The sequence below is a fragment of the Pseudomonas sp. A014 genome (genome assembly GCF_052378495.1).
Classification (GTDB): Bacteria; Pseudomonadota; Gammaproteobacteria; order Pseudomonadales; family Pseudomonadaceae; genus Aquipseudomonas; species Aquipseudomonas machongensis.
This window is the reverse complement of record NZ_CP199001.1, coordinates 1,631,113-1,688,783: the sequence shown is the minus strand read 5'-3', so window position 1 is coordinate 1,688,783 and position 57,671 is coordinate 1,631,113. Positions and strand designations below refer to the sequence as shown.

Here is a 57,671-nt window from a genome sequence, read left to right as displayed (position 1 = left end):
GGGCAGCAGCTCCAGGGCATCGCCAACGCGCACGTACAAGCGCGGATCATCATCGAGCCCCATGTATTCCATGGCCAGACGCGGCACGTCCGGGCGCAGCTCGATGGCCTCGACATCCTCCAGCGGCAGGAACTTCAGGCAGGCCTGGGTCAGGGTACCGGCCCCCAGCCCCAGGAACAGTGCGCTCTCCGGCTGCGGATGGCAGAGTGCACCGACCAGCATCGCGCGCGTGTAGTCGTACTCCAGCCAACTGGGGTCGGCGGTGAAGGTACAGCTCTGCTCGATGGCGTCACCGAATTCGAGGAAGCGATAATCCTCGACCTCGTACACACTGATGACCCCGTAGGCATCTTCCACCCGGGCCAGCAGCCGTTCTTCCCGCTCCGTCGCCATCGCCTGCCACCTGCACACACAAAAACCGGCATTGTCCGCCAATGCCTGCGGTGCAACAAGCGCGCTGCCAACTGTTACCATGGCAGGTACGCCTGAACCGACCACATCGAGCCCGTGATGAACCGACCCTGGACCCCCGACAGCTGGCGCGCCCTGCCGATCCAGCAACAACCGACCTACCCCGACGCCGCTCACCTGCTCAAGGTCGAGCAGACCCTGGCCAGCTACCCGCCGCTGGTGTTCGCCGGCGAAGCCCGCGAGTTGCGCCGCCAGTTCGCCGAGGTCACCCAGGGCCGCGCCTTCCTGCTGCAAGGTGGCGACTGCGCCGAGAGTTTCGCCGAGTTCTCCGCCGCGAAGATCCGCGACACCTTCAAGGTGCTGCTGCAGATGGCCATCGTCATGACCTTCGCCGCGGGCTGCCCGGTGGTGAAGGTCGGGCGCATGGCCGGGCAGTTCGCCAAACCGCGCTCGGCCAACGACGAAACCATCGGCCAGGTCACCCTGCCCGCCTACCGCGGCGACATCGTCAATGGTATCGGCTTCGACGCCGCCAGCCGCGTCCCCGACCCAGAGCGCCTGCTGCAGGCCTACCACCAGGCCACCGCCAGCCTCAACCTGCTGCGCGCCTTCGCCCAGGGCGGCTTCGCCGACCTGCACCAGGTGCACAAGTGGAACCTGGATTTCATCGCCAACTCGGCGCTGGCCGACAAATACCATCAGCTTGCTGATCGCATCGACGAGACCCTGGCCTTCATGCGCGCCTGCGGCCTGGACAGCGCGCCACAACTGCGCGAGACCAGCTTCTTCACCGCCCACGAGGCGCTGCTGCTCAACTACGAGGAAGCCTTCGTACGCCGCGACAGCCTGACGGGGGACTACTACGACTGCTCGGCGCACATGCTGTGGATCGGCGACCGCACCCGCCAGCTCGACGGTGCCCACGTGGAGTTCCTGCGGGGCGTGCACAACCCGATCGGGGTCAAGGTCGGCCCAAGCATGAACACCGAGGATCTGATCCGCCTGATCGACGTGCTCAACCCGGACAACGACCCCGGCCGCCTTAACCTGATCGTGCGCATGGGGGCGAACAAGGTCGGCGATCACCTGCCCGGGCTGATCCGCGCCGTCGAGCGCGAGGGGCGCCAGGTGCTGTGGAGCTCCGACCCGATGCACGGCAACACCATCAAGGCCAGCAGTGGCTACAAGACCCGCGATTTCGCGCAGATCCTCGACGAAGTGCGGCAGTTCTTCCAGGTGCACCAGGCCGAAGGTAGCCACGCCGGGGGTATCCACATCGAGATGACCGGGCAGAATGTCACCGAATGCATCGGCGGCGCCCGACCGATCACCGAAGATGGCCTGTCGGACCGCTACCACACCCATTGCGACCCCCGGATGAACGCCGATCAATCACTGGAACTGGCCTTCCTGATCGCCGAAACCCTCAAGCAGGTGCGTCGCTGAGGGCCTGACGCAACGGCCCTGCCGACTCGCGCGCGCAATCCAGGCGCACCCGCTCCAGGCCCAGCCACCCCGCCAGCCGTTCCAGGCTGCGGGCCAGGGCCTGGAAGCCCTCTTCATCCAGCCCCTGAACCTCCTCATGCACGGCATGCACCGCCAGCTCACTGCGTGCTCGCTCCGCACGCAGGTCCAGGCGCGCGGCGATACGGCCGTCGTGCAGGAACGGCAACACGTAGTAGCCATAAACCCGCTTGTGCGCCGGGGTGTAGATCTCCAAACGGTAGCGAAAGTCGAACAGCCGCTCGGTACGGGCGCGCTCCCAGACCAACGAATCGAACGGCGAAAGCAAGGCACTGGCCTCCACACGCCGGGGAATGCGCGGCGTGCCAGCACAGTACGCCGGCTGCTTCCAGCCCTGCACCGTGCAGTGTTGCAGACGACCCTCGGCGAGCAGCTGCGCCAGGGCGGCCCGCGCCTGCGCAGGCGTGAGCCTGAAATAGTCGCGCAGGTCCTGCTCGGTCGCCACGCCCAAGGCCGTGGCGGCTTGCAGCAACAGTCCCTGCTGGGCTTCGCTGTCGGATAGCTCGGGCTGATCGAGGATCGCCGCTGGCAGCACGCGCTCCGGCAGGTCGTACAGGCGCTCGAACCCGCGGCGCCCGGCGACGGTGACCCGCCCGGCCGCGAACAGCCACTCCAGGGCATGCTTCTCCTCGCTCCAGTCCCACCATGGGCCGGCGCGCTCTTGCCGGGTCGACAGGCTCCCGGCGCCCAAGGCGCCCTGGTCGCGCACCGCAGCCAGCACGCGGGCAATGACATCCTGACGCTCGCGGCCGAACTGCGCCAACTGCCGGTAGATACCCTCGCCCTGTTGCGCCCGCGCCATGCGCCAACGCATCAGCGGATAGAGCGACAGCGGCAGCAAGGACGCCTCATGCCCCCAATACTCGAACAACTGGCGCCGACGCCCACGGCCCCAGGCCAACTGGTCGAGCAATTCGGTCGGGTAGTCGCCCAGGCGTGAGAACAGCGGCAGGTAGTGCGAGCGCACCAGCGCATTGACCGAATCGATCTGCACCACGCCCAGACGCTGCAGCATGCGCTTGAGCGCAGCCGGCGTCGCGGGCTGGGGCTTACCGAAGCCCTGCGCGGACAGGGCCAGGCGTCGGGCCTGCTTGAGGGAAAGGCTGAGGGTCACGGCAAGGGCTCCACGGCAAGTCGGCTCACAGTGTAGCGCCATGACCGTCTTTACCCAGCCTTTACCCTGCCCTGACCGCCCTTGACCTTGATCTCCCTAGACTGGGCTCATCCGGTAACCACCGGCCTCAGAAAGGAGAAACACCATGCGCAAGACCCTTATCGCCCTGATGTTCGCCGCAGCCCTGCCGACCGTAGCCATGGCCATGCCAGACGGCGGCCCACGCGGTGACGGCCCGCATCACCGCGGTGATGCGCCTTTCGCGCAGCTCGACCTGACCCGTGACCAGCGCCAGCAGATCGGCAAGTTGATGGGCGAGCAGATGAAGCAGCGCCGCGACGTCACCGAACGCTACCTGGCCAAGCTGCCGGCAGCGGACCAGAAAGCCATGCAGGACGAGATCAAGGCCGGCCACGACAAGACCCAGAGCCAGATCCGCGCCCTGCTCAAGCCAGAGCAACAGAAGCAGTTCGACGAACTGCAGAGCAAACGCGCGGCAGACAAGGCTGAATGGCAGCAGTTCCAGGCATGGAAAGCTGAAAAAGCCGCCAAGGCCCAGTAAGCTGTCCGACCGGTGCCCGGCTCGCGGTAATGCGGGCCGGGCCTTTCTCGTGTGTGGGAGGTACTCGTCTTGCGTTCATTGTTCTGGCGCATCCTGGCCAGTTTCTGGCTGGCCATCGCCCTGGTTGCGGGCCTGTCGATCCTGCTTGGCCACATGCTCAACCAGGACGCCTGGATTCTCAGCCGCCACCCGGGCCTGAACACCCTGGCCAGCCGCTGGGTACAGCACTATGAACAGGAAGGCCTGGAGGCATCGCAGCGCTTTCTGGAACGACGCAAGCAGCGCTACAAGATCGACGTCCAGGTGCTCGACGACAGCGGCGATGCCGTGGTACCCGGAACCTTCCCGCGTCGCGCCGAAGACTTCGAGCGACGCCAGCACAACGACGAGCGGCGCCTGCCCTGGCGCCGCCTCACCGAGGAGTACACCAGCCCTGCCACGGGCGAAACCTACCTGCTGATCTACCGCATTCCCCACCCGGAGCTGATGGCCTGGCACCGTGAAAGCCTGATCTGGCCGCTCAGCGCCCTGGGAATCGCCCTGGTGGTGCTGACCTTGTTCAGCTTGCTGGTGACCCTCTCGATCACCCGCCCTCTCAGCCGCCTGCGCGGTGCGGTGCATGACCTGGGCCAGACCAGCTACCAGCAGAACAGCCTGGCGCGACTGGCGGTACGCCGCGACGAGTTCGGCGTCCTGGCCAACGACTTCAACAAGATGGGCGCCCGCCTGCAAAGCCTGATCGGCAGCCAGCGCCAATTGCTGCGTGACGTATCCCACGAACTGCGCTCGCCGCTGGCGCGCCTGCGCATCGCCCTGGCCCTGGCTGAACGCGCCGAGCCCGAACAGCGCCAGGCCCTCTGGCCGCGCCTGACCCGCGAGTGCGACCGGCTGGAAGACCTGATCAGCGAAATTCTGGTGCTCGCCAGGGTCGATGCCGAGCAGGCGCATGCCGAGCCCGTCGACCTCAACGCACTGCTCGGCAGCGTGCGCAAGGATGCCCAGCTCAGCGTGCCGGAACAGGAAGTACGCCTGGAGGCCGAGCCAGGGCTGACCCTGCAGGGCTGGCCGACCTTGCTGGAGCGGGCGGTAGACAACCTGGTGCGCAATGCGCTGCGCTTCAGCCCGGCAGGGCAGCCCATCGAAATTCGCGCCAGCCGCGAGCAGGAACACCTGCTGCTGAGCGTGCGCGACCACGGCCCCGGTGTGGCGCCAGAACACCTTGCGCAGCTGGGTGAGCCGTTCTTCCGCGCGCCGGGGCAGGACGCGCCGGGCCACGGGCTTGGCCTGGCGATCGCCCGGCGCGCGGCCGAGCGACATGGCGGGACGCTGGTGCTGGAGAATCATCCGCAGGGGGGCTTTGTCGCGCGGCTGGAGCTGCCGGTGGCCCAGGCAACGGCTTGAGCGTGCAAGAGCCGATGTGCCACGCGACTGGGCTGCGCAGCAGCCCAACACCCCCTCCGATCACTCGCCCCAGGCGCTGACGAACTCGGCCGTCTCCAGCACTGGCGGGGTACGCGGTTCATTGATCGGCGTGCCCAGGTACAGGTAACCGATCAGTTCTTCGTTCTCGGCCAGGCCCAGCCCTTTGTTCACATGGGCATCGAACGCCATGTCGCCGGTGCGCCACACCGCGCCGATCCCCTGGGCATGTGCCGCAATCAGAATGCCGTGGGCAGCGCAGCCTGCAGCCAGGCGCTGCTCCGACTTCGGCACCTTGAAGTGATCCTGCAGACGGGCAATGACCACGATCAGCAAGGGCGCGCGCAGCGGCATGGCCCGGGCCTTGTCCAGTGCCGCCTGGCTGGCATCGCCTTTGGCCTGCACGGCTTCGGCGAACAGCTCGCCGAGCTTCTCGCGCCCCTGCCCTTCGATGGTCAGAAAACGCCACGGCCGCAGCTGGCCGTGGTCCGGCGCACGCAGCGCCGCCTGGAACAATCCCTCGCGTTGGGCGGCATTGGGCGCAGGTTCGGTCAGGCGTGGCACGGAAACACGGTTGAGCAATGCGTCGAGAGCCTCCATCGGCTACCCTCCTGGCAGAAGAAATGTGCCGCCATTCTAAAGGACCTCGCGTACATGTGGAGTCGACTTGCCGGCGATCGCGATCAAAAGTCCGCACCCCCACCGCCGGGCACACGTTTACATCCCGCGACCCACAGGTAGAATGGCGCCCTTTCCGTTTCGAGTCAGAGCAGATCACATGGCGTTGCCGACCTTAAGGATCATTGGTTTCATCATCGGCATCTTCCTGATCACCCTGGCGGTGAGCATGGTCGTGCCCATGGCGACCCTGCTGATCTTCGAGCGCACCGGCGACCTGCCGTCGTTCCTCTGGTCGAGCCTGATCACCTTCATCGCAGGTCTGGCGATGGTCCTGCCGGGCCGCCCGGAACACGTGCACCTGCGCCCCCGTGACATGTACCTGCTCACCGTCAGCAGCTGGCTGGTGGTCTGCGTGTTCGCCGCCCTGCCCTTCCTGCTGACCCAGCACATCAGCTACACCGACGCCTTCTTCGAAAGCATGTCCGGCATCACCGCCACCGGCTCGACGGTGCTCAGCGGCCTGGACAACATGTCGCCGGGCATCCTCATGTGGCGCTCGATGCTGCACTGGCTCGGCGGTATCGGCTTCATCGGCATGGCGGTGGCGATCCTGCCGTTGCTGCGCATCGGTGGCATGCGCCTGTTCCAGACCGAGTCCTCGGACCGTTCGGAAAAGGTCATGCCGCGCTCGCATATGGTCGCCAAGTTCATCGTCGCGGTGTACGTCGGCATCACCGTACTCGGCAGCCTGGCGTTCTGGTGGGCGGGGATGAGCCCCTTCGACGCGATCAACCACGCCATGTCGGCGATTTCCACCGGCGGTTTCTCCACCTCCGACCTGTCGCTGGCCAAGTGGGACATTCCTGCGGTGCACTGGGTCGCGGTGGTGGTGATGATCCTTGGCAGCGTGCCCTTCACCCTTTACGTAGCCACCCTGCGCGGCAATCGCCGGGCGCTGATCCGCGACCAGCAGGTACAGGGGCTGCTCGGGTTGCTGGTCGCCACCTGGGTCGTGCTCGGCACCTGGTATTGGGCCACCACCGACCTGCACTGGCTCGACGCCTTCCGCCACGTGGCACTGAACGTTACCTCGGTGGTCACCACCACCGGCTTCGCCCTGGGCGACTACAGCCTGTGGGGCAACTTCTCGCTGATGCTGTTCTTCTACCTGGGCTTCATCGGCGGCTGCTCCGGCTCGACCGCCGGTGGCATCAAGATTTTCCGCTTCCAGGTCGCTTACATCCTGCTCAAGGCCAGCCTCAACCAGCTGATCCACCCGCGCGCAGTGATCAAGCAGAAATACAATGGTCACCGCCTCGACGAAGAAATCGTGCGCTCGATTCTGACCTTCTCGTTCTTCTTCGCCGTGACCATCTGCGTCATCGCCCTGTTGCTGTCGCTGCTGGGCGTGGACTGGATGACCGCCCTGACCGGCGCGGCCAGTACCGTTTCCGGCGTGGGGCCAGGCCTGGGCGAGGTGATCGGCCCGGCCGGCAACTTCGCCAGCCTGCCGGATGCCGCCAAGTGGATTCTCGCTGGCGGCATGCTGCTCGGCCGCCTGGAGATCATCACGGTGCTGGTGTTGTGCATGCCTGCGTTCTGGCGTCACTGACCACTGACGCCTCCAGGCGCGCGCGGTACTCGCTGGGAGTGACGTCGAACCAGCGGCGGAAGGCCCGGTAGAAATTGCTCGGATCGGCAAAACCCAGCAGATAAGCGGTTTCCAGCAAGGTCATGCCTGGCTGCGCCAGGTATTGCTCGGCGAGCTCGCGCCGGGTGTCGTCCAGCAGGGTCTGGAAACTGGTGCCTTCCTCCTGCAAGCGCCGCTGCAGCGTGCGCTGAGACAGGTGCAAGGCCTGGGCCACGGTTTCGCGCTTGGGTTCGCCCTGGGGCAGGATACGGCACAGGGTCTGGCGCACCCGATGGGTGACTCGACTTTCCGAGAAGCGCGCCAGGTATTCGCCCGCAAAACGGTCATGGAGAATTGCCATCGCTTCGTTGGCGGTGGGCAACGGCGCTTCCATGTCGGCTCGCTCGAGCACCAGCGCATCGTGGGGAGCCCCAAACACCAGTGGCGCGCGGAACGCGACCCGATAAGGCTCGACATTCCTGGGTTGCGGCCCCTGGATCAGCACCCGGCGCGGCTGTACCGGACGACCACTGAGCCAGCTGCACAGCGACAGCGCGCAGGCCAACGAGGCTTCCGAGCTGTGCCGGGTCGGCGGCAGGTGATCACCGTGAACGGTAAGAATCAGCGAATAGCCCTCAGGCCCGAGACGAAAACTCAGGTCGGAGCTTTCGGCGATGATCCGCTGATAACGCACCAGTCGCTCGAAACCTTCGGCCAACGTACGGCTGGACATCAGCGCATAGCCGACCACGTGGAAGGACGCCGGCCGCACCACTCGCGCCATGTTCAGGCCGATGGCCTCGTTTCCCGACAGCTCCACCGCCAACTGCCAGAGGCGGGTCATGGCGTCCTGAGGGAAGCGCGCATCCGGATCATCGAGGGCGGCGAAGTCCAACCCGAGTTGCTTGAACATGGCACGACAGTCGAGCCCTTCCAGCTCGAGCGCCTTGACGATCCCTGATGCCCAGCTGGCTGACGTGGTTCTTTCACTCATGACAGGCTTCTTGTGCTGACCGCTCCAGCGGTGAATCGAAAGGATATTCAATTGGCGCCAATTGTCACTGGTAGCCACTCCCAGTGACTCTAGACTCGAAACAGGCTCCACGCCGTGTATCCTGAACAAAAACGCACCTGCGGGAACACAGCCCATGAACAGCACAGCGCAGTTTCGCAGTTTTGCCGAATTCTACCCCTACTACCTCGGCGAACACGCCAACCCTACCTGCCGACGCCTGCACTTCGTCGGCACCAGCCTGGTCATCGCCCTGCTGGCCTACACCATTGGCAGCGGCAACTGGCTGCTATTGCTGGCCATACCGTTCGCCGGGTACGGCTTCGCCTGGGTCGGGCACTTCTTTTTCGAGAAGAACCGACCGGCCACCTTCACGTATCCGCTGTATAGCCTGATGGGTGATTTCGCGATGTTCCGCGATATCCTGCGAGGCAAGATCAGTCTTTGAAAGGCCTGCGGCCGCGCCGCATTACGCTGGCTCGCGCAATGCCGCGACGCGCTCGGTCTCCCGCGCCTGGGCATCGGCCAGACGGTACAGCTCGATGTGGCCGTCCCAGTGCTCGATCAACGCCGTGCACGATTCGACCCAGTCACCGCAGTTGAGGTACTCGACCTCGCCCACCTTGCGGATCTCGGCGTGGTGAATATGCCCACACACCACGCCCTGGAACCCCCGGCGTGTGCACTCATGGGCAATCGCATCCTCGAAGTCGCTGATGAAATTCACCGCACCCTTGACCTTGTGCTTGAGGTAAGCCGACAACGACCAGTAGCCATACCCATAGCGGGCACGCCAATGGTTGAGCCAACGATTGAGCACCAGGGTGAATTCATAGGCGCGGTCGCCCAGAAATGCCAACCAGCGGTGATAGCGGGTGATCACATCGAACTGGTCACCGTGCACCACCAGCAGGCGCCGACCATCGGCGGTAAGGTGCTCGGCCTCGTCGACCAGTTGGATATTGCCCAGGATCAGCTTCGAATAACGGCGCAGGAATTCGTCGTGGTTGCCGGTGACGTAGATCACCTCGGTACCGCGCTTGCTCATGGTCAACAGGCGACGAATCACATTGGTATGGGCTTGCGGCCAATAGATACCGCTACGCAGCTTCCAGCCGTCGATGATGTCGCCGACCAGGTAGACGCGGTCGGCCTGGTAGCCCTTGAGAAACTGCGACAAGTGCTCGGCCTGGCAATCCCGGGTGCCCAGGTGCACATCGGAGATCCACAGGGTGCGCACCCGCTGCTTGCGTGACGGACGGACAAGTTCGGCATGTGTCATGGGGCGGCCTCCGGCGCTGTTTGCAGGAGACTGGCAGGTGCGCATGACAGATCGGTGGCAGTCGTGTGACGAGTGGTCGGGCGCGGATTGCGCATTGTTTACCTTTCGCGGCTAAAACCGCTCCCCCTGCGCGGCACTGCGATACACTGCTCCCCTGCCCCAAGGATGCTCCCATGGTCGGTCCGATCCTGTCCCTGCGCCATTACCGCGACGAGTTGCTCGCCCACAGCCACGAACACCCGCAACTGGTGTTCGGCCTGCGTGGGCACCTCGATTTCGAGGTACAGGGCCGAGGCACGCGCATCGATCGCCAGGGGCTCATCGTGGTCCCCGCCGGTTTTCACCACACCTGCGCCAGCGACGCGGGCAGCCACTGCCTGGTGCTGGATATTCCAGGCGAACACTGGCTGCGCGAACAGATGGGCGGCCACGCCGAGGCCAGCCACCGCCTGCTCGAACGCCCAGCGACGCTGCTGCTCGACGGCCGCCAGCAGCAACTGGTGGACTGGCTCGCAGCGAGCGCGGTGGACGATCCGCTGATCAGCCGCCAAGGTGCACTCCTGCTGCTGGCCAGCCTGAACACCGCCGCCGCCCCCACCACCCCCAGCAAACGCCTGCCCTACGCAGCCTTCGATGCGCATATCGAGCGTCATGCCGCACACCCTCTGCAAGTCGCCGACCTGGCAAGGCTGGCCGGTTTGTCAGGTGCTCGCCTGCACGCACGCTTCGTCGAGGAATGCGGCATGACACCGATGGACTACATCCGCCAGCGGCGTTTGCTCAAGGCGCGGCAACTGATCGTCCTTACCTCGCTGCCGATGGGCGAAATCGCCGCACAGGTGGGTTACAGCTCGCAGAGTGCGTTTTCGGCGGCGATATTGCGGGCGTTCGGCCTTACGCCGCTGGCGCTGCGACGAGAGTCTGGCGACAACTGACGCCAGGATGGCGACAGAATCTGTTTTCCCCCGGCTCTACACTGTGCCTGTGCCAGCCTGTGGGTACGGTCTACCCGCGCAAGTGCCAGCAAAGATCTCGAGCAAGGACTCACCATGAACCACCGTACTGCCCTCGGCGCCCTGCACATCGGCGCGCTGTTCTTCGGCCTCACCGGCGTCTTCGGCAAACTGGCCGCCAGTGCCACGCCCTCGGTCATCGTCTTTGGCCGCGCACTCTTCGCGGTGCTGGCCCTGGCCCTGTTCGCCGGCCTCGCCCGCAAGGGCTGGCAGCGACTCAGGGCTCAGGACCTGGGGCGCCTGCTGCTTGGCGGCATATTGCTGGCCGGGCACTGGGTGAGCTTCTTCATCGCCGTGCGGGTCGGCGGCGTTGCCATCGCCACCCTCGGCTTTGCCAGCTTTCCAGCGTTCACCGTGATCCTCGAAGGCGTGCTGTTCCGCGAGCGCATCCGTCGCAACGAAGCCCTGCTGGTACTGCTGGTAAGCATCGGCCTGGTGCTGGTCACCCCGGCGTTCAACCTGGCCAGCGAGGCTACGGGCGGCCTGCTCTGGGCCTTGCTTTCGGGCCTGCTGTTCTCGCTGCTGTCGCTGACCAATCGAGCCGGCTCCGGCCGCGTGCCTGCGGTACAGGCTGCGCTGTGCCAGAACCTGGTGGTCGGTGTGTGCCTCCTGCCCTTCGCCTTGCCGGGGCTCGGCGCGGTGAAGCCCATGGACTGGCTATGGATCGCCCTGCTCGGCATCTTCTGCACCGGGGTGGCGCACAGCCTGTTCGTGGCCAGCCTGGCAGTGATCAAGGCCCGCACCGCCTCGGTGGTCTTCGGCATGGAGCCGGTCTACGGTATCGCCGTGGCCTGGATGGTGTTCGCCGAGACGCCCACCCTGCGCATGCTCGCTGGCGGGGCGTTGATCATCTTCGCCATCGTGCTGTCCAGCCGCCTGTCTGCCGAGCCACCGCCAAGGAGGGAACGCCTGGCCGAAGGCGCATGATCAACGGTCGTTGTGGCCCAGGTCTCGCTGCGGGTCGATCTGGCCACGCACCCGCTGCTTGAGCACCTTGGCCTCGGGGAAGCCACCATCGAGCTTGCGCTCCCAGATCTGCGCGCCGTCGCAGGTGATGCGAAACACCCCACCGGTGCCCGGCTCCAGGGCGACTCGCGCAAGATCGTCGGCAAAGGTGCTGAGCAGCTCCTGAGCCAGCCAGGCAGCACGCAGCAGCCATTGGCACTGCGTGCAATACGTGATGACAACTTCTGGCTTGGTATCGGCCATGTGGAGACAGTTCCTGGTGAGTGAGCCGCTTATACTAGCGGTCTTTGCCCATCGCGTTGAGACTCACGATGCATCATCTGCTGTTATGCCTGTTGCTGGCGCTCACCTCGTTCACCGCCCTGGCCGTGGAGCCGCCTCGGCCCAAGGTCGGCCTGGTGCTGTCGGGGGGTGCTGCCCGCGGCCTTGCGCATATCGGCGTGCTCAAGGCCCTGGAAGAACAGGGCGTGCACATCGACGCCATCGCCGGGACCAGCATGGGTGCGGTGGTTGGCGGCCTGTATGCCTCCGGCTACAGCATCGAGGAGCTCGAACACCTGGCCCGTACCCTCGACTGGCAGCAGGCACTTTCCGACGCTCCGCCGCGCAAGGATGTGCCGTTTCGACGCAAGCAGGACGACCGCGATTTCCTGGTCAAGCAGAAGCTGAGCTTTCGCGATGACGGCAGCCTTGGCTTGCCGCTGGGGGTGATACAGGGCCAGAACCTGTCATTGCTGCTGGAAAGCAAGCTGGCCCACACCGCTGACATTCGTGACTTCGACAAACTGCCGATCCCGTTCCGCGCCGTTGCCACCGACATCGCCAGCGGTGAGAAGGTGGTGTTCCGCCGTGGTCACCTGCCTCAGGTGGTGCGCGCCAGCATGTCGATTCCGGCAGTGTTCGCCCCGGTCGAGCTCGACGGGCGCCTGCTGGTGGACGGTGGCATGGTCGACAACATCCCGCTGGATGTGGTGCGCGAAATGGGCGTGGACATGGCCATCGTCGTCGATATCGGCACCCCGCTGCGCAGCCGCAAGCAACTGGCCACGGTCGTGGACGTGCTCAACCAGTCGATCACCCTGATGACCCGGCGCAACTCCGAGGAACAACTGGCCAGCCTGCACCGCGACGACATCCTGGTACAGCCAGCACTGGCAGCCTTTGGCGTGACCGACTTCGGCCGTGCCCAGGACATGATCGACGCCGGCTACCGCGCCACCCGCGCCCTCGACGCACGCCTGGCGGTGCTGCGCCAGGCTGGCGGCGACAGCCAGTTGGCCGTGGCACGCTCTGCGCAACAGCGCACGCCCATCATCACGGCGATCAAGGTGGAGAACGATTCAAAGGTCAGCGATGACGTGATCCGCTACTACATCCGCCAACCCCTGGGCGAGCCGCTGGAGCTGGAGCGCCTGCAAACCGATATGGGTACCCTCTACGGCCTGGACTACTTCGACCGGGTGCAGTACCGCGTGGTGCACAAGGGCGAGGAGAACACGCTGGTGATCAACGCCCGGGGTAAACGCGGCGGTACCGACTACCTGCGCCTGGGCCTGAACCTGTCCGATGACATGCGCGGCGACAGTGCCTTCAATCTGGGTGCCAGCTATCGAATGAACGGCATCAATCGCCTGGGCGCCGAATGGCTGACCCGGGCACAGATCGGCGATCAGCAGGAGCTCTACAGCGAGTTCTACCAACCGCTGGACGTCGGCTCGCGCTACTTCGTCGCCCCGTACCTGTCGCTCGGCTCGCAGAACATCGAAGCGACCCTGGACAACGACCCGGTGGCCGAATACCGCCTGGAACGCTACGGCTTTGGTCTGAACCTGGGTCGACAGATCGGCACCTACGGGGAAGTGCGCCTGGGCGTAGGCAAGGCCTGGGGTGAGGCTGAAGTGCGCATCGGCGACCAGGACCTGCCAAAGGTCAGCTTCAATGAAGGCTTCTACGAACTGAAATACTCCTTCGACACCCTCGACAACGTGTACTTCCCCCACAGCGGCGAAGACATCGGCCTGACCTTGCGCAAGTACGACCCCTCGCTGGACTCGGACAGCGACTACCGACAGTGGCAGTTCAACATCGACAAGGCGTTGAGCTACGGGCCGAACACCTGGGTATTCGGCGGCCGCTACGGCCGCACCCTGGACGATACCGAGGTGGTGACCTCCAGCTTCGTGCTTGGCGGCGCTCGGCAGCTATCGGGCTTTCGCCAGGACTCGGTGTCGGGGCAGAACATCAGCCTGATGCGCGTGGTCTACTACCGTCGCCTGACACCCCGCGCCTACCTGCCGCTGGACTTCCCGCTGTACCTGGGCGGGTCGCTGGAGCGTGGCCGCGCCTGGAACAACGACAACGAGTTCGACAGTGGCTATATCAACGCCGCGAGCATCTTCCTTGGGCTGGACACGCCACTTGGGCCGCTGAACATCAGTTATGGCGCCAACACCGAGCACCAGAAGGCGGTGTACCTGAATCTGGGACACACCTTCTAGAGCGTACGAAGGCGCGACATAAAAAAACGGATAGGGCGTGAGCCACTATCCGTTTTCTTGTACCGCCAAGCGTGGTGCTGGGGTCAGGACTTCTCGAGATTGCCCAGAATCTTCGCGTGCACACGCATGCACACCTCCAGATCCGCCTCATCAACGCCCGTGAAGAGTTCGGCGCGAAGGGCATTGGCAATGGTTTCGATCTGATCGATGAGCGGTTTTGCAGGCGGGCACAACAGGATCTTCTTCGCCCGCCGATCTTCCATGACCGCTTGGCGCCGTACCAGCCCCTGACTTTCCAGGCTGTCGAGCAGACGCGCCAGGGTCGGGCCTTCGACGCCGACACTCTGCGCCAGCTCGCGCTGGGTCGGCGATTCGTCGAAACGGGCCAAGTGCAGCAGCACCAGCCAGCGGGCCTGGGACAGGTTCAGCCCAGCCAGGCGGCGGTCCAGTTCGGCGCGCCAGCCCCGGGACATCTGGGCCAGCTGCATGCCGAAGCGGTGTTGGTTGTCGGTCAGGGGCATAAGCAACTCGATCGATAGAACTAATTATTAGTCAGCTAATCATGCCCCGGGGTATCAGGCAAGGCTCGACGAGTGGGAAAGGTCCGATAATCGACAAAAAGAATGACAAAGGTCAGGAATGGCCGGGATACCCGGCGTTGTCAGCGGCACCCTATGCTTGCGGCAACAGGCACTGCTGCCTCAAAGCTCGAACTCCGCCGCCAGCGCCGCCCGCACGCAATACAGCACCCCTTCCGGCACGCGTTGGCCAAACTGCGGAGCGATGGCCGAAACCGGCGGCAGTTCACCCTCCCCGTCGAGGAATGCGTCCTGCACCTCCATCATCAATTCTTCTGGCAAGTCCAGCGCCTGCTCCAGGCTCAGCTCCTGGCGCCCGATGGCATCGGCCAACAGGCTGTAGACGTTCTTCTCGCTGCAGTTCAATTGCCCGGCGATCTGCGCCGGAGTCATCCCAGCGCGGGCCAGGCTGACCAGTTCGTGCCGCAGGTCGAGCACCACCTTCGGCGCCTCCTCGGTGCCGCCGGCGCCGTTGAGTACTTCCAGGAACGCCTGGCCATAGCGCTCCAGCTTGCGCGCCCCCACGCCGCTGACCTGGGCCATGTCGCTGAGACTGGTGGGCTGGCTGCGCAGCATCTCGAGCAACGTCGAATCGGGGAAGATGACATAAGGCGGCACGCTGTGCTCCTCCGCCAGCTTGCGGCGCAGTGTGCGCAGCGCTTCCCACAGCTCGCGCTCTTCGGCACGCACCAACTGGCTGGCTGGGCTGCCGCCGCCACTGCCCGAGGACTTGGCCACGGTCTGCGGCTTGAGATCGCGGCGCAATTGCAGATTCACTTCGCCGCGCAGCAGTGGCCGGCAGGTGTCGGACAGACGCAGGCCGCCATAACCCTCGAGGTCGATGTCCACCAGGCCGCGGGCAACCAGCTGACGGAACAGCGACCGCCATTCGTGCTCGCCCAACGCCTTCCCGACCCCGAACACCGACAGCTTCTCGTGACCGAAATTGCGTACCTTCTCGGTATCCTTGCCCAGCAGGACATCGACCAGATGGCCGACCCCATAGCGCTGGCCAGTGCGAAACACGGCCGACAGTGCCTGACGCGCGGGCTCGGTGGCATCCCAGGTCTGCACATTGTCGACGCAGTTGTCGCAATGGCCGCAGGGCTGCTCGAGCACCTCATCGAAGTAGGCCAGCAGCGACTGGCGCCGGCAGCGCGTCTCTTCGCACAGCGCCAGCATCGCGTCGAGTTTATGTTGTTCGATACGCTTGTGACGCTCATCGCCTTCGGAGTTCTGCAGCATCTGCTTGAGCATCACCATGTCCTGCAGGCCATAGGCCATCCAGGCATCGGAAGGCAGGCCATCACGCCCGGCCCGACCGGTTTCCTGGTAGTAGGCCTCAAGCGACTTGGGCAGGTCCAGGTGAGCGACGAAACGCACGTTGGGCTTGTCGATGCCCATGCCGAACGCGATGGTGGCGACCATGATCAGCCCTTCCTCGTTGAGGAAGCGGTGCTGGTTGGCCGAGCGGGTCTCTGCTGCCAGGCCGGCGTGATAGGGTAGCGCCGGGAATCCCTGCTCGCAGAGGAAGGCGGCGGTTTCATCGACTTTCTTGCGCGACAGGCAGTAGACGATGCCGGCGTTGCCGCGCCGCTCGCCGAGAAACGCCATCAGCTGCTTGCGTGGCGACTCCTTGGGCACGATGCGATAGAAGATGTTGGGCCGGTCGAAGCTCGACAGGAAACGCTCCGCGCCCTGCAGATGCAGACGCTGGACGATTTCCTCACGGGTGCGCATGTCGGCGGTGGCGGTCAGGGCAATACGCGGCACATGCGGGAACAGTTCGGCAAGCTGGCCCAGTTGCAGGTACTCGGGGCGGAAATCATGCCCCCATTGCGACACGCAATGCGCTTCGTCGATGGCGAACAGCGCGATATCCAGGTCGCGCAGGAACTCCAGCATGCGTGGCTGCACCAGGCGTTCAGGCGCCAGGTACAGCATCTTCACCTCACCGCGGCGCAGGCGCCCAGCGAGGTCGCGCTGCTGCTCGGGGCTGAGCGTCGAGTTCAGCGCGGCCGCGGCCACCCCCAGCTCGTCGAGGGTGGCGACCTGGTCGTCCATCAACGCGATCAGCGGCGACACCACCACGGTCAGGCCCGGCCGCAGCAGGCCTGGCACCTGGAAACACAGCGACTTGCCACCACCGGTGGGCATCAGGACCAGTGCATCGCCCCCGTTGGCCACGCATTCGATGATCGCCGCCTGGCGACCCCGGAAGCTGTCGTAGCCGAAGATATCCTTGAGGACGCGCTGAGCCTGTTCGAGCATTTGCCACTCCAAATCGCCGTACCATCCTGGACACAGGCTGGACGATAAATCCGCCGCGCGCACACCGAATGCGTAAGCGGTTTTTGCCGGGCTGCGCAGAAACGCCAGCTGGCTTGAAAAACCGCGGAGTATACCCGACTGCCCTGCTCTGCGGCAGGCTACGGTGACAGACGTTCCCTTTGCCCCGCCGAGGCTGCAAGGTGCTAGAATTCACTATCGTTTATTCCCCAAGGTAGCCCTGTAATGTCCTTCGCCGAGCAACTGACCCGCCTGCAAGCCTTCCTCGACGCCGACGAGCTGCACGAGGAAGCACTGGACTACGTCGCCGCACACGGCTACCTGACCGCGTTGTCGATCTGTGCCGAGGACGTCCCCGAGCGCGAATGGATCGACGCGCTTTTCGCCGAAGAACCTCACTACGCCAGCGAAGCCCAGCGCACCGAGATCGAAGCGACGCTGGTGGCCCTCAAGGGCCACATCGCTCGCCAGCTGGCCAGCGACGAAGAGTTCGACCTGCCTTGCGAGCTGGACCTGACCGACGAGCCGGACGATTCCGACCTGCGCGGCTGGTGCATCGGCTTCATGGAAGGCGTGTTCCTGCGTGAAGAGGCCTGGTTCGAGAACGCCGAAGAGGAAGTCAGCGAAATGCTGCTGCCGATCATGGTTGGCTCAGGCCTGTTCGACGAGCAACCTGAGTTTGCCGACATCGCCAGCAACGCCAACCTGCAGGACGACATGGTCGTGCAGATTCCCGAGGCACTCAGCGCGCTGTTCCTGCTGCTGCACGCGCCGGACGAAAAACCAGCCCTGCTCAAGCCGCGCCACCACTGATTCGCAGTGGTGCGCTACCTGCTGCTGGCCGTCGGCTGGCTCAGTGTCGCGCTGGGGGTGCTGGGGATCTTCCTGCCGGTGTTGCCCACCACCCCTTTCCTGCTGCTGGCGGCGGCCTGTTTCGCCCGCAGCTCACCACGATTCCACGACTGGTTGGTGAACCACCCCAGGCTCGGACCGTGGATTCGCGACTACCTCAACGGAGACGGTATCCCGCTCAAGGGCAAGGTCTACGCCATCGGCCTGATGTGGGCGAGCATCGGGCTGTCGTGCTATCTGGTGCCGCTGTTCTGGGCCAGGGCCTTCATGCTCACCAGTGCCGTACTGGTCACCCTCTACATCCTCAAGCAGAAGACCCTGCGCCTGCCCTGAACACGCGCCTACCGAAGGCAAGCCCGGTCGTCATACGGTATCCACCTTCAACGAATGATCGTTGAGCATGCCGTTGATGACGGTCGCGGTATCGTGCCCCGCCGCGATCATGCCTCCCGCTCCCGCCGTCACCCCGTAATGCTGGGCCAGGTCGACACCGGCAAGATCGATGGTCTGGGTCGCCGCAGCGCCCGCCACGCTGCTGACCTCGATGGTCGAGACCACATTGACCCCACTGCCACTGACCTTGAAGTGCAGGTAGTCATCCAGTGACGCCGCCGTGGCGTTCTCGCCCTGCAGCAATTGCGACAGGTCGAGCCGGTCGCTGCCCGGCGTGAAGTCGGTCACCCGGTCGTGCCCGGTGTCGCCTTTCTGCCAGACGAAGGTATCGTTGCCGCTGCCGCCGGTGAGTGTGTCGTTGCCTGGCCCGCCAATGAGGATGTCGTTACCGCCACCGCCGATGAGAATGTCGTCCCCCAGGCCACCGCTGAGCACATTGTCCCCATCGTTGCCGATCAGTGTGTCGTTGTAGTCCGAGCCGATCAGGTTCTCGATGCTGACCAAGGTGTCGAGCCCCGCACCGCCGGTGTTCTGCGCACCGACATGGCCGAGATCGACCGTCACCCCGGCAGTGGCCGACGCGTAGCTGGCGGTGTCATTGCCTGGCCCACCGTCCAGCAGGTCGTTGCCGGGGCCACCGATCAGCAGATCATCCCCCTCCCCGCCATACAGGGCGTCGTTCCCCGCCCCTCCCACCAGCACATCGTGGCCGGCACCACCGTTCAAGGTGTCGTCGCCATTGCCCGCCAGCAGTACATCGTCGCCCGCCGTGCCCTGCAAGGTGTGACCTGCCTGGTAGGTGATGTCCACCGCCCCAGAGGCGCTGCCACCATGGTTGTCGCTGAGCGTGTAGCTGCCTTGGTAGACCTCGTTCTCGGCATGGCTGTAGTCGATCAGCAGGCTCAGCTTGTAGTTCTCCGCCGCCTTGCTGTTGCCCACGGCGTTCTCGCTGTTGATCACATGAATGCTGTACACGCCGTCGTGGCTGGCCGTGAAGCTGCCACCGTCGGCGATGGGCTGGTAGTTGCCGTTGGCATCCTTCCATTCCAGCATCAGGTTGCCTGCCGGGCGGTCATGGTCGAGGCTGAGGCTTTCGCCCTTGCGCAGGGTTACGGTCAATGTGTCCTCATCGTTGGCATTGCCGGTGCTGATCGAACCCAGGTAGCCAGCAATCACCAAGGCCGCCGTCATGGAGCCCGAGACCGCAGTGAAGTCACTGCGCGCCAGGTCCTTGAGCTGGTTCTCGAGCTTGTTGGCGGTGCCGTCGAACTTGAGCGTCTGCACCTGGCTGCCCACCGTGAAGCCCGCGCCCTTGTCGGCAAAGCCCGTGTTGAAGGTGATGGGCGCAGCGCTCAGAGGATCGTGATCCGCATCGCTGTCATTGGCCAGCAGCGCCTCGGCCGGTACGGTGACGCTGGCACCGGCGATGTTGGTGATGATGTGGTCGGCCCCCGCCACCGGGGCGCTGTTGCTGTTGATCTTCACCACCAGGCTGGCACTGCTGGTGTCGCCGTCGTTGTCGCTGACAGAGAAGCCGAATTTCTCGACCTGGCTGCTGCCGGTGTCCTTCGGCGGCGTGTAGGTAAATTCGCCGGTGTCCATGTCCACCAGCAGCGTGCCACCGAGCGCTGTCTTGATCGACAGGGTATTGCCGGTGGTGTCGAAACTGGCCTTGTCCGGGCCACCGGCGACCGTATAGCCGCCCTGGCCGGCGTTGGCTTTCGGGTCGAAGGTGTAGGTGGTGCCATCGACCAGCAGCGCCTTGATAAAGCCGCCATCGGCACCGAAGTGGCCACCGCTCATAAGGCTGCCGGTAATCGGCGCACCTTGTACCGTGCCGGACAGCACTGCGCTGAGCTGGCTCAGATCGGTGACCACCACCGAGTCGGTGTCGACATGGCTGCTGCCATCGTAGGCCAGCGGGTCGAGGTTGGCCTGGTTCACCCCGGTGCCGAGGCCAATGGCGTAGGACTTGATCCCGTTGTTGTCGAGGAAGCTTTCCCAGGCTGTTTCGCGCACGGCGGTCATCGAATGGCCGCTTGTGGGCACGCCGTCGGAGAAGAAGTAGCTGATGTTCTGCGCCCCCGCGATCTTGCCGCTGGTGACAAAGGCTTCCTGCGCCTTGGTCGCGGCGGAGTCGTAGTAGGTCGAGCCGTCGGCGCTCAACCCGGCGACGATGCTCTTGGCCTCGGCGATCGTTACCCAGACCGGCGTCTTGACCCAGGCCCCGGTGGCGAAGGTGACGATCTGCACCTTGATATCGCCCATGTCGTCGTACTTGTCGAGCAAGGCGTTGATCGCCTGCTTGGCCAAGGCCAGACGGCTCAGCCCCTGCACACCAGAGTCAACGTTCATGCTGCCGGAGACATCGATCACCAGCAGGATATTGGAGTCCACCTGGCCGGGCGTGATGCTGCGCTCGGCGCACGCGGCCTTGGGCACATCATCGACGATGGAAATGGCGATGCTGCTGGTGACACTGTTGCCCAGTGAATCGGTGGCCTTGTAGGTGAAGTACTCGACGACTCGATTGGCGCCATCGTCCGCCCCACCCGGCGTTTTCGGTGCCGAAGTCAGGGTGTAGGTGTAGGAGCCGTCGGCGTTGATCTGGATTTGCCCGAACTGGCCGACAGCATTGCCCACCAGGCTATAGGTCAATGCACCAATACCCCCGCCGACCGATCCCACCAGGCTGCCGGAGGCGGTTTCCGCCGTTGAGTGCGGGTCACTGCCCGTGACCGTGCCCGCCGCCAGGTCGTTACCGTCCTTGACCAGGTCGAGCGCTTTCTCGTACACGGTGACGTCACGGTCCTCACAGGCCACCAGCTTGCTGTCCTGCACATTGATGGTGATGGTCGTGGTGCTCTCGTCACCATCGGCATCGCGAATGGTGTAGACGAACACGTCGCTAGCGCCGGCCTTGGACACACTGTCAGGGTTGGCGTGATAAGTCGCATTGCCCTGGGCATCGAGGGTCAGGTAGCCGTACTGGCCCATGACCTGGCTGCCAAGCTGGCCAATTGCCGAAGTCGAAGTATCGGAGCCTGCGCGCACGCCGACCACATACTGACCATCTGCCCGCACATCGGCACCGACAATATCGTTGTCCAGCACATTGCCGCTGACCACACCACCTTCAGTCACGCTGGCCACATCGCAATGGGCCTTGGGTACGTCGTCGACGATGGTGATGACGATGGTGCTGGTGGTCGAGTTACCTACGGAGTCCGTCACTTGATAAGTGAAGGACTCGGTCAGGCTGTTCGCACCGTCATTGACGTTGCCCGGCGTTTTCGGTGCCGAGGTCAATGTGTAGGTGTAGGAACCATCGGCGTTGAGCTGGATCTGGCCAGATTGCCCCGTGGCGTTGCCCACCAGGCTGAAGGTCAGTGCGCCCACACCCCCACCCACCGAGCCCACGAGGCTGCCGGATGCAGTTTCCGCTGTCGAGTGCGGGTCGCTGCCGGTGACATTACCTGCCGCCAGGTCGTTGCCATCCTTGTTCAGGTCCAGTGCTTTTTCATACACCTTCACTTCGCTGTCTTCGCAGGCCACCAGCTTGCTGTCGTGCACGTTGATGGTGATGGTCGTCGTGCTCTCGTCGCCGTCGGCATCGCGGAGGGTGTAGACGAACACGTCGGTAGCGCCGGCCTGGGACACGCTGTTGGGGTTGGCGTGATAGGTCGCATTGCCTTGTGCATCGACGGTCAGGTAGCCGTACTGGCCCATGACCTGGCTACCGACCTGACCAATCGCCGAAGTCGAGGTGTCGGAGCCGGCACGCACGCCGACCACGTACTGGCCGTCCCCCCGCACATCGGCGCCGACAATGTCGTTGTCCAGTACGTTGCCGCTGACCACACCGCCTTCAGTCACGCTGGCCACATCGCAGTGCGCCTTGGGCACATCGTCGACGATGCTGATGACAATGGTGCCAGTAGTCGAATTACCCAGCGAATCCTTCACCTGGTAGGTGAAGGACTCCGTCAGCGTGTTCGCGCCGTCGTTGACGTTGCCCGGCGATGTCGGCGCCGAGGTCAACGTGTAGGTGTAGGAACCATCGGCATTGAGCTGAATCTGCCCGTACTGCCCGGTGGCGTTGCCCACCAGGGTGAAGGTCATCGCCCCGATACCGCCACTCACCGACCCGGCCAGCGAGCCCGACGCCGTCTCGCCTGGGGAATGCGGATCGCTGCCGGTGACGGTACCCGGCGCCAGATCATTGCCATCCTTCACCAGGTCCAGCGCCTTCTCGTACACCGTCACGCCGCCATCAGGCGTCGCGACCAACGAGCAGTCGTGGATATCAATGGTGATGGTGGTGGTGCTCTCGTCACCGTCGGCATCGCGGATGGTGTAGACGAACACATCCGTGGCACCGGGCGGCGCGACGCTGTCGGGGTTGGCATGATAGGTCGCGTTGCCCTGGGCATCGAGGGTCAGGTAGCCATACTGACCGACCACCTGGACGCCGAGTTGGCCGATGGCCGACGTGGAAGTGTCCCCGCCTGCGCGAACCCCGACCACGTATTTGCCATCGGCCACCACATCGGCACCGAACACATCGTTGACCAGTACGTTGCCGCTGACCGTGCCGCCCTCGAAGACATTGGCGAAATCGCTGTGTGCCTTGGGCACGTCGTCGACGATGGTGATGACGATGGTGCTGGTGGTCGAGTTGCCCAGCGAATCCTTCACCTCGTAGGTGAAGCTCTCGGTCAGACTGTTCGGCCCATCATTGACGTTATCCGGCGATTTCGGTGCCGAGGTCAGCGTGTAGGTGTAGGAGCCGTCGGCATTGAGCTGGATCTGGCCATACTGGCCCACCGCGCTGCCCACCAGCGTATAGGTCAGGGCACCGACGCCACCGCTCACGGAACCCGCCAGGCTACCGGAGGCGGTTTCGCCGGTGGAGCTCGGCGCGCTGCCGGTGACGGTACCCGGCGCCAGGTCGTTGCCATCCTTCACCAGGTCCAGCGCCTTCTCGTACACCGTCACGCCATCGTTAGGCCCCGCGATCAGCGAGCAGTCCTTGACGTTGATGGTGATGGTGGTGGTGCTTTCGTCTCCGTCGGTGTCGCGAATGGTATAGACGAACACATCGGTGGCACCGGCCGGCGCCACGGCATTCGGGTTGGCATGGTAGGTGGCGTTGCCGGCGGCATCGATGGTCAGGGTGCCGTACAGGCCACCGATCGCGGTATTGAGATTGCCGATGGCCGAGGTCGAGGTATCGGACCCCGCCCGCGCGCCCACCACCACATTGCTGGTGCCAGCCTGGTCGGCGCCCAACTGATCGTTAAGCAGCACATTGCCGCTGACCGTGCCACCTTCCACCACGCTGGCCGAATCGGGCTGCGCCTGGGGCACGTCGTCGACGATGTTCACATCCAGGGTGGCCGTGGCGCTGCTGCCATCGGTGTCCTGGGCGATCACGCTGAAATGCTCGCTCAGACTGTTGGTGCCCTCGCCCACGGGATGGCCTTCGTTATCGAGCAAGGTGTAGCTGTAGCTGACCACGCCGGTGGTCGGGTTGTAGCCGGTGATGGTCAGGGTGTTGCCCAGCGCGGTCGTGATCGACTGCGGGAAGCCCGCTACCAGGCCTCCGCTGACCACGCTGATACCGCCGACCGTCAGGGTCTGCAGGCCGTCCGGTGCACTGACGGTAAAGCTGCCGCTCTGGGTCAGGGCAGTGCTATCCGGCGCACTGCCGTTGCTCAAGTGCTTCTCGTAGACCGTCAGTTCACCGCCCTTCACATCCAGGCCACCGAGCGTTACCGGATCGTCGAGGTTGGTGATGTTCAGGGTCAGGGTCGCACTGCTGGTGTCACCGTCCGCATCCTTCAGGGTGTAGGTGAAGGTCTCGACGCCATGTCCGCCACCGTTGAGGTTCTTGAAGTCCGCATCCTCGGGGTTGAGCGTGTAGGTGTAGGAGCCGTCCGCAGCGAGCACCAGGGTGCCGTAGGTTCCGACGTAGGTACCGGCTACCACGGGGCCGCCGACCACCCGATCGGCGCCCTGGACGTCGTTGTCCAGCACGTTGCCGGTAAGTTGGGTGTGCTGCTCGGTGGCAGTGACCGCATTGGTGTCGTTGACCGCCGTGGGCACATCGTCGCGAATGATCACGTCCAGCGAACCACTGGCCACATCGCCATCCGTGTCGCTGACCAGCACCGGGAAATGCTCGCCGAGTTCGTTGTTGCCCGCTCCGTCCGCATGCTGCTCGGCGCCGGTGAGGGTGTAGCTGTAGCTGACCACGCCCGTGGACGGGTTGTAACCGGTGATGGTGAGGATGTTGCCAAGGCCCGTGGTGATCGACTGGCCCACGCCGGTCACCACCCCGGCAGTCACCACGTTGATACCACCGACGCTGAGGTTGAACACACCATCCGGCGCGACCACGGTGAAGCTGCCGGACTGGGTCAGGGCCGCCGGGTTGCTGGCCGACCCCAACGGCAGGTTCGCTTCGTTGAGAGTCAGTTCGGCGGGGCTCAGGTCGAGCCCGCGCAGGGTCACAGGATTGTCCGGCGGTGTGACAGGCGGATTTACAGGAGGATTGATCGGAGGAATGGCCGGAGGCCCGAACGGCCCTGCGTTGTTGTCGACATCCAGGGTACCGATGTAGCGGTTGGCCAGTTCCGGAATACCGTTGAAGCCTGCGGTAGGGAAGCCGATGGTCGGATCGACCCGCCCGGCCACTTCGGTCAGCAACACGAAGCTGTGCCCGCCCCCCAAGGCCCCGGGCGCGCCATTGGCGGCAGGCCCGGCGGCGGGTGCCTCGCCCTCCTGCGTCGGGTCGGCACCTGCGGCAATGGCTTGTTGCAGGCGCTCGACATCGCTGAGCTGCGCCTGGCTGGGCAGCGTATCAGGGGCATGTACGTGGGGAGCTCGATTGGCCAACAGGTCAGGAGTCATCTCCAGGCTGCTGCCTCGTCCCAACGTCAGCTCGGCGCCGTTGTGCAAACGTACGGCCACAGCACCCGCGGCTCCGGTTTCCAGCTGCTCGCCCGCGAACAGCCGATCGCCCTCCACCAGCAGGCGCTTGGCACCGTCGCTGCCCACCGCGAATACCTGACCTATGACCTTGCTGACCACGCCAATTGATTTAGCCATGAACGCACGCCTCCCCTGCCGATTGGCTTTCTGCAGTGGCGGACAGGCCAGGTAATGCGGGAAGCGATCCTTTGCGGGTCTCGCGTCTGTCACAAGGGTGAGAAATCGCCTTCACCAAGACAGCTCAACACGTGCGGTAGTGGTAATTGGCCATTATTCTAATGCCAATTTTTTGTCGCCAAATTCCGCCGTTGTTGTCCTCTCCAGGGTCCTTAGCTGCAAAAAATCTGGAACTTTCTCAGAAGCCCGGAAATCAGGTACTGCAGCCGATTTACCCGAGCGCTTGAATAGAACAATGTCTCGGTTTGCTTAGACCGCATAAGTTTTTTTTCGCATAGACCTTATGAAAAAATCTTCTTAGCTCGCCCGTTAAATGTTCTTAGCTCTGTTGTTACAAACCTGAAACGGTTTCAACTCAATTTTTCGTCATTTTTTTGGCGAATAGCAGGATCTTTTTAAAGACCAGGGAGAAGTACCCCATGCGCGTGTTAACCCCCATCACCAGTGCGATTCTGTTGGCCATGGCCTGTGCCAACGCTCAGGCGATGTCGATCACCGAGGCTGTCCAGAGCGCCGTGGACTACCACCCTCAGATCAGCTCCAATCGCAACAGCAAGCTGTCGGCCGATGAGGATGTGAAGTTCGCGCGCGGAGGCTACTTCCCCACGGTCGACCTGGTGGCCGGCTATGGCCGTCAGCGCTCGGACAACCTCAATACGCGCGGCATCAACCCCGACGGCACGCGTAACCACAACAAGGAAACCCTCAACTACACACAGTCCGAACTGCGCCTGCGGCAAATGATCTTCGACGGCTTCAACACCTCCAACGAAGTCGGGCGTACCGAATCGGTGGCCACCTCGCGCGCGTACTACACCCAGGCCATCGCCCAGGATGTCGCCCTGCGCGCCATCGAGGTGTACCTGGAAGTACTCAAGCGCCGTGAGCTGGTGACCCTGGCCAAGAACAACCTGCAGGCGCACCTGCGCGTCAACGACCAGATCGGCCTGCGCAGCGAACGCGGTGTCGGCAGCACCGCCGACCTCGACCAGTCCCGCGCCCGTCGCGCCCTGGCGGAAAACAACCTGGACACCGCCGAGGTCGACCTGGCCGACGCCGAGGCCAACTTCTACAGCGTCATCGGCCGCCAGCCGGACGAACTGGAAACGCCGACCTCGATCAAGATCCAGATGCCCGGCACCCTAGACGAAGCCCGCCAGGGCATGCGCGAGAACAACCCGTACCTCAAGTCCGCCCAGGCCGATGTCAACGCGGCGGAGAAACAGTACGAAGTGGCCAAGTCGCCGTTCTATCCACGCCTGGACGCAGTGCTGGCCACCGGCGCCAACAACAACCTGGGCGGCGAGCGCGGCCACAGCAACAACGACTGGCAGGCCGGCGTCGAGCTCAGCTACAACCTGTTCCGTGGCGGCAGCGACAAGGCGCGCTTGCAGTCCGATGCGCACAAGATCAACCAGGCCATGGACATCCGCAACAATGCCCTGCGCGAGCTCACCGAGAACCTGAGCCTGGCCTGGAACGCCATGAACAACGCGCGCAAGCAGACCCCTAGCGCCCGCGAATACGCCGAGACCACTCAACGCGTACGCGGTGCCTACCAGGACCAGTTCGGCCTGGGCCAGCGCACCCTGCTCGACGTGCTCGACAGCGAGAACGAGCTGTACAACGCCAACCGCCGCTACACCGAGGTGCGCTACACCGAAGAGTTCTCCATGTACCGGGTGCTGGCGACCATGGGCGAGTTGCTGAGCAAGCAGCGCATCTCGCTGCCACCGGAAGCCATCGCCAAGACCGACGTACGCAATGAGGCGCAGTTGCCCGACATGCGCTAGGCCCTGCATCAGGCGGCTGTAGACCTCTGCAGCCGCCTCCCGTCCACCGCGGCAGGAGTAGGCCATCGTGACCAGTATGCAAAGCACGCAGCCCACCCTGGCTGCGGATGATCCGTTGCTCGATGGCCTGCTGATCCTGTGCAAGGTTCATGGGTGCCCGGCCAGCCGTGCCAGCCTGTGCGCCGGCCTGCCGCTGGCCGACCAGCGCCTGAGCCTCGAACTGCTGCCCCGCGCCGCCGCCCGCGCCGGCCTGCAGGCGCGCGTACTGCGCCGCGAACTGAGCGCCATCAATACACTGAACCTGCCGGTACTGTTGCTGCTCGGCGATGGACGCAGCGCCGTGCTGCAACGCTGGAGCGAAGATGGACGGGCACTGATCCTGCCGTGCGAGGCCGACGGTGGCGAGCAATGGGTCGAGCGCCAGGCGCTGGAGCAGGCCTACAGCGGGCAAGCCCTGTTCGCCCGCCCGCGACATACCCTCGAAGACCTGCGTACGCCAATGCTGCCAAGGGTCGAAGCCTGGTTTCGCGACACCCTCAAGCATTCGCGCTGGCTGTACAGCGATGCCCTGCTGGCCAGCCTTCTGATCAACCTGCTCGGGCTGATGGTGCCGCTGTTCGTGATGCAGACCTACGACCGCGTGGTGCCCAACCAGGCCCTCTCGACCCTGTGGGTGCTGGTCATCGGCCTGTTCATCGGTACCGCCTTCGAATTGGTGCTGCGCATGGTCCGCGCGCACCTGCTGGACCAGGCCGGCAAGAAGACCGACCTGATCCTGTCGGCCACGCTGTTCGAACGCATCACCGGCATGGCCATGAAAGCACGTCCGGCCAGCATCGGCGGCTTCGCCCAGAGCATCCACGACTTCCAGGGCCTGCGCGAATTCCTCACCGCCGTGACCCTGACCAGCATCATCGACCTGCCCTTCGTGGTGCTGATGTTGCTGGTCATCGGCCTGCTCGGCGGCTGGCTGGTGCTGATCCCGCTGGTCGCCTTCCCACTGGCGGTGGGCGTGGCGTTGTTCATCCAGATACGCCTGCGCGATACGGTGCAGAAAAGCCTGAGCCTCGGCGCCGTGCGCCAGGCCTTGCTGATCGAAACCCTTGGCGGCCTGGAAACCCTCAAGGCCTGCGGCGCCGAAAGCGAGCGCCAATACCAGTGGGAACACACCAACGGCGCCATCGCCCGTCTCGAAGCCCACGCCCGCAACCTGTCGGCCATGGCCAGCAACGGCACGCTGTTCATCCAGCAGTTCTGCGGCATGGCCACCATCGTCGCGGGGGTCTATTCGATCATCGCCGGCAGCCTCAGCGTGGGCGCGCTGGTCGCCTGCTACATGCTCGGCAGCCGGGTGCTGGCGCCACTGGGCCAGATCGCCGGGCTGATCACCCGTTACCAACAAGCACAACTGACCATGCGCAGCACCGACGCACTGATGAGCTTGCCGCAGGAGCGCCAACCCGGTCAGCAGGCGCTGGAGCATACGGTGCTGCAAGGCGGCCTGGGCATCAGCCACGTGACGTTCCGCTATCCCGGTCAGGTCGCCGCGGCACTGAACGATATCAACCTGTCGATCAAGCCCGGCGAGCGCATCGGCATCATCGGCCGCAGCGGTTCGGGCAAGAGCACGCTCGGGCGATTGTTGATGGGGTTTCACCACCCTGACGAAGGCCAGGTACTGCTGGACAACCTCGACCTGCGCCAGCTGGATATCGCCGACCTGCGCAATCAGCTTGGCTATGTCGCCCACGACATGCCCCTGCTGGCAGGCAGCCTGCGCGACAACCTGACCCTGGGCGCACGCCACGTCAGCGATGCGCGCATGCTCGAAGTCGCCGAGTTGACCGGTGTCAGCGAACTGGCCCGCCAACACCCGCAGGGCTTCGACCGTCCGCTGGGCGAGCGCGGCCAACTGCTCTCCGGCGGCCAGCGCCAGGCTGTCCTGCTGGCCCGCGCACTGTTGCTGGAGCCGCCGATCCTGATCCTGGACGAACCTACCAGTCACATGGACAACAGCAGCGAAGACCAGCTGCGCCAACGCCTGCTGGCCTGGGTGCCCGGCAAGACCCTGCTGCTGGTCACCCACCGCAGCTCGATGCTCAGCCTGGTGGACCGGCTGGTGGTGCTGGACAACGGCAAGGTGGTGGCCGACGGGCCGAAGGACGCGGTGATCGATGCCCTGCGCAAAGGCCGTATCGGCGCAGCCCTGTAAACGACGTCAAGAACGGCGCTGCCACAGGCACCGTGGTTTTCATCGGAGGTAGACATGCCCCTCAGCCAAAGTGTCCGCAGCCACCTCCCCGGCGCCGACAAGCATGCCGAGCGCGACTACATGCCGGAGCTGGCCGGTGCCACCCTGCAGGACTCGCCGCGGCTGTCGCGCATCACGGTGTGGCTGGCAGCGGCGCTGTTGCTGGTAGCGCTGGTCTGGGCCAAGTTCGCCGTGCTCGACGAGGTCACGGTCGGCGAAGGCAAGGCCATCCCCTCGAGCAAGGTGCAGGTGATCCAGAACCTCGAAGGCGGCATCGTCACCGAGATCTTCGTGCGCGAAGGGCAGATGGTCGACAAGGGCGCCACCCTGCTGCGCCTGGACGACACCCGCTTCAAGTCGAACAAGGGCGAAAGCGAAGCCGACCGCTATGCCCTGACCGCACAGGTCGAGCGCCTGTCCGCCGAAGCCGAAGGGCGGCCCTTCGCGCTGTCGGAAGAAGTTCGCGCCAAGGCACCGCAGGTGGCCGAAGACGAAATCGCCCTCTATCAATCACGCCAGCGCCGGCTCGCCAGCGAGAAGCAGACGCTCAACGAACAACTGCGGCAGAAGACCCAGGAACTCGCCGAATTCCGCTCCAAGGTCGAGCAGTACCGCTCGGCCGTCGGCCTGCTGCAGCAGGAGCTGGACATGTCGTCGCCCTTGGTGAGCAAGGGCGCCATTTCGCCGGTGGAGATCCTGCGCCTCAAGCAGCGCAGCGTCGAAGCCCGCGGCCAACTGAACGCGACCAACCTGGCCATCCCTCGCGCCGAAGCGGCCATCGCCGAGATTCGCAGCAAGATCCAGGAGTCCGACGCGAGTTTTCGCTCCGACGCCGCCAAGGAGCTCAACGACAAGCGCACGGAGCTGTCGAAGATCACCGCCACCAGCATTGCCATCGACGACCGGGTCAACCGCACCACCGTGGTGTCGCCGGTACGGGGCATCGTCAAGCTGCTCAAGGTCAACACCATCGGCGGCGTGGTCCAGCCCGGCAGCGACCTGGTGGAGATCGTCCCGATCGAGGACAACCTGCTGATCGAAGCCAAGGTGCGCCCGCAGGACGTGGCGTTTCTGCATCCGGGGCAGGTGGCGATGGTCAAGTTCAGTGCCTACGACTACACCATCTATGGCGGGCTCAAAGCCACGCTCGAGCTGATCAGCGCCGACACCGTCACCGACGACAAGGGCAATGCGTTCTACCTGATCCAGGTGCGCACCGAGAAAAACCATTTGGGCGGGGACAACAAGCCGCTGCTGATCATCCCGGGGATGACCGCGACGGTGGACATCATCACCGGGCAGAAGAGCGTGCTGGATTACCTGCTCAAGCCGGTGATGAAGGCCCGGACCGAGGCGATGCGTGAGCGGTGAGGGTCTTGGGATTGGTGGTGACCATCATTCTCCCCCATGATTCCGAGCAAAGGTCTCAGCCCCCATGGCGCTGATCTGCCCCTCGATCAATGCCTCGAACGGCCTGAGCAATTCATCGAAATTCGCGGGCTGCTCCAACACATTCAGCGCCTGCACCACCGCTTCGATGGTCGACACCGCACCTGCCTCCGGCGCCTTGCGCAGTCGGTAGCGCGATGGCGCCACGTCAGCCAGTGTCACCCGCGGCAACCCCTCCAGCAGCGGGTTGAGGTACAGCAACTTGCGTGCCTTGCGCCAGGTCCCGTCTGGGACGATCAGCAGCAACGGCAACGCATCGCCTTCGCCATAGGCCGACACCACCTCGGCCTGCTCGCCCGGGAACAGCAGCACCGGACGATAGCCGGGAGTGGCCAGCAGTGCGGGCAGATCCTCGAAGACCTCACCAATCAACAGTTCGGCATTGCGCAGCCCCAAAGCCGCCAGGCGGGCGGTGTTCAGGGCGTGGCTGGTTTCACTGGGGTGCTGCAGCAGGACCACACGGGTGCGGCTGTCTATTGATGGGATCAGTGAGCAGAGGCAATGGGCGAGCGGGCGCTGGCAGCGTTCGCAGCGGGGTCTGGGCATGGGGGTCTCCGTTGGCGGAGGGATTTTGCCATATGCCGGGGCTATATGCCGGAAATCGGGGCCCGCCTTGCGGGCCATTCGCGGGACAAGTCAGGACGCCGAACCGCCGCTCCCACAGGACAGCACCACGCGCCTCGAATGCGGCGCTGTCCTGTGGGAGCGGCGGTTCGGCGTCCCGACTTGTCCCGCGATGGGCCGAGCAGCGGCCCCAGGATCTGTGCAGCTACACAGGATGCAGGGGCTGCTACAGCAGATCGCAGTGCCTGGCGGGAGCAGGTTTGTAGGCGTCGCCATTCCCCTCTAACGATTGAACCGCTCCGCCAGGCTATGCAGGTACTCCGCCATCCGCTCCAGGTCCTGACTGATCTCGGCACCCTGCTTCGCCTGCCCGGCGCTTTCGTCGCACAGGTGGGCAATGCGCACGATCTGCTGGTTGATATCCTCCGCCACATGGCTCTGCTGCTCGGACGCAGTCGCCATCTGCTGGCTCATACCGGTAATGCGGCTCACCGCCTGGACGATGCCGGCCAGTGCCGACTGCACCGCCTCGACGCTGTGCACGCTGTCGCGGGAAATCTGCTCGCCGCGGCTGGCGCTGCTCACCGCACGCTCGGCACCGGCACGCAGCGAGGCGATGATCTGGTGGATTTCCTCGGTGGAGGTGCGGGTGCGCTGGGCCAGCGAGCGCACCTCGTCGGCCACCACCGCAAAGCCCCTGCCCTGTTCCCCGGCGCGCGCCGCTTCGATTGCGGCATTGAGCGCCAGCAGGTTGGTCTGCTCGGCGATCGAGGTGATCACATCCACCACACTGCCGATCGATTGGGTCTGCTCGGCCAGGGCATTGACCGCCTGGCCGATGTCGTTCACCGCCTCGCTCATGCTGCCCATGGCCCGCAGGCTCTGCTGGGCCAGGTCACTGCCCTGCTGCGCCAGCTGGTCGGCATCGCCGGCCGCATGGGCAGTGCTCTGCACGTTATGGGTGACCTGCTGGATGGTCGCCGCCATCTGCGCGATGGCGGTGGCCGACTGGTCTGTTTCGCTGCGCTGTCGGTCGAGCATCTGCGCCTGGGCATCAGACAGTTCTGCTGACTGTGCGGCCCGTGACTTGACCCCAACGCCAGCGTCCACCAGCCGCGTGAGCGCAGTCTGCAGACGTGCCTCTTCGCTGATGATCGCCAGGTCGAGCTGGCCGCGCAGACCGGGGTTGTCACTGTAGGTCAGGGCAACCAGCGGGCTGGTGAAGGCCTTGGGATGCTCGGCCAGGGTACGGCGGATGGCCTGGTTCTGCCGGTGCTCGATCAGGTACCAGGCACTGAACAGGCTGACCATCAGCAGGCCCAGCGCCGCATAGGGCGGTAGCCACAGGTAGCCTGCCGCCGCAATCAGCCCGGCACCCACCAGTGGCCAGCCAGTCCCCAGGCCATGCGCCAGCCGCGCGGCCCAGGGCACTGGCGAGCGTTCGGCCCGCAGGCGTGCGTACAACGCTTCGGCACGACGAATCTGTTCGCGAGTCGGCACCGAACGCACTGATTCGTAGCCACTGATGCGGCCGTTCTCGTAGACCGCCGTGACATAGGCGCTGACCCAGTAGAAGTCGCCGTTCTTGGCGCGGTTCTTCACCACCCCCATCCACGGCTTGCCCTGCTTGATGGTTTCCCACATATGGCCGAATACCGACGGCGGCATGTCGGGATGGCGCACCAGGTTGTGCGGCTGCCCCACCAACTCGTCGTAGGTGAATCCGCTGATCGCCACGAACGCATCGTTGCAGTAGGTGATCCGGCTGTTCAGGTCGGTGGTGGAAATCAACCGCTGCTCGCTGGAGAACGTTCTTTCATGCTCGGTTACGGGCAGATTCGTGCGCATCTCGGGCGGTCCTTGCTTGTGTAGACGAGGGGGAAATTTCATCAAAGCAAGTAAAGGTTTAGCAGAGCATTTTCACGTGCGGGATGAGCATTTGTAAGAAAAGTTCCCGACCTGACGGAATGTATTTTCGGCAACGCCGATCAGCCCACATTCAATTGCGACTTGAGCAGGTCACGGAAGGTCTGGATCAACGGTTCGCGGCTGCGCCCACGCCGGATGATCAACGAAAATGGCGCCTGATAGCCGAAGGTAGACGGCGATAACACCCGCAGATCACCTTTGTCTGCCCAGGCCTGGGCATAGTGCTCGGGCAGGTAACCGATGTAGGCACCGGACAGGATCAGGATCAACTGTGCCTCCATGCTTTCCACGGTCGCGGCGCTGTGCTTGAAGCCGTGACGGGCCAGTTCCGCCTGGCTCCAGTAACCGCGCCCGACCATGCGCTGCTGGGTGATGACCTGCGCCGGAATGCGCCGCTCGCTGAACAGCGGGTGGCGGCTGCTGCAGTAAAGCCAGTGCTGCTCGCGGTACAACGGCTGGTACACCAGGCCGCTCATGCGCGAAGAAAAGGCGCCGATGGCCAGGTCCAGGCGGTTGTCCTGCACACCCAGCTGCAGCTCGTAAGGGCTGGAAACCGACAGGTGCAAGTGCACGGCCGGGTGCTCCTGGCTGTAGGCGCCGATCGCCTCGGCCAGGGGCAGCGCGCGATCGCCGACGGTGGAGTCGATCACCCCCAGGTTGAGGGTGCCGCGCAGCTCACCCTTGAGCGCCGCAGCGTATTGCTCGAAACCGTCGAGCTCGCCCAGCAGGCGCAAGGTCTCCTGGTGGAACAGCTCACCCTTGCTGGTCAGGCTGAAACCACCACGGCCGCGGTGGCACAGCACCAGGCCCAGGGCACTTTCCAGCTGGCTCATGTAGGTGCTGATGGCCGACGTGGAAAGGTTGAGGTCACGCTGGGCGTTGGCGAAACCTTGGTGACGCACCACGCTGACGAAGATGCGCAGCAGTTTCAGGTCGGGCAGCGATGAGGCCATGGCGCACAGGTTCCGCAGACTGGAAATCCGTCAGAGTCTACCGCGCCTTCGTCGCGATAGTTCAGAAATTCCTGAAGTAAGTATTTGTCGGTAGCGATTCTTCCGGCGCACTACCTTGCGCAGACTTGGCCGAAATGTCCCTGGTCGCCGGCGCCTTCGCGCTTGCCGAGCGTGCCGCGACACAGGTTCGAACAAACAGAACAATCGACCGACTGATGAGGCCCACCGTGGACAAGATTCTCCACCAACCACTGGGCGGCAACGAAATGCCGCGTTTCGGCGGCATCGCCACCATGCTCCGCCTCCCCCACCTGCAAAGCGCCGAAGGCCTGGACGCCGCCTTCATCGGCGTGCCGCTGGACATCGGCACCTCGCTGCGCTCCGGTACCCGCTTCGGCCCGCGGCAGATCCGCGCCGAATCGGTGATGATCCGCCCGTACAACATGGCCACCGGCGCCGCCCCGTTCGACTCGCTGTCGGTCGCCGACATCGGTGACGTGGCGATCAACACCTTCAACCTGCTCGACGCCGTACGCATCATCGAAGAAGCCTACGACGAGATCCTCGAACACAACGTCATCCCCATGACCCTGGGTGGCGACCACACCATCACCCTGCCGATCCTGCGCGCCCTGCATAAGAAGCACGGCAAGATCGGCCTGGTGCACATCGACGCCCACGCCGACGTCAACGATCATATGTTCGGCGAGAAGATCGCCCACGGCACCACCTTCCGCCGCGCTGTCGAGGAAGGCCTGCTGGACTGCGACCGCGTGGTGCAGATCGGCCTGCGCGCCCAGGGCTATACCGCCGATGACTTCAACTGGAGCCGCCGCCAGGGCTTCCGTGTGGTGCAGGCCGAAGAGTGCTGGCACAAATCGCTGGAGCCGCTGATGGCCGAAGTGCGCGAGAAGGTCGGCGGTGGCCCGGTGTACCTGTCGTTCGACATCGACGGCATCGACCCGGCCTGGGCGCCAGGCACCGGCACCCCGGAAATCGGCGGCCTGACCACCATCCAGGCGATGGAAATCATCCGCGGTTGCCACGGCCTGGACCTGATCGGCTGCGACCTGGTCGAGGTCTCGCCACCGTACGACACCACCGGCAACACCTCGCTGCTGGGCGCCAACCTGTTGTTCGAAATGCTCTGCGTGCTTCCCGGCGTAGTGCGTCGCTGATCACCTGAAACACCTGCAATACCCAGGCAGGAGCCGTGGGACAGGGCCATAGAGGCCCGCCAACACTCGATGAGGAGCGCCGGACGCGGTGAGAGCGTCCGAGCGATCGATCTCGCATAATAAAGATAATCGGAGACACCCATGGCCTTGGACATCATTGTTGTACTGATCTACGCCGCTGGCATGCTCGGGCTTGGCTGGTACGGCATGCGGCGTGCGAAGACCCACGAAGACTACCTGGTCGCCGGACGCAATCTCGGCCCGACCCTCTACATGGGCACCATGGCCACCACCGTGCTCGGCGGTGCATCCACCGTCGGCACCGTGCGCTTGGGCTATGTCCACGGCATTTCCGGTTTCTGGCTGTGCGCGGCCCTGGGCCTGGGCATCATCGCCCTGAACCTGTTCCTCGCCAAACCGCTGCTGCGCCTGCGCATCTTCACCGTGACCCAGGTCCTGGAGCGCCGCTACAACCCGATGGCGCGCCAGGCCAGTGCAGTGATCATGCTGGCCTACGCGCTGATGATCGGCGTGGTCTCCACGCTGGCCATGGGCACCGTGCTGCAAGTGCTGCTCGATGTGCCGTTCTGGATGGCCTTGCTGTTCGGCGGTGGCGTGGTGGTGGTCTACTCGACCATCGGCGGCATGTGGTCGCTGACCCTCACCGACATCGTGCAGTTCGTCATCAAGACCGTGGGCCTGATGTTCATCCTCCTGCCGGTGTGCCTGTACAAGGCCGGTGGCTGGGATGCACTGGTGGCCAAGCTGCCGGCGGCGAGCTTCCAGCTCACCACCATCGGCTGGGACACCATCATCACCTACTTCCTGATCTACTTCTTCGGCATCCTGATCGGCCAGGACATCTGGCAGCGTGTGTTCACCGCACGTGACGAGAAAGTCTGCCAGCGCGCCGGCACCGCCGCAGGCGTGTACTGCGTGATCTACGGCCTGGCCTGCGCGCTGATCGGCATGGCCGCCCACGTGCTGATGCCAGACCTGGCCAACCCGAACAACGCCTTCGCCGAAATGATCAAGACCACCCTGCCCGACGGCATCCGTGGCCTGCTGATGGCGGCGGCACTGGCGGCGATGATGTCGACCGCAAGCGCCGGCCTGCTGGCGGCGTCCACCACCCTGACCGAAGACCTGCTGCCCAAGCTGCGTGGTGGCAAGCGCTCGAGCCTGGGCGTGAACCGCCTGTTCACCCTGCTCACTGGCGTGGCCGTGCTGGTGATCGCCCTGGCGGTGAACGATGTGATCAGTGCCCTCACCCTGGCCTACAACCTGCTGGTTGGTGGCATGCTGATCCCGCTGATCGGGGCGATCTTCTGGAAACGCGCCACCACTCCAGGCGCAATCGCCAGCATGTCGCTGGGCTTTGCCACCGCGCTGTTCTTCATGTTCAAGGACGGCCTGGATGCCAACTCGCCGATCTACTACAGCCTGGCGGTGGGCCTGGTGAGCTTTGTCGTGGTCAGCCTGATGTCGCGTAAACCGACGGCTGCGGTGAACCTGGCCTGATCTCCAGGGCAGAAAATCTCCGGACCAGCCCGCCCCTACCCTGTGGAAGCAGCTGTCTTGTTCAAAATCTAAAGGTCAGCCCAATCCCTGTGGGAGCGGGCTGGTCCCGCGATCACCGGCGAAGCCGGTGCCATGCACTGCGAAAGCCACACCACAGATCCCCCTTGCAAAAACGCAAAAGGCCGCCGCATCCCCCAAGGATGCAGCGGCCTTTTTCCTGCGCTAATCAGCGCCGACGCGGCTGGCGCTTGCGCTGTTCTTCGTCGGTGGGGATCGGTACCGGTTGCAATGGCGGCGGTACCAGGCCAAGGGCGACGGCAAGGTCGTGGAGCCAGTTGTACATGCGCTTGTTCATAGTGCCCCCTTCACGGGTCAGCCTTGCGGCAAATCAGTCCTGCGATGCTTCATACAGATCATAGTCCCATGTTCTGTATATCGCCTGCGTCTAACCTTACAGATATGGGCGATTTTGCCGCAGATCAAGCGGAAACGCCGTACTCCGACAGCCGGTTTACTGTTTCACCTTGTTGCAGGTCGATCCACGCCTGCAAATTCGCCCCGCACATACCCTGGCGCCACATCAACCAGGTCTCGGCATGATCGAACGGCGCCTGCAACGGATGCGCGCTGACCCGCTCGCGGCCCGGCAGGCTGTCGAGCATCGACTGCGACATCATCGCCACCCCCGCCCCCGCGATCACGCACGCCAGCATGCCCTGGTACGACTCGATCTCCATCACTCGCCCCATTGGCGTGTGGTCGTGCGCATACCAGGCCTCCAGACGCATGCGGTAGGCACACCCCTGGCGGAACGTGAACACCGAACGCCCGGCCACATCACGCGCACTGTGCACCGGTGGATGCTCAGGGCTGGTGATCAGCACCAGCCGTTCCTCGCACAACGGCACGCCATCGAGCCCGGCCAGCCCCGGCGGGCCATCCACCAACGCGGCGTCCAGGCGGCGCTCGAGCAGGCCCTGCAACAACTCGCCACTGGGCGCGGCCTGCACCTGCAGGTTCACTGCCGGATAGGCCTGATGGTACCGCGCAAGCAACGCCGGAAGCTGGATGGCCGCCGTGCTGTACATGGTCCCGATGATGAAGTCCCCAGCTGGCTGACCGCCCTGCACCGCCGCCATGGCTTCATCGCGCAGTCCCGAAAGCCTGTGCGCATAGTCCAGCAACACCTTGCCGGCCGGCGACAGCTGCAAGCGCTGACGCTCGCGCAGGAACAACTCCACGCCCAGCTGCTCCTCGAGCTGACGCAGGCGCGTCGACAGGTTCGACGGCACCCGGTGCAGGCGCTCGGCGGCGCGAGTCACTGAACCCTCCTCGGCGACGGCCTGGAAGATCCGCAATTGGCTGAAGTCCACGACATTCTCCAAAACAGAACAACTTGATCATCATTATTCAATTTTATTGAAAGTCAAGAACTCCTAACCTGCCATCCATCGCTTACCACTGCGCAGGAGTCTTACCATGTCGCCCCTACTGCAACTCATGGCCAGTGCCGTCGCACTGATGATGGCCATGGGCATCGGCCGCTTCGCCCTGACCCCGCAGATGCCCCGCCTGATTGCCGAGGGCCAGTTCGACCTGACCGCAGGCGGCCTGGTGGCCGCTGCCAACTATCTCGGCTATTTCATGGGTGCCGTGGACGGCATGTTCGCCCGCCACCCGCACCAGGTGCGCCTGCGCCTGCATGCCGGGCTGTGGTTGTGCGTGCTGCTGACCCTGGCCTCCTGGGCTGCCAACGGATTCTGGAGCCACCTGCTGCTGCGCTTCGGCACCGGTGTGGCAAGCGCCTGGGCATTGGTGATGCTGACCAGCCTCAGCCAGCACGTGGCCAGCAGCCATGGTCGCGCGCGACTCGGCGCACTGGTGTTCGCTGGCCCAGGCGTGGGGATCGCCATCACCGGTTTCCTGGCGCTCGGTGCGCACCTGCTCAGCCTCGATTCGGCGGCGCTGTGGTTGATGTACTCGGTGGCCGCGCTGGTGATGCTGCTGGCTGTGCTGCCGTGGCTGCCGCGCGCCCATCTGCTGACGCCCGCGCCCAGCACCGCAGCAGCGCAGGCTCATCCACGCCAGCGCAGCATCGCCCGTCTGGCGGTGGTCTATGCGTTGTACGGCATCGGCTACATCCTGCCCGCCACCTTCCTCTCGCAGATGGCCAGCCAGCAATTCCAGGGGCAGTGGCTTGCCGACCTGTTCTGGCCCGGCTTCGGCCTTGCCGCAGCGCTTGGCGTGGTGATCGTCAGCCTGCGCGGCCCGGGTCACACCAGCGTCTGGCTGACCGCCACACTCTGGCTGCAAGCCTTGGGCGTGCTGGCCTGCCTGCTGGGCGGCGGTATCGGACTGGGGCTCGGGGTACTGCTGTGCGGTGCGCCGTTCCTGGCCTGCATGCAGTTGGTGATGCAGCGTTCGCGAGAGCTCGCGCCCCACGCCACCCAACGCAACGCCGGCCTGCTGACCGCCTGCTTCGCCCTCGGCCAACTCAGCGGCCCCTTGCTGGCCGCGCTGAGCAACCACTTCAGCGGCGGGCTGCAACCCGCACTGTTGCTGGCGGCTGCAGGGCTGGGGGTCGCCGGGTTGCTGGTGGCGACAAGCAGATCGGATCAACGCGCCGCAGAGCAACTGGCGACCCCTGTGTAGGAGCAGCTGTCTTGCTCAAAACCTACAGACCAGCCCAATCCCTGTGGGAGCGGCGGTTCGGCGCCCCGACTTGTCCCGCGAACACGGGCGTAGCCCGTGCCAGGCAGCGCGATACCTTTTTCGCGGGCAAGCCCGCTCCTACAGGTCGAGGCGGTTTCATAGCCGGGCTGTGGCCTCAATGCACCGAGTTACGCCCAACCTCCAGGTCGTTCAGCAACGCCTTGGCCATCGCGCTCAGGTAGTGCAGTGCGGTGATGCTCACCGGGTCCACCTGTTCCTGCTCGCTCAACTCGCGGACACAGCCAAGGATCACCGACACTTCTTCCAGCACCCGCTCGAAAGGAATGCCAGGTTGTACGCGGTACATGTCCAAGAAAGTCGCCACACCTGCGGTGGTGTAGCCATTGGATAGATCAGACATGGTCACATCTCCTCACTGTGGTGTGGGGAACGTGCGTAAGGCGGGGTGGATCGGGGACGAGCTTTTTCATGGCATGACTCCCATCGTGAAAAACAGGAACTGCCACTCGCTCGTTCTCACAGGATTGGGTGGCAGTCGTACGCGGGGTGAGAACCCGGCCACGATAGGGGAACCGGTCAGGACGAACCTGCCCGCGCACGGCTGCCATAGCAGAGCGGACGCTATCGTGATTAGGGTTCTCACACCCTGTCGTTTAGACGACCCGGCGAAGTTATCCCTGACGCATTTCCACGACAATTAAGACGCTTCCGCAAGCTGCGTAGGATAGATCCTAACGACTCAAACCTGACACCGGCGCCCGAGAATTAGGAAAAATCAGACACGCCACAGCCCGCCTTACCCCACCACCCGCCGCAACTGCCGCCGCACCCAAGGCTCGGCACTCACCAGCACCACACCACCGAGCACCATCACCGCCCCCACCACGAAGTTCACGCTCAGCGGCTCATCCAGCAACAGCACCCCGAACGTCACCCCGAACAACGGCGTGATGAACGAAAACACCGCCAGGTTCGACGCCAGGTACTGGCGCAGCAACCAGAACCAGGTCAGGTAACTGAAGAACGACACCACCAACCCCTGGAACAGCACGCTGCCCAGTGCCAACGGCGTGAACGACACCGCACCGATCTGCCCGCTGAACAACGCCATCAGCAGCAAGCCGACGAAGCCCACCATCAGCTGGTAGAACAGCGTCAAGGTCGCCGGCGCCTCCGACAGCCGCGAAGCCCGCACCACCACCGTGGTCGCACCCCACATCAGCCCCGCCAGCACCGCCATGGCATCGCCGAGCAGCACCCGCCCATCGAGTTGATCCAGCGACAGCCCGCCCGCAAAGGCCAGGGCAATCCCGGCAAATGCCAGCGCGATCCCCAGCCACTGCAGCAAACGCAGACGCTCGCTGGGCAACATGAAGTGCAGCCCCAGCGCGGTGAACACCGGGGCCGTGTAGAGAAATACCGACATATGCGCCGCCGAGGTCAGCTTCAGCCCCTCGGCGATGAACAGAAACTCCAGCCCGAACAACGCCCCGGCCAGCAAACCCGCGCGCCAGGTGCTGCCCAACTGCGCCCAGCCGCCCCGCCAGCACATCAGCAGCCCGACCAGCACCGCAGCGATACCGGAGCGAAACGCCGCCTGCATCACCGGCGCGATATCCACGGCAGCCCATTTGATCATCACCTGCTGGGAGCCCCAGATCAGGCACAACCCCAGCATCACCTGCAGGGCAAAGGCGTCAGTGTTCTTGCGGGCCGCGCTCATGGGCGGGCCTCGTAGCGGGTCAGGGGCATGGGCAACGCTCGGCAGTCAGAAAATGGATCCATTGCCGATTATCGGTGCGCCCGCCCCGCCGATACCAGCCTAAATCGCACCTGGTGTGATCTGCGGCTTGCTCGAGACCTGATCGAAGGTGGACTCATCCAGCGCATCTGCCTGCTGATCCAGCTTCAAGCGTGGGCTGTCCGCTCCTGGAATCGCGCTGTCGATGAGGCTGAGCAGGCGCGAGCCGCGCTCGGTGAGCACAAAGTTTTCACCGTTGCCGCCATCCTCTTCAGGCCGGCTTTCGATGAAGCCGCGCTGGAACAGCAGCTTTTCGTATTCACAGGCGCGTGTTTTCAGCTGATCCAGATCGCCCACCGGCTGGCCTTTGGCGGCCATCGCCGCAGCATGCTGCTCGGCGTAGGGGCGTGGCGTGAAGCTGTGACCGGCGCCGTTCTGCACCTCGTGCAGCAAGCGTTCGATCAGGTCCCAGTCGTAGGTGCTCATGGCAGTGGCCTCTTGCTGTGGACGGTGGGTACACAGCATGGGACCGGAGGCGTTGGAGGTCCGTTCAAATCATTGACAGTACACGGTTGGTTTTGTAGTTTTCAGGCGCCGCACTTATTAGCGTCTCGATATCATCACCACGAACCAGAGAATGGTCGACTATAGAAAAGAAGGGTAAAGAAACCAACCATAAGACAAATTTTCTGAAGTACTCATCGACCAAGAGCATTGTCGATATCCTTTATTAGCTGTTTAGCAAAATCAATATCCCGCTGACTGTAAGGGTACCTGCCGGGTGGTTGATTATCAGCATTACGAACTAGATCGCTTAGTCTATTCCTGACCTCGATGGCTTTTTGCTCATGCCCAGCAGGAGACAACATGTTGCCTGTAGCTTTCTAATAACGCACAGCGTCAGCCAATCCGCCGTTTCCGACCCTGTTGCCGGTTTTATCCGCACCGTAATACGAAGTCAGAATCTTTTCAAATTGGTCGCTATCTGCCGGCCGATAAGTAGGTCCAAACCCACCCTTGGGCGTATCCACGCTATTTCTTGCCCCACCCCCCGCCTTCCCAGCCGCAATCTCCCGCTCCGCCGCCGCCAACCCCGCAAGGTTCCCACCTTCCTTGGGCACCAACGCCGACTCGCTATAGAAATACAGCTTTCCATCCGGCGCGACAAACTCAAAATTGCCCGTGCGCAGGTTCACTACCGCCGTATACCCCTCCGGCGCCACCACGTTCGCACCAACCCCTGAACCATCGCGGTAATACGACGGCAACCCCGGCACCTGTCTGCCCGTCGCACCACCCACCGCTTCGGCAATGGCCTCGCGCTCGGCCACCGTCTTGCTCACCTGACCCAGCTTCCCGGCCTTGCCGACCGGTACCGGCACCAGGCTCATCACGAACTTGGTCTGCCACTCCGCCTCCACCCGCGCCGCTGCCGTAGGATTGCCCTGCAGCCGATACAGGGTCGCCTCGGCGCGCATGTCCTGCCATTCCTGCACCACCGCTTCAGGATGACTCAAGGAGTTGATCAGCTGGTGAGACACCTGCGAGGCGGTGTTCTGGGTATCGGTCAGCAACCCCTTGCCCAGGCCGTACATGCCTTTGAGCATGTCGCGCAGCGCCGAACCTACACCCTCCACCGAACCCAGCGTTTCTGCCGTGGGATCGTACTTGCCGAAGTTCAGGTTATTGGCGTAATACGCGGCGTACTCGGGGTCCACCCCAGGGCGCAGGAACTCGCGATTCTTGGTGGAATCGTTGAACTCGGCGCTATGCGTGCTCGCATAGTCCTTGAGCAACGCCACGGTCTGCTGCGCGGTGTACTGCTTGCCCGCCTCCCCCACCATAGGCACGTCACCATTGGCGCGGCTCACGTCGAGGCTGTCCGCCATTGGCGCCAGCGCCTGGCCGAGGTGCGCCAGGGTGCTGGCCTCGATGCTCCTGCCATTGGCGGTAATCACCTGCCGCCACTCGTTGTCGGTGTAGTAGGCCAAGGCTTCGGCCATGCGCCGCTCCGCCTCGGCGGGGCTGATGCCTAGCTCCTGGGCGAGTGCAGGTGCCTGCTTCTTGATCTGGACCACTTCTTTGGGATGCGCCTGCCGGTTGTAGCGGTCGGCCATCTGGGCGATCCAGGCACCTTTCTCGACGTCGCCGTTGACCAGCCCCGCCGCAGCGAGGCCGGTGAGTTGCGAGAAGGTATCGCGCAGCGCAGGCTGCTTCTTGTAGAGCTCCTCCAGCGCCCCCGCCATGGCGGCGTTGGCCCCGGCAGCCATCGCTCCGCTGGCGAAGTCGCCGCCGGAGGCCACAGACACGGCGCCCCCTGCCAACGCGTGCAAGGCTACACGGCCTGCGCCACCTTCCTGCCACAACGCGATAGCGGCGGCATCGCTGCGGCTTTCTGCGTCGGCCAGGTTCTTCGTTGCAAGGTTGCCGATGGCATTGAAGGCGGAAGCGGCGACGACGTTGGACGCCTGTGACACCAACGCGTTGAGCAGGTTGTCGCTCAGGCTCCCACCGTTCACCACGGTCTTGATCGCACCCGAGGTCACACCGATCGCACCGGCCCGCAGGCCGAAGCCACCTATGCCTTCGAGCTTGCTCAGGTCAAAGCCATAAGTACGGCTGAAGCCTGCATTGTCGCCGCTGAACTTGGGATCGATGTAGCCAGCGGTGACGCCGGTCACCAGGCCGGAGATCACCGCGCCCTTCAGGCTATCGCTGCTGAGGTATCCTTGACCACCAACTCCAGGTTGCCGCGGTTGTTGATGGCGCTGATCGCCGCATTGCTGGTCAAGCCGGTCAGCCCGGCCGTCACCGCCGCATTGGCCCAACCAATCCCGCCAGGGCAGCGCCGGTCCTGCTGCCCAGGCACCAGCTGCGGTGGTCGCGGTAACGCGCTGGGCAAGCGTGATCGGCGTGATCGGCCCAGGCTGTGCAGTGGACCAGTGCAACCCGTCGGCGGCCCCTCCTACCTGGCTCGACGTGCCTTGGCGGGCGGTCACTTCGCCGCTGCGGCTGGGCAGTGCACACGGCCCCTGGGCCTGATTGATGGCGGCGACGCGCACGCGCGACACTTGAAGCAACCGACGGAGCTCTGCGGGCGAAACCATTTTTTGAATTTATTAAGCCCATTTGAATCAACGGCAATAATTTTCATCTAACTTTTTCGGCACGACACACTCTAAGTTTTTAGCTTCCCAACCTCTTGAACTACATCGCCACGCTCTATTTTTGCGTCTAAAAGCTAACTGATACGACAAAATACATAATTGGCATCTTATATAAACTTAGAAAATTCAATCATAAATTCCGCCTCTCTAAAACCCAGACAAACCTAACACAACCACAAATTAAAATCAGTCACGGCGCTTTTTTACCTCTGCCACCTTTGACTCCACCCATATTCCTAAAGCGACTGGAACCCCGCAAGACAAGCCAACAAGAATAGACTTACGAATCTCTTTCCAACCAAATACCCAATAATCAAATTTATAGTAACCAATAATCGACCCTACAAGGTGCCCCAACATCCCAACCCCAAGAAAAAACAATACAGAACACACCAGCAAGATAGCCATCAAAAAAAATCCAACTCTTTCCAGCTTCACTTTTTATCTCCTACAGAAGTGAGCTTGGTTACAGCACGTAGAGGCATACCTTTCACCGTTTCTCCTCTTTATCTCTGGAGGCTTTACGTTCTTTATGGTCTTTCAGCCGAGCCAGCCCCCATATGCCCACCGTAGCAAACACCGTGTAGATTAAAGCTCCAGGAACCAGCCGGAAAATTTCCGACCACTCAAACACCCAACTGCCTATCTTAAAAAAATTTATTGCCGCCCCTAGAACAACCCCCATAACACTCACTAGCATAAACCCTAAAAAACAGTAAAAAAACAGCAACAGAAAAGCTTGAAAACTTGATTTTGGCCTAATCATTTGCCCTCTCCCAAAGATCCCACTTTTCCTCCAGTGACTTCTGAAGCAACAGAACCAAACATATTACCTAAAACATCAGCCGAAGTTCCTACGTATGGCTTCAGCTGGCCAGACACCACCTGCCCAGTTCTGAAACCCACTACCCCGCCTAAAATTGCTCCCAGAAGTGAATACGTCGGATCTTCACCCTTGATCAAACTTCCTAAATAAGAGCCACCCGCCTTGAGCACCCCGACCACGTTGCCGATATCCCGACCGGCAGTGACGGTCAGGTCGTTCGCCGCCTCGATACGCGCTGCGCTGTCGACCAGGTCCTTGGTCACCTGCTCGCCACCAGCCCGGCCTTCCAGGCGGGTAACGCTGCGTTCGTTGATCACATCGCCCGTCAGCGCGGTCAGGCTCACTTCACGACCGGCGATGATCCCGCCCTGGGCGTTGCGGATCGAGTCGGTGGCGAGCATGTCCAGGCGCCCGCCTGCTTCGATCAGCCCGCTGTTGCTGATGTTGGTGGCGCTGGCGACGAGGTTGTTGGTGGCACGCAGGGTGCCGACGTTGACCAGGTCGCCGCCGCTGATCAGGTTGACGTCACGGCCCTAGATCAGCGCGCCGTTGGGGGCGACGCGACCGTTGGCGTGGGCCAGGTACAGCACCGGGGCCAGCACCTTCTCGCCGTTGACCTCGACCTGCTCCATCCAGACGATGTCGTGGGTCAGGGCGGCGACCTGCTCGGCGCTGAGCGACACGCCCGCGCTCAGCGACAGCTTGTCCTTGCTGGCGATGGCGTTGTCCATCAGGTAGCGGAACAGCTTCTCGTCGGCGGCCTGGCCGGCGAGGAAGCATTGGCCGGGGCGGGTTAGGCTGCCTCTACTTTCGCCCGTGCACTTAATAATGGAGCTATGTAGCTCTGCGACGCATTAAATTGCTCACACTAGGTCAATGCAGGCATGCTTCACTTAAGTTTGAAACCTTGAGACTCAAGCAATCCACGCTCGGAAATTACTTCGGAATTTACTTCCCACCGCCCCATTTGAAATATGAAGCAAGACATATCCCAAACCAGACAGGGACCGCATAGGCTAGAAATCCAGGAAACACGCCGGAAATATCAGTCCAGCCAAAATGCCATGTGTCATATTTAAAATACAGGGCTATAGCCCCTAAAAAATTTGATACGACCCCTCCAAAGAAAAACAAAACAACCAAATAGACTAAAAATAGTATATAAGCTTGAAACCTCGACTTGGGTTTCATTATTTGCTATCTCCTATTGATCCTATCTTGCCACCTGTAGCTTCGGAAATCTGAGACCCCAAAGAGGCACCTACAATTTCAGAATAACTTCCGAGATACGGCTTCAATTTATCAGTTACAACTTGCCCACTTTTCAAACCCACAGCACCGCCGATGGCCGCACCTAAAACTGGATATATTGGACTATCACCTTTAATCAAGCTCCCTAAAAATGCCCCTCCCGTGCCTGCACCAATAGTGAATGCGACCCCGCGACCTTGAGTTGCGCCACCCACAGTGGTAGCAATGGCGGCATCCACATAACTAAACGGTTTATCCGTAGACAATTGATAGCTAATGTTAGCACCACCGCCAATGACACCGCCCATTGCTGCGCCAGCAAGTCCTGCCGGGGGCGATATAGTCGCGCCTAACACAGCCGGAGTATACACCCAACCAGCTACATAATCATGGCCCGGGCCTTTGTACCCATCGCTTCTAGCCAAGGACTGGAGCGCATCAGAAATCTGCTCGGGTGTCTTGCCTTGCTCAGCCATATATGCTCCTAAGCTAGCAGCTTCCGCCCCCCAACTTCCCCCGGGATGTAAAAAGTCATTATAGCGCTGAGCGTTTCCAGCCACCCAACTGGCGGTTTCAGGGTTCCCATTACCCAGGGCTCCTGCCAAAACCCCAATAATCTGGGCGGTCGCCACCTTGAACTGGTCGTCCGTAGCAAACCGTGAATCGAGATACTTGCCTAGACCTGCACTTGTAGCCGCCGTGAGCCCCTGCGCTGCCGCACCTGCCAGTGCCCCTGTTTTGAAGTCTCCTCCCTTGGCGGATGACAGCGCACCACCCAAGACTGCGTGCATCAGGATTTTTTGTGCAGAGCCAGGACTGACGTTGAGATAATCAGCCAAATCACCGACCTGTTTATTACCGAAGGCCGCCGCCAAATCCAATCCTTCAGACACAGCAGCAGCCCCAAGATTATCTTTGAAGCTGCCTCCATTTATCGCTGTGTTCACACTGCCAGCGACCAAAGCGTGCGTGCTGCTACGAAGGATGTTCTGGCTGACCGAATTCCAATCCAACATACCAGAGCTATACCCTGGATTATTGATGCCACTGGCACTCAGAACCAACGGGCCATCGGGATTCCACCCCGCAACTGCTGTGTCTATTCCACTCAAAATTCCGCTTGTCACCATCTGCGTAGCGTATCCCTTTATGGCCTTGCTGCTGGTTGCCGCTTTTAGGCCAGCACCAATGTCTCCACCACCGTTTATGGTTCCTACTGCAAAGTTACTGGCCATGGCACCTGCAAGAGGACCAAGGTAGACGCTCGCGACGATCGAAATAATCAGGGCGGGTGCTGCTCCCAGCCCTGAATTTTTGTAATCCCAACTGTCGTGAATTTCTTTTACTACGCGCCAATCCACTTGTCCGCTGGCCTCGGCCTGCTTGATCCACGCCAGCTGGGGTTCTGCTCGGACCATTGCATCAATCGTTTGGCTGACGGTGTTTTGGTCAATTTGCTTAATATCAATATTTATTTTGCCAGCGGCCCGAATCGCCAATTCCCCCTGGGTTACCATCAAGGTCTGGCGCAGCGTCTCATCCGTACTTCCCTTGCCTTTGGCGCTGGTCCACGCCAGATCCGACTTGCTCTTCTCGTGACTCTCCTGATGCAGGTCCTTGACGCCCTCGAACGTGATCGCCCCACCACTGGCCAAGGTCAGGTCTTCACCGCTATCAAGCTTCGCCGCCTGATAGCGCTGGTCGCCGCCGCTCGCCAGCGTGACAGCGCCTGCCGCCGAGACTTCGCTGCCAACATGCCGCACATCGGTGACTTCGTCGCGCTTGGTCTTCTTGCTGCCGAACCTGCCTTTGCTCTTCTTGTCGTACAGGGAGTAGTCGCTATCTGTCTCGGCGAGCAACGACAGTTGCTCCCTGGCATACAGGTACGCCTCGTCCCCGGCACTCACACGGCTGGAAATAAGCGCCAGGTCCTTGCCAGCGGTCAGCGCAACATCACCTCCTGCCTTGACCGGAGTACCGACCTGGCTGACGTGGTCTTCCTGGCGGGTGACTTTCTTGGTCTTGCTGTAGAAGTTCGACTCGTTGGCCGCCGAGGCCAGGGTCAGGTTCTCCAGTGCATCGACCGCAACATTGCGCCCGGCCTCCAGGTTGCTGGCGATGGCGGTGAAATCGCGACCGGCACTCAAGGCCAGGTCGCCGCCTGCGGTCACCTGCGAGCCGTATTGCTGCGTGGTCTGCGTGCGGTAGTTGGAGCCTATCTGCGTGCTGTCGACCTGCTGCGCCGAGGTGATCAGCAGATCGCGCCCGGTGCGGATATCCAGGTCGGCTCCAGCACTCAATACACCGCCGCTGTTGATCAGGTCGCGACCAGCATGAATCGAAAGGTCATTGGCTGCCTCGATACGCGCGGCACTGTCGACGAAGTCAGCACGCTTGCTGTACGCACCGGCACCGCTGGCATGGCTGCTGACGCTGCGCTCGTTGACCACATCACCGCTGAGGCTGGTGAGGCTGACGTCGCGGCCGCTGATCAGGCCGCCGGCCCCATTGACGATGCGGTTGCCAGCCAGCAGGTCCAGACGGCTACCGGCTTCGATCAGGCCGCTGTTGTCGAGGTCGTGGCCGGCGCTGGCGGAGAGGTTGTTGCTGGCCCGCAAGGTGCCGCTGTTGTCCAGGTTCTGGCCGGCGACCAAGGTCAGGTCGTTGCCGGCGATCAGGGCGCCGTTGGGCGCCAGACGGTTGTTGGCGTGGGCCAGGTACAGCACCGGCACCAGCACCTGCTCGCCCATCACCTCGTGCTGTTCGAGCCAGACGATGTCGTGGGTCAGAGCGGCGACCTGCTCGGCGCTGAGGCTGACGCCGACCTGGAGGTCGAGCTGATTCTTGCTCGTCAGAGCGTTGTCCATCAGGTGGCGGTACAGGGCCTCGCCGTCGGCCTGGCCATCGATGAATTGCTGACCGGTGCGGGCGACCACCGCCTGCTGGATCAGACGCTGCTCGTAGAAGCCGTCGCCCAGGCGCTTCCAGCTCTGGTCAGGGTCGTAGCCGAGGTTGCCAAGCAGATAGTCCGAACTCATGAACTGCTTGAGGTCGGTGAGTACCGGATTGGTCTCGATCAGGTACTTGTGCGGCTGCGGGGTGCCAGTATTGGCCGGAACCCCCTGCACCCGCGGGATGCTCTGCGCCGCGGGCAGTGTCATGGCGGTGGAGACGGTGCTGGCGACGGTCGGGAGGGCCTGCTGGAGCGTCGGCGCGGCCACCGACGTCATTGCCGGGAGGCTGGTGTCGCGGGCAACGATGGTCTCGGTGGAGGGCTGGGCAAGCGTGATTGGCGTGCTCGGCCCAGGCTGTGCAGTGGACCAGTGCAACCCGTCGGCGGCCCCTCCTACCTGGCTCGACGTGCCTTGGCTGGCGGCCACTTCGCCGCTGCGGCTGGGCAGTGCACCCGGCCCCTGGGCCTGATCGATGGCCGCCACGCGCACGTTGGTGGCGCCCGGGTCCAGACCAGCGGCCTGACGCTGATGCGCCTGGAGGGCGCGGTCGCTGCCAGCGACGGCGGCCAGCTCGGCGAGGTCGACGCTGCGGCCCTGCACAAGCGGCGTGGGCTGCTGGCGCTGTTGCAGGTCGATGCTCGCGCTGCCCAGTTGCCACTGGGTCGGGACGCTGGACGTAGCGCTGGCCTTGGCCTGGTTGGCAGCCTGGGCGCTGAGGCGGAACAAGCCGTTCTGACCGGTAGGCAGGCTGAAGCCGGGCAGGCTCAGCGGGTTGACCTGCTGCTGGGCGAGGTCAGGCGGCAGTTGCTGATGAATCGTGACGATGGTCGGCTGGGTCGCGCCGGAGACTGTAGTGTCCGAAGACCGCTGGCTGATGGATGACGCGGTGTTCTGCACCACGATGTTGCTGATGTCGTTGCTGGCGGTCAGCCTTGCCTTGCCACCGGCCTGGATGATCGCAGGGGCCACGGGGGCGCCACCCTCGACCTTGATCTTGTCATCGATCCCGATGAACACACCCGGGTCGAACTTGTCGACCAAGGCCTTGAACGCCACCGGATCGAACGGCCCAGATTGCGGATGGGCCTGATCGTAGGCGGCCACCGCATCGATCATTTCGTAGAAGTAACGACCGGCGATCTTCACGTCCTTGCCGATCTGATGGCGGTCAGTCCCCGAAGCCGAACCGCCGGCCACATTGGAGATATCGGCACTGTCGATGGCCAGGTCGTTGACGGCGGAGATCAGGCTGAATTCGTTGTTCAGTGCAGTGCTGGCAATCGTCAGGTTACGGCCAGCCATCAGCATTGCCATGGGCGAATCTTCATGCACAACGGTGGAAACCGTCTGCGAGATGAACGCCGGCCCGCGCACCCACTTGCCGCCAGGGCGACCGCAATGCTGGACGCAGTAGATGCTGATCGAACCGCTGGTCACCTGCGTGTCCGAACGGAATTTTTCACGCTTGTTGATCACGCTGGCGGCCTGCAGGTCGATATCACCCGCCGCTTCGATACTGGCAGAGCTGTTGAGCACGCTGTTTGCCCGCGTTCCGCCCGTCACACCGCCGACCAGCAGATTGCCGAGGCTGTAGACATCGGCGTATTCGTTGCTGAAAGCGCCCACCTGAAGCCTCATGTTCTGGCCACTGAACATGAAACCACGGCTGCCATCGGCAGCCTGGACGTTGCGCAAGTCCTGGCTGACGACCGTCAAGTCCTGCGAGGCGGCCAGGGTACCGACGTTGGTCATGCTCCCGGCCAGCATTTCGAAGTTGCGTGCCGAGGTCAGGCGGCCTTGGTTGGACACTTGACCGGCTACTGCGATACGCGTGTTGTCGCCCCCGGCGATACTGCCGGTGACGCCAAGCTCTAGCTGCCCGGCATCGATGCCCAGTTGGCCAAGGCTGGCGATGCGACCATTGCCGGCATAGCGTCCGCCAAGGTGCAGGTCGAGGCTGCCATCACTGATGATCCGGCCGTCGTTGAGCCAATTGCCGCCACTTCCCGACAGCCGCTGGGTCGCCAGCAACTGCCCGGAGGCTGTCTGGGTCAGCTCGCCGACGTTGAGCGTCAGCCGCGCGGCCTGCAGCACACTGCTGTTGGTCCAGCTGGCCGCCTCCAGGGTCAGGCCGCCAAGAGTGGCAATGTCACCGCCGGCATTGCTGAGGTTGGCCATGCCGATCTGCAGGTCGCCACTGCCACCGTGCAGCAGGCGGCCCTGCTGGTTGAGGAAGGTGCCGGCCTGCAGGTTGAAGTCCTGGCTGCCGATTTCAAGGGCGCCAGTGCGGTTGTCGAGCAGCCCGGTAACCTGCAGGCGGCTCTGGGCGCCGCCAAGGCTGCGCAATTGGCCGCCCTGGTTGTCGAGGGTGGCAGCGACCAGGCCCAGGCGGCTGTCACTTTCGATGATTCCTGCGCGGTTGTACAAAGCACCGCCAAGGGTCAAGTCCAGCGCTTGACCGGCGAGCTTGCCACCGGCGCTGTTGTCCAGCGCAGTCGCCTCGAGGGTGACCTGGCCCTGGCCGTAGAGCCCGCCATTACGGTTGTCCAACTGTTGAGTGCGGATAACCAGAGGCCCTGCCAGCGCCGCCAGACGACCGCCCTGGTTGTTCAGGCCGCCGAGGGCAACGAGGTTGAGCTGGCTGGCCTGCAGCGTGCCGCCTTGGTCGTTGCGCAAAAGGCCAGCGACCTGCGCCTGCAAAAGCCCGTGAAGGCTGGCCAGCACACCGCCGCGGTTGTCCGTGCTGCTGGCCGACAGCGCCAGCGGGCCCTGCTGGGCGATCAGTTTGCCGCGCTGGTTGTCCAGCACTTGCTGCAGGCGCACATCGAGCGCCTGGCCGGCCTGTACCGCACCGCCCTGGTTGGTCAGGCTGGCGGCTTGCAGGCTGACGCTGGCGTCACGGCTGGAGATCAGGCCGTCCTGGTCGTTGGCCAGGGTGTCGGCGAGCGTCACGGCTACCGCGCCGTTGGCGGCCAGGGTGCCCTGGGCAGAGTTGTCCAGACGGCTGCCTGCCAACTGCAGGGTGCCCTGGCTGGCCAGTTGACCACCCTGGTTGAGCAGCGTCGCGTTGCCCAGCACCTGCAAGGCGCTGGTCGCGAGCAGCTGACCCTGGGCGTTGTTCAGCAGACTGGCCAGGTCCAGGCTGAGCAAGCCCTGGCTGATGACGTTGGCGCTGCGGTTGTCGAGGCTGGCGGCCTGGATGAGCAGGTCGCCACCGGCATCGATGCGGCCCTGACGGTTGTCCAGGGCGCCGAGCAGGTGCAGGCGCTGGAGTCCGCCGCTGGCCAGGTAGCCGCTACGGTTGTCCAGCGCAGCCGCGTTCAGGCGCAGCGCGCCCTGGCTGACCAGGGCGCCACCGCTGCTGTTGTCGAGGTTGGAAGTGACGCTCAGGTCCAGATCGCCGGCGCGACTGGAGAGCGTGCCCAGGTTGCGGTTGTCCAGGCTGTCGGCACTGACCGACAGGCCCTGCCAGCCGGAAACCAGGCCGCCCTGATTGCTCAACACGCCGCTGCCGACACCCAGGCGCTGGGCCGAAATCAACCGGCCGCCGTCGTTGTTCAGGGTCCGTGCTGCCAGGTCGAAGCCCAGGTCGCTGGCGATCTCGCCACGCTGGTTATCCAGGTCGCGCAGGTTGGCCAAGGTCAGGGCACCCTTGGCGCGAATCAGCCCGTCGCGGTTGTTCAGGCCGCCGCCATCCAGGCCCAGCAGCAGGGCCAAGGTGCTGTCGCCGAGCAGGCGTCCGCCCTGCTGGCTGAACTGGCGTGCCTTGATCTGCAGCGCCGCGCCAGCGGAAAGTTCGCCCCCGTCGTTGTTGACGTCGGTGGCTGTCAGATCCAGACCTGCCTGGCTGTTGATCAAGCCTTTGTTGCCGTTGTCGAGTTGGCCAGTCACGAGGGTCAGTCGTTCTCTGGCAAGCAACTGACCGCCTTGGTTGGCCAGGCTCGCGCTGTTCAGCACGAGTGCGCGACCGGCATTGAGCAGCCCGCCACCCTGGTTGGCCAACTGACCGGCAACGTCCAGTTGCAGATCGCCGCGGCTGGTCAGCAGGCCCGCGCCGTTGTCCAGGCTGGCGGCGCTGACCGAGAGGCTGGCGGCGGCGATCTGGCCCTTGAGGTTGGCCAGGCTGCGCGCGACGATCAGGTTCAGGCCTTGGTTGCCGAGCAGGCGACCGTTGCCGTTGTCCAGTTCGGCGGCCGCCAGGGTGAAGGCGTTGGCACTGGAAATTTCACCGCCACGATTGTCGACCCGGCCAAGGCGCGTAAGCAGCAGTTGACCTGGGGTGTTGATCAGCCCGCCCTGGTTGTCGAGGGTGCCGCCGGCCAGATCGATTGCCACGCCGCTGGCGCTATAAAGCGTGCCGCCATGCTGGCGCAGGCTGCCGAGGTTGGCCTGCAAGGCCTGCTGACTGGTGATGCGTCCGCCACTGTTATCGAGCTGGGTAGCCTCGATGCGCAGGCGATCGGCACTGCTCAGGCGGGCGCCGGAAAGGTTGTCGACGCTGGCGGCGCTAATACTCAGCAGGCCCTTGGCGCTGACCGTACCAGCGTCGCGGTTGTCCAGGTGCGCCGCACTCAGCTCCAGGCCTGCGTCGCCCAGGATCTGTCCCCCGGCGTTGCCCAGCGTGCCCTGGCTGCGCAACAGCAGGTCGCCGGCACTGGACAGCACGCCATGATTGTTGTCGATGCTTGCGGCGCTGACGCTCAGCGTGCCGTCGCTGTCCAGACGCCCATTCTGGTTGAGCAGGCCGTCGTCCAGCTCGACACTCAGGTCGGCGCCGCTGCGCAGTGTGCCGCCGGCGTTGTCCAGCCGCGTGCCGGTGAGGGTCAGCGGCCCCACGCTGGACACCAGCCCCATGGCGTTGAGCAGAGTGTGCTGCTCGATGACCAGCGCGCCCTTGGCCAGGATCAAGCCAGCGCCGTTATCCAAGCGCTGCCCGCTCAGGCGCACTTCGCCCTGCCCGGAGACTTCGCCAGCGCGGTTGTCGAAGGCAACGCTGCGCACGGTCAACAGGCTCTTGGCGGCGAGCAGGCCTTTGTCACGGTTATCGAGGGTGTCGGCCTGCAGGTTCAGCGTAGTGTCGCTGGCAATCTGGCCAGCCTGATTGTCCAGGCTGCCCAGGCGCGCTTGCAGACCCGATCTGGCAGACAACTGGCCTTTGCCGTTGAATACGCTGCCGGCCACCAGTAACAGCTTGCCGTCAGCCTGTAATGTGCCCGCTGCGTTGCCCAGCAGGCCGTCGACCTGCACCTGGAGATCGCCGCGGCTGCTGATCAGACCGGCGCCGTTGTCCAGGCCGGCAGCCTGCAACTGCAGGCTGCGCGCACTGACCAGGCCGCGCAGGTTGTCCATTTGCCGGGCGATGCGCAAGGTCAGGCTGGCGCCGGAGAGCAGCTTGCCACCGGTGTTGTCCAGACCGTCCGCGGCCAGCTCGAAGCCGACCAGACTGGAGATCTCGCCATCGCGGTTGTCGACCTGACCAAGGTTGTGCAGCAGCAGGCTGCCCGGGCCGCGGATAAGCCCGACACTGTTGTCCAGCACACCGCCGTTGAGGTCCAGGTTCAGGCCATCGAGGCTGAACAGTTCACCGCCGTGCTGATCGAGACCGCTGACGCTGGCCTGGACCTGACGTCCGGCCAAGGTGCCGGCCTGGTTGCCGACCTGACCGGCGCGCACTTGCAGCAGTTGCCCACTGCTGATCAGGCCGCCCTGGCCGTTGCTCAAAGCACCGCTGCTCAGGCGATTGTCACCCTCGGCGGTGATGCGGCCGTGGTCACGGTTGTCGAGGCTGGCGCTGGCCAGTGTCAGCGCCGCGTCGGTCTAGATGGTGCCGCCGCGGTTGTCCAGCGCCTGGATGCCCGTGAGGGACAATTCACCATGGCTGGAAAGCTGGCCTGCCTGGTTGAGCAGTTGCCCGCCTTCCAGGATCAGGCGGCCAGCGCTGTCCAGGCGTCCGCCGCGGTTGTCCAGCAGCGCCTCGGTCAGTGGCACGCCGTTGTTGTCGAGCACCAGGTGCAGAGCCTGTCCGGCAGCGATCGAGCCGCCCTGGTTGTCCACCCGCGCAGCACGCAATTCGACCTGCTGGGCGAATACCAGCGCCGTATTGCGGTTGAGCAGGCGTTCGACGGTCAGGGCCAGACGCGTGCCGGCGATCAGCTTGCCACCGTCGCTGTTGTCCAGCTGTGTGCCGCCCAGAGTAGCCTGCGCCAGGCTGCTGAGCTGGCCACCACGGTTGTCGAGCATACCGACCTGCAGGTCGAGACCCGTGTTGCCGGCGATCAGGCCACCGCTTCGGTTATCGGCATTATCGCCGTGCAGGGTGAGCCGACCTTCGGCGATCAACTCGCCACCCTGCTGCTGCAAGGTGGCAACACTGGCGTCGAGATTACCGCGAGTGGCAATACGACCCTTGCTGTTGTCGACCTGGGCCAGGCGCAGATCAAGTGGCCCGCCGGCGCTGAGCAGGCCTTCGCGGTTGTCCAGCGCGTCACCTTGGTAATCCAGGCGGTCCTTGCTGCGCGTCACCCCCTGGCGGTTATCGAAGCGGTCGACCAGCAGTTGCAACAGGCTGTCGGCATGCAGCAGGCCAGCCTGATTATCGACGCTGTTCGCCTGCAGGCTGAGCAGTTGCTTGCCGGAGACGACGCCGCCACGGTTGTCCAGACGGCCCAGGGCCAGGTCGATCAGGCCACGGGCACGCAGTTCGCCAGCTTGGTTGTCGAACAGGCCGGTGCTGCGTACGTGCAGACTGCCGTCGCTGACCAGGCTGCCCTGGGCGCTGTTGTCCAGGCTCGCGCTCTCGACCTGCAAGGCGTTGCCGGCAGCCAGGGTACCGCCGCGGTTGTCCAGTGCGTCGCTCAGGGTCAGGGTCGTGCTGTCGTCGCCCAGTACGGCGCCATCCTGGTTGTCCAGGCTGGCAGCGTGAACCTGGGTCTGGCCGCTGCTGGACAGCTCGCCGCCGCGATTGTCTACCTCGGCAGCCACCTGCAGGTCCAGGCGTTGCCCGGCGCCGAGAGTGCCGTGCTGGTTATCCAGCGTGCCGGCCACCACCTGGAGCTGGTCGGCCTGTACCAGGCCCTGGGTATTGCGCAACTGTTGCGCCACACGGATGAGCAGTGCGTCATCACTGATCAGTTGGCCGCCACCGTTGTCCAGACGCTGGGCGACCAGCTCGAAACTGCGCGCGCTGGAGATCTCGCCTGCGCGGTTGTCGACCTCGCCAAGCTGGCGCAACAGCAGTTGGCCGGCGGTGTGGATGAGGCCCTGACGGTTGTCGAGCCGCGCGCCGCGCATGTCGACGGTCAGGGCGGTGTCGCTGAGCAACTGTCCGCCGCCTCGCTGGTCGAGCCCGATGAGTTCGGCCAGCAGTGCACCCTGACTTGTGACGCGACCGCCGTTGCGGTTATCCAGGTTGACGCCGATGAGGCTGAGGGTCGCGCCACTGGTAACGCGACCGGCCTGGGCGTTGCTCAGTTCAGCCAGTTCCAGGCGCAACGGGCCCTTGCCTTCGAACAGGCCGCTGGCACTGTTGTCCAGGCGCTGGCCAAGCAGCTCGATGCCGGCCTCGGCGCTGACCATGCCGCCCCGGTTGTCCACCTGACCGAGCACCAGGGTCAGGGCATTGCCACTGAGCAGACGCCCAGCGCGGTTGTCCAGGTACTCGCCGCTCAGGCTCAGGCCGGCCTTGCCCAGCAATCGCCCCTGGGCCTGGTTGTCGAGGCTGCCGGCGCTCAATTGCAACTGAGCGCCGGCTGCGAGCAGGCCGCCACGGTTGAGCAACCCGGCAGCGATACGGGCGCGCAGGCCCGCATCACTGGTCAGTTGCCCGGCGCTGTTGTCGAGGCTGCCGGCGTCGAGCGTCAGCGGCCCGCCGGCCTGCAACGTGCCGTTCCGGTTGTCCAGGTGCGTCGTCAACTGCAACTCGGCATCCTGCTCGACCTGCAACAGGCCCTGACGGTTGTCCAGCTGGCCAAGTCGCGCATTCAGGTGCGCAGCACGCACTTCGCCCTGGCGGTTGTCGAGGCTTTCAGCCTGCAGGTCCAGGCGCTGAGTGGCGGCGAGCACTCCGGCGTTGTTGATCAGTGCCG

38 protein-coding genes and 1 pseudogene (2 of these 39 only partly in view) are annotated in these 57,671 nt (G+C 63.8%); 16 read left to right on the top strand and 23 right to left on the bottom strand.

Features of this window, described 5'->3' with window-relative positions; genetic code table 11:
• Nucleotides 1–393: the 5' portion of a spermidine synthase gene (locus ACTYOL_RS07965; RefSeq protein WP_153773490.1), read on the bottom strand. Its footprint begins 363 nt before the window's first position; only the first 393 of its 756 coding nucleotides appear in the window; it begins with the start codon at nt 391–393; the stop codon falls past the left edge of the window.
• 117 nt (nt 394–510) lie between these two features.
• Here ACTYOL_RS07965 and ACTYOL_RS07960 point away from each other — a divergent pair, with 117 nt between their 5' ends.
• Nucleotides 511–1,857, top strand: a complete 1,347-nt coding sequence (locus ACTYOL_RS07960; RefSeq protein ID WP_054893253.1) for a class II 3-deoxy-7-phosphoheptulonate synthase — start codon at nt 511–513, stop codon at nt 1,855–1,857.
• Here the strand turns inward: ACTYOL_RS07960 and ACTYOL_RS07955 are convergent.
• The gene (locus ACTYOL_RS07955) at nt 1,838–3,049 is read right to left on the bottom strand and encodes a winged helix-turn-helix domain-containing protein (protein ID WP_325167293.1); all 1,212 of its coding nucleotides are present in this window, start codon (nt 3,047–3,049) and stop codon (nt 1,838–1,840) included. The two genes, ACTYOL_RS07960 and ACTYOL_RS07955, sit on opposite strands and share 20 nt — an antisense overlap.
• 145 nt (nt 3,050–3,194) lie before the next feature.
• Between ACTYOL_RS07955 and ACTYOL_RS07950 the strand changes: the two genes are divergently transcribed.
• Together ACTYOL_RS07950 and ACTYOL_RS07945 are read left to right on the top strand one after the other, a co-directional pair.
• Nucleotides 3,195–3,611: a Spy/CpxP family protein refolding chaperone gene (locus ACTYOL_RS07950; RefSeq protein ID WP_054893255.1), complete on the top strand. Its 417-nt coding sequence runs from the start codon at nt 3,195–3,197 to the stop codon at nt 3,609–3,611.
• A gap of 69 nt (nt 3,612–3,680) precedes the next feature.
• Nucleotides 3,681–5,012 carry a sensor histidine kinase gene (locus ACTYOL_RS07945; RefSeq protein WP_063543796.1) on the top strand — a complete coding sequence of 444 codons (1,332 nt, stop codon included), beginning with the start codon at nt 3,681–3,683 and terminating at the stop codon, nt 5,010–5,012.
• Between the two features lie 60 nt (nt 5,013–5,072).
• On the opposite strand, the gene ACTYOL_RS07940 is transcribed toward ACTYOL_RS07945, so the two are convergent.
• Nucleotides 5,073–5,630 (bottom strand): NAD(P)H nitroreductase, encoded by a 558-nt coding sequence (locus ACTYOL_RS07940; RefSeq protein WP_054893256.1) that lies wholly within the window; start codon nt 5,628–5,630, stop codon nt 5,073–5,075.
• Between the two features lie 178 nt (nt 5,631–5,808).
• On the opposite strand from ACTYOL_RS07940, the gene ACTYOL_RS07935 reads away from it, so the two are divergent.
• Nucleotides 5,809–7,263 (top strand): TrkH family potassium uptake protein, encoded by a 1,455-nt coding sequence (locus tag ACTYOL_RS07935; protein WP_063543794.1) that lies wholly within the window; start codon nt 5,809–5,811, stop codon nt 7,261–7,263.
• On the opposite strand, the gene ACTYOL_RS07930 is transcribed toward ACTYOL_RS07935, so the two are convergent.
• The gene (locus tag ACTYOL_RS07930) at nt 7,220–8,275 is read right to left on the bottom strand and encodes an AraC family transcriptional regulator (RefSeq protein ID WP_054893258.1); all 1,056 of its coding nucleotides are present in this window, start codon (nt 8,273–8,275) and stop codon (nt 7,220–7,222) included. The genes ACTYOL_RS07935 and ACTYOL_RS07930 overlap by 44 nt on opposite strands.
• Before the next feature lie 154 nt (nt 8,276–8,429).
• Between ACTYOL_RS07930 and ACTYOL_RS07925 the strand changes: the two genes are divergently transcribed.
• A complete protein-coding gene (locus ACTYOL_RS07925) occupies nt 8,430–8,741 on the top strand; it encodes an Mpo1-like protein (protein ID WP_444757756.1) in 312 nt (103 codons plus the stop codon).
• Between the two features lie 21 nt (nt 8,742–8,762).
• Here the strand turns inward: ACTYOL_RS07925 and ACTYOL_RS07920 are convergent, their stop codons facing one another.
• Nucleotides 8,763–9,575: a UDP-2,3-diacylglucosamine diphosphatase gene (locus ACTYOL_RS07920; protein ID WP_125930451.1), complete on the bottom strand. Its 813-nt coding sequence runs from the start codon at nt 9,573–9,575 to the stop codon at nt 8,763–8,765.
• 173 nt (nt 9,576–9,748) lie between these two features.
• Between ACTYOL_RS07920 and ACTYOL_RS07915 the strand changes: the two genes are divergently transcribed.
• Both ACTYOL_RS07915 and ACTYOL_RS07910 read left to right on the top strand, forming a co-directional pair.
• Nucleotides 9,749–10,510, top strand: coding sequence for a helix-turn-helix transcriptional regulator (locus ACTYOL_RS07915; protein ID WP_153773487.1), 762 nt, complete (start codon nt 9,749–9,751; stop codon nt 10,508–10,510).
• Nucleotides 10,511–10,624: 114 nt separating this feature from the next.
• A complete protein-coding gene (locus ACTYOL_RS07910) occupies nt 10,625–11,515 on the top strand; it encodes a DMT family transporter (RefSeq protein ID WP_200603984.1) in 891 nt (296 codons plus the stop codon).
• Here the strand turns inward: ACTYOL_RS07910 and ACTYOL_RS07905 are convergent, their stop codons facing one another.
• On the bottom strand, nt 11,516–11,797 hold the full coding sequence (locus ACTYOL_RS07905) for a SelT/SelW/SelH family protein (RefSeq protein ID WP_444757755.1): 282 nt from the start codon (nt 11,795–11,797) through the stop codon (nt 11,516–11,518).
• Between the two features lie 68 nt (nt 11,798–11,865).
• Here ACTYOL_RS07905 and ACTYOL_RS07900 point away from each other — a divergent pair, with 68 nt between their 5' ends.
• The gene (locus ACTYOL_RS07900) at nt 11,866–14,052 is read left to right on the top strand and encodes a patatin-like phospholipase family protein (RefSeq protein ID WP_444757754.1); all 2,187 of its coding nucleotides are present in this window, start codon (nt 11,866–11,868) and stop codon (nt 14,050–14,052) included.
• 83 nt (nt 14,053–14,135) lie between these two features.
• On the opposite strand, the gene ACTYOL_RS07895 is transcribed toward ACTYOL_RS07900, so the two are convergent.
• Together ACTYOL_RS07895 and recQ are read right to left on the bottom strand one after the other, a co-directional pair.
• Entirely contained in the window at nt 14,136–14,573 is a 438-nt protein-coding gene (locus ACTYOL_RS07895; protein ID WP_054893265.1) for a MarR family transcriptional regulator, read from the bottom strand.
• 180 nt (nt 14,574–14,753) lie between these two features.
• Nucleotides 14,754–16,901 (bottom strand): DNA helicase RecQ, encoded by a 2,148-nt coding sequence (gene recQ, locus ACTYOL_RS07890; protein ID WP_444757753.1) that lies wholly within the window; start codon nt 16,899–16,901, stop codon nt 14,754–14,756.
• A 243-nt stretch (nt 16,902–17,144) separates the two neighbouring features.
• Here recQ and ACTYOL_RS07885 point away from each other — a divergent pair, with 243 nt between their 5' ends.
• Nucleotides 17,145–17,732, top strand: a complete 588-nt coding sequence (locus ACTYOL_RS07885; RefSeq protein WP_054893267.1) for a YecA/YgfB family protein — start codon at nt 17,145–17,147, stop codon at nt 17,730–17,732.
• Nucleotides 17,733–17,741: 9 nt separating this feature from the next.
• A complete protein-coding gene (locus ACTYOL_RS07880; protein WP_054893322.1) occupies nt 17,742–18,104 on the top strand; it encodes a YbaN family protein in 363 nt (120 codons plus the stop codon).
• 30 nt (nt 18,105–18,134) lie between these two features.
• Here the strand turns inward: ACTYOL_RS07880 and ACTYOL_RS07875 are convergent, their stop codons facing one another.
• Entirely contained in the window at nt 18,135–25,277 is a 7,143-nt protein-coding gene (locus ACTYOL_RS07875) for a retention module-containing protein (RefSeq protein ID WP_444757752.1), read from the bottom strand.
• Nucleotides 25,278–25,756: 479 nt separating this feature from the next.
• Between ACTYOL_RS07875 and ACTYOL_RS07870 the strand changes: the two genes are divergently transcribed.
• The 3 genes from ACTYOL_RS07870 to ACTYOL_RS07860 all read left to right on the top strand — a co-directional run bounded on the left by ACTYOL_RS07870 (nt 25,757) and on the right by ACTYOL_RS07860 (nt 30,752).
• Complete coding sequence (locus ACTYOL_RS07870; RefSeq protein WP_125930456.1) at nt 25,757–27,130, top strand: TolC family outer membrane protein; 1,374 nt, start codon at nt 25,757–25,759, stop codon at nt 27,128–27,130.
• Nucleotides 27,131–27,206: 76 nt separating this feature from the next.
• Nucleotides 27,207–29,342: a type I secretion system permease/ATPase gene (locus ACTYOL_RS07865; RefSeq protein ID WP_153773511.1), complete on the top strand. Its 2,136-nt coding sequence runs from the start codon at nt 27,207–27,209 to the stop codon at nt 29,340–29,342.
• A gap of 54 nt (nt 29,343–29,396) precedes the next feature.
• Nucleotides 29,397–30,752 (top strand): HlyD family type I secretion periplasmic adaptor subunit, encoded by a 1,356-nt coding sequence (locus tag ACTYOL_RS07860; protein ID WP_153773484.1) that lies wholly within the window; start codon nt 29,397–29,399, stop codon nt 30,750–30,752.
• 24 nt (nt 30,753–30,776) lie between these two features.
• Here the strand turns inward: ACTYOL_RS07860 and ACTYOL_RS07855 are convergent, their stop codons facing one another.
• The 3 genes from ACTYOL_RS07855 to ACTYOL_RS07845 form a co-directional block, all read right to left on the bottom strand.
• Nucleotides 30,777–31,376: a tRNA-uridine aminocarboxypropyltransferase gene (locus ACTYOL_RS07855; RefSeq protein WP_444757751.1), complete on the bottom strand. Its 600-nt coding sequence runs from the start codon at nt 31,374–31,376 to the stop codon at nt 30,777–30,779.
• Nucleotides 31,377–31,676: 300 nt separating this feature from the next.
• A complete protein-coding gene (locus ACTYOL_RS07850; RefSeq protein ID WP_125930460.1) occupies nt 31,677–33,242 on the bottom strand; it encodes a methyl-accepting chemotaxis protein in 1,566 nt (521 codons plus the stop codon).
• A gap of 140 nt (nt 33,243–33,382) precedes the next feature.
• Nucleotides 33,383–34,276 carry a LysR family transcriptional regulator gene (locus ACTYOL_RS07845; RefSeq protein ID WP_112897730.1) on the bottom strand — a complete coding sequence of 298 codons (894 nt, stop codon included), beginning with the start codon at nt 34,274–34,276 and terminating at the stop codon, nt 33,383–33,385.
• Nucleotides 34,277–34,503: 227 nt separating this feature from the next.
• Between ACTYOL_RS07845 and speB the strand changes: the two genes are divergently transcribed.
• Both speB and ACTYOL_RS07835 read left to right on the top strand, forming a co-directional pair.
• Entirely contained in the window at nt 34,504–35,454 is a 951-nt protein-coding gene (speB, locus tag ACTYOL_RS07840) for an agmatinase (protein ID WP_063543768.1), read from the top strand.
• Nucleotides 35,455–35,595: 141 nt separating this feature from the next.
• Nucleotides 35,596–36,975: a sodium:solute symporter gene (locus ACTYOL_RS07835; RefSeq protein WP_063543766.1), complete on the top strand. Its 1,380-nt coding sequence runs from the start codon at nt 35,596–35,598 to the stop codon at nt 36,973–36,975.
• 226 nt (nt 36,976–37,201) lie between these two features.
• Here ACTYOL_RS07835 and ACTYOL_RS07830 read toward each other — a convergent pair whose 3' ends face one another.
• Both ACTYOL_RS07830 and ptrR read right to left on the bottom strand, forming a co-directional pair.
• Complete coding sequence (locus ACTYOL_RS07830) at nt 37,202–37,330, bottom strand: PA1414 family protein (RefSeq protein WP_256093825.1); 129 nt, start codon at nt 37,328–37,330, stop codon at nt 37,202–37,204.
• A 124-nt stretch (nt 37,331–37,454) separates the two neighbouring features.
• The gene (gene ptrR, locus ACTYOL_RS07825) at nt 37,455–38,348 is read right to left on the bottom strand and encodes a putrescine utilization regulator PtrR (protein WP_444757750.1); all 894 of its coding nucleotides are present in this window, start codon (nt 38,346–38,348) and stop codon (nt 37,455–37,457) included.
• Between the two features lie 106 nt (nt 38,349–38,454).
• On the opposite strand from ptrR, the gene ACTYOL_RS07820 reads away from it, so the two are divergent.
• Nucleotides 38,455–39,627, top strand: coding sequence for a YbfB/YjiJ family MFS transporter (locus ACTYOL_RS07820; protein WP_197889866.1), 1,173 nt, complete (start codon nt 38,455–38,457; stop codon nt 39,625–39,627).
• Between the two features lie 175 nt (nt 39,628–39,802).
• Here the strand turns inward: ACTYOL_RS07820 and ACTYOL_RS07815 are convergent, their stop codons facing one another.
• The 9 genes and pseudogenes from ACTYOL_RS07815 to ACTYOL_RS07775 all read right to left on the bottom strand — a co-directional run.
• Entirely contained in the window at nt 39,803–40,048 is a 246-nt protein-coding gene (locus ACTYOL_RS07815; protein WP_200603980.1) for a DUF3077 domain-containing protein, read from the bottom strand.
• Nucleotides 40,049–40,444: 396 nt separating this feature from the next.
• The gene (locus ACTYOL_RS07810; protein WP_054893281.1) at nt 40,445–41,371 is read right to left on the bottom strand and encodes a DMT family transporter; all 927 of its coding nucleotides are present in this window, start codon (nt 41,369–41,371) and stop codon (nt 40,445–40,447) included.
• A gap of 99 nt (nt 41,372–41,470) precedes the next feature.
• Entirely contained in the window at nt 41,471–41,875 is a 405-nt protein-coding gene (locus tag ACTYOL_RS07805; protein ID WP_065861239.1) for a transcriptional regulator, read from the bottom strand.
• A gap of 398 nt (nt 41,876–42,273) precedes the next feature.
• On the bottom strand, nt 42,274–44,451 hold the full coding sequence (locus ACTYOL_RS07800; protein WP_444757749.1) for a DUF637 domain-containing protein: 2,178 nt from the start codon (nt 44,449–44,451) through the stop codon (nt 42,274–42,276).
• A 291-nt stretch (nt 44,452–44,742) separates the two neighbouring features.
• The gene (locus tag ACTYOL_RS07795) at nt 44,743–44,994 is read right to left on the bottom strand and encodes a hypothetical protein (protein WP_444757748.1); all 252 of its coding nucleotides are present in this window, start codon (nt 44,992–44,994) and stop codon (nt 44,743–44,745) included.
• Between the two features lie 52 nt (nt 44,995–45,046).
• On the bottom strand, nt 45,047–45,322 hold the full coding sequence (locus tag ACTYOL_RS07790; RefSeq protein ID WP_444757747.1) for a hypothetical protein: 276 nt from the start codon (nt 45,320–45,322) through the stop codon (nt 45,047–45,049).
• Nucleotides 45,323–45,534: 212 nt separating this feature from the next.
• Nucleotides 45,535–46,065: pseudogene (locus tag ACTYOL_RS07785) on the bottom strand (hypothetical protein); the annotation flags it as partial.
• A 507-nt stretch (nt 46,066–46,572) separates the two neighbouring features.
• Nucleotides 46,573–55,308 carry a DUF637 domain-containing protein gene (locus tag ACTYOL_RS07780; RefSeq protein ID WP_444757746.1) on the bottom strand — a complete coding sequence of 2,912 codons (8,736 nt, stop codon included), beginning with the start codon at nt 55,306–55,308 and terminating at the stop codon, nt 46,573–46,575.
• Between the two features lie 96 nt (nt 55,309–55,404).
• A protein-coding gene (locus ACTYOL_RS07775; protein ID WP_444758132.1) for a hypothetical protein crosses the window boundary here: on the bottom strand, nt 55,405–57,671 show its 3' portion. The gene runs 1,390 nt beyond the window's last position; the window shows 2,267 of its 3,657 coding nt (coding positions 1,391–3,657); its start codon lies off the right edge, out of view — the gene reads right to left on this strand; it ends in the stop codon at nt 55,405–55,407.

What these genes read in the sequence shown, in the direction of transcription:
- ACTYOL_RS07910 (WP_200603984.1), top strand. Translation starts at nt 10,625, where the DNA reads ATGAACCACCGTACTGCCCTCGGCGCCCTGCACATCGGCGCGCTGTTC.
- ACTYOL_RS07870 (WP_125930456.1), top strand. Translation starts at nt 25,757, where the DNA reads ATGCGCGTGTTAACCCCCATCACCAGTGCGATTCTGTTGGCCATGGCC.
- ACTYOL_RS07935 (WP_063543794.1), top strand. Translation starts at nt 5,809, where the DNA reads ATGGCGTTGCCGACCTTAAGGATCATTGGTTTCATCATCGGCATCTTC.
- ACTYOL_RS07895 (WP_054893265.1), bottom strand. Translation starts at nt 14,573, where the DNA reads ATGCCCCTGACCGACAACCAACACCGCTTCGGCATGCAGCTGGCCCAG.
- ACTYOL_RS07820 (WP_197889866.1), top strand. Translation starts at nt 38,455, where the DNA reads ATGTCGCCCCTACTGCAACTCATGGCCAGTGCCGTCGCACTGATGATG.
- ACTYOL_RS07940 (WP_054893256.1), bottom strand. Translation starts at nt 5,630, where the DNA reads ATGGAGGCTCTCGACGCATTGCTCAACCGTGTTTCCGTGCCACGCCTG.
- ACTYOL_RS07905 (WP_444757755.1), bottom strand. Translation starts at nt 11,797, where the DNA reads ATGGCCGATACCAAGCCAGAAGTTGTCATCACGTATTGCACGCAGTGC.
- ACTYOL_RS07925 (WP_444757756.1), top strand. Translation starts at nt 8,430, where the DNA reads ATGAACAGCACAGCGCAGTTTCGCAGTTTTGCCGAATTCTACCCCTAC.
- ACTYOL_RS07830 (WP_256093825.1), bottom strand. Translation starts at nt 37,330, where the DNA reads ATGAACAAGCGCATGTACAACTGGCTCCACGACCTTGCCGTCGCCCTT.
- ACTYOL_RS07950 (WP_054893255.1), top strand. Translation starts at nt 3,195, where the DNA reads ATGCGCAAGACCCTTATCGCCCTGATGTTCGCCGCAGCCCTGCCGACC.
- recQ (WP_444757753.1), bottom strand. Translation starts at nt 16,901, where the DNA reads ATGCTCGAACAGGCTCAGCGCGTCCTCAAGGATATCTTCGGCTACGAC.
- ACTYOL_RS07805 (WP_065861239.1), bottom strand. Translation starts at nt 41,875, where the DNA reads ATGAGCACCTACGACTGGGACCTGATCGAACGCTTGCTGCACGAGGTG.
- ACTYOL_RS07960 (WP_054893253.1), top strand. Translation starts at nt 511, where the DNA reads ATGAACCGACCCTGGACCCCCGACAGCTGGCGCGCCCTGCCGATCCAG.
- ACTYOL_RS07815 (WP_200603980.1), bottom strand. Translation starts at nt 40,048, where the DNA reads ATGTCTGATCTATCCAATGGCTACACCACCGCAGGTGTGGCGACTTTC.
- ACTYOL_RS07875 (WP_444757752.1), bottom strand. Translation starts at nt 25,277, where the DNA reads ATGGCTAAATCAATTGGCGTGGTCAGCAAGGTCATAGGTCAGGTATTC.
- ACTYOL_RS07900 (WP_444757754.1), top strand. Translation starts at nt 11,866, where the DNA reads ATGCATCATCTGCTGTTATGCCTGTTGCTGGCGCTCACCTCGTTCACC.
- ACTYOL_RS07845 (WP_112897730.1), bottom strand. Translation starts at nt 34,276, where the DNA reads ATGGCCTCATCGCTGCCCGACCTGAAACTGCTGCGCATCTTCGTCAGC.
- ACTYOL_RS07835 (WP_063543766.1), top strand. Translation starts at nt 35,596, where the DNA reads ATGGCCTTGGACATCATTGTTGTACTGATCTACGCCGCTGGCATGCTC.
- ACTYOL_RS07860 (WP_153773484.1), top strand. Translation starts at nt 29,397, where the DNA reads ATGCCCCTCAGCCAAAGTGTCCGCAGCCACCTCCCCGGCGCCGACAAG.
- ACTYOL_RS07920 (WP_125930451.1), bottom strand. Translation starts at nt 9,575, where the DNA reads ATGACACATGCCGAACTTGTCCGTCCGTCACGCAAGCAGCGGGTGCGC.
- ACTYOL_RS07915 (WP_153773487.1), top strand. Translation starts at nt 9,749, where the DNA reads ATGGTCGGTCCGATCCTGTCCCTGCGCCATTACCGCGACGAGTTGCTC.
- ACTYOL_RS07810 (WP_054893281.1), bottom strand. Translation starts at nt 41,371, where the DNA reads ATGAGCGCGGCCCGCAAGAACACTGACGCCTTTGCCCTGCAGGTGATG.
- ACTYOL_RS07850 (WP_125930460.1), bottom strand. Translation starts at nt 33,242, where the DNA reads ATGCGCACGAATCTGCCCGTAACCGAGCATGAAAGAACGTTCTCCAGC.
- ACTYOL_RS07855 (WP_444757751.1), bottom strand. Translation starts at nt 31,376, where the DNA reads ATGCCCAGACCCCGCTGCGAACGCTGCCAGCGCCCGCTCGCCCATTGC.
- ACTYOL_RS07930 (WP_054893258.1), bottom strand. Translation starts at nt 8,275, where the DNA reads ATGAGTGAAAGAACCACGTCAGCCAGCTGGGCATCAGGGATCGTCAAG.
- ACTYOL_RS07865 (WP_153773511.1), top strand. Translation starts at nt 27,207, where the DNA reads ATGCAAAGCACGCAGCCCACCCTGGCTGCGGATGATCCGTTGCTCGAT.
- ACTYOL_RS07790 (WP_444757747.1), bottom strand. Translation starts at nt 45,322, where the DNA reads ATGATTAGGCCAAAATCAAGTTTTCAAGCTTTTCTGTTGCTGTTTTTT.
- ACTYOL_RS07885 (WP_054893267.1), top strand. Translation starts at nt 17,145, where the DNA reads ATGTCCTTCGCCGAGCAACTGACCCGCCTGCAAGCCTTCCTCGACGCC.